The following is a 54,905-nucleotide window of genomic DNA, read 5'->3' on the forward strand; positions in this document are numbered from 1 at the left end:
TTTGCCGCCCACGGTGGTTTTGCTGATGTAGCCGGACGATTCGGCGCTGTCGGTCACGCGCACTTCTTCCAGCGTCTGAATCTTCTTGGGGTCTTGCGCCTGCTCGTCGGCCACGGCTGCCTGCGCCGCCGCCAGCGCGGGAAGGGCCAGCGCCAACGCCAGCGTCAGGGGCCTGAGAGCCAGGCGCGAGGGGTTTGGATGGAAATTCATGATGGGTATCCGGAGGCGCGCGCGGCGCCCCTCTTGTGAAATGAAATGGAAAAGGAATGAAAAAGCGGATCGCCGCGCGCCTGGGCGCATCAGCCCATGCCGCGCAGGCGCGTGATGCCTTGCAGGCCCGCGCGGCCGCCGCAAGGGCGCGCCGGCAGTCAGCAAGCGTCAGGGGAAAGTCAGCGGAAAAGAGGGTTTGAGAGGAGGCGCGGACTGGCGCACAGCGGCCAGCGGCCCCGCTTCGCCCAAAAAGGCCGTCAAAGGGGCGGCCCGCGCCCTGGCAAGGCGCGCAGGTGGCGCGCTGCCTCCACGGGCGGCCGCCATGCGGGCGCGGTCAGCACGCGAACCAGGCGCGCCGCGCTGGCCCGCGCCAGCGCCCCCACAGGCGCGGGCGGCGCAGGCAGCAGCAGCTGCATGAAGACGCACCACGGGCAGCCCGCAGGCGCAGACTGGGCCAGCGGCTGGAAAGGAGCGCCGTCCTGGGCCTCGCCTGCCACGGCCACCCACTCCATGCCTTGCGCCGTGCACAGCAGCACCCGCTCGCCCGCCGTCGCATTCAGCAGGGCCGGATGCGCCGCCGCCCAGAGTACGAGCAGCGCCGCCGCCAGCGCCCAGAAGCGCCGGACGGAGACAGGCAGGCGGCACAGCACGCCAGGCCGGGAAAATGCACGAACAGTCAAGAAAAGCCCCGAAAACTGCAACAAGACTTGGAAAAAGGTGGCGCAGTGTAGGGGCATGCGCGCCAAAAATCCAGCGTCCGCAAGCTGCCTGCGAGCCACCCGAGTGCGGCGTTTGGAACCTGTTCAGCGTCTGGCCGTGAGGGGGCTGCACGAACCTCGCGCTCCGGCAGGGCGTTCGCAAGGCTCCAGAGCGCCCAAGCCCGCGCTTTTCGTGCTTTTCACGCCTGCGGCGCAGCTTGCACGCAGGCATCTGAAAACGCCGCCGCGCGCCGCTGGCGCTGCTTGCAATTTTCTTGATTCAAGATAAGAAGAGAGGCGGCGCGCGGCGTGCCTGCAACAGCTCGGCCAGCTCGCCCATGTGGGCGAGCACGCGCGATGCGCCTGCGGCCCGCAGCGGGTGCGGGCTGGCGTGCGGATCGTCTGGCGGGCAGTAGGCCCAGACGGTGCAGCCAGCGGCCACGCCAGCGGTGATGCCGGGCACGGTGTCTTCCACGACCAGGCAGCGCCCGGGGCTGACACGCAAGTGGCGGGCGGCGGCCAGATAGACGTCAGGCGCGGGCTTGCTGGCGGGCATTTCGTGGCCGCTGAAAACGGCGGGGCCAAACAAAGGCGCAAGGCCAGTCTGGGCCAGCTGCATTTGCACTTTCTGCCGGTCAGCGCCGGAGGCGCAGGCGATGCGGCCGCCAGTGCGGGCGTGGGCGGCATGCACAGCTTCGCGCGCGCCGGGCACGACTTGCAGGCGCGCGGCCAGCTCGGCATTGCGGCGGGCGTAGAAAGCCTGCATCCACGCCTCCGTCAGGGGCTGGCCGGTGTGCTGCTCGATGACGGTGCGCTGGCTGCGCACGGTGACGCCCAGAAAGCGCGCGCGGCATTCGGCTTCGCTCATGGCCCAGCCGCGCTCGGCCAGCATGTGGCGCAGCACGCCGAGGGTGATGGGTTCGCTGTCTACCAGCACGCCGTCGCAGTCGAACAAAACGGCTTCAAACCGGGCGGGCGGGCGAGGGGCAGGCGGGGCGGAAGACATGAAAAAGAGGAGCAGATTCAAGGCCAGTAAAAACGGCTTTTGCGCACATTCGACCAGGAGGCCATGCTACGAAGAAAGGAGCGGAATGAGACCGCAAAATGAGGCCGCAGCCGCTCACGCCGTCAGCCGTTTGACGCCGGGCAGCTCGCAGGCGTAGATGGCGTTGCGCAGGGCGGCAATGGCTTCGTAGCGGGTGAAGCTGCGCCGCCAGGCAAGGACGATGCGGCGGGTGGGCGCTTGCTGGCCTTCGCCGCGGGCGACAACGGGCAGGTAGCGCACATGGGGGTGCATGAAGCTGGTGCGCACGGCGTGGGCCTTCGCGCGCCGGCCTCGCGCGGGCGCGTCCGGCGCGTTGGATGCGTTTGGCGGCTGCCAGTCTTTGGGCGCGGCCATGCGGGGCACGAGGGTGATGCCCATGCCGGCGGCCACCATGTGCTGAATGGTTTCGAGCGAGGAGCCTTCAAAGCTCTTGCTGATGCCCTCGGCGTTGCTGGAAAAAAGGGCGTGCTCGGGGCAGACCTGGAGCACGTGGTCGCGAAAGCAGTGGCCTGCGCCCAGCAAAAGCATGGTTTCGTTCTTGAGCTGGCGGGTGGTCACGCTGGGCAGCGCGGCCAGCGGATGCGATTCGGGCACGGCGGCCAGGAAAGGCTCGTCGTACAGGGGCGCGATGGCCAGGCCCGCGTCAGGGAAAGGCTCGGCCAGGATGGCGCAGTCGATATCGCCCGTGCGCAGCATCTCCAGCAGGCGCACGGTGAAGGTTTCCTGCAGCAGCAGGGGCATTTGCGGCGAGAGGCGAATGTTTTGCTGCACCAGATCGGGCAGCAGGTAGGGGCCGATGGTGGGGATGACGCCGAGCTTGAGCGGGCCGCTCAGGGGGTTTTTGCCGCGCTTGGCGATTTCGCGCACCCCGTTAGCCTGCTCCAGCACGCTTTGGGCCTGGCGCACGATTTCTTCGCCCAGCGGGGTGACGGTGACTTCTCCCGCGCCGCGCTCGAAAATTTTGACGTCCAGCTCTTCTTCCAGCTTTCTGACGGAAACCGATAGCGTGGGCTGCGAGACGTGGCAGGCCTCGGCGGCCTTGCCAAAGTGCTTGTGGCGGGCCAGTGCGACGATGTATTTGAGTTCAATCAGGGTCATGGAGGGGCGGTTTTTCTGCGCTTGCCGCCATTGTCGGCGGTGCGCGGGGCGGCGAGCGCCAGAAAGCGTCTGCAAGAAAGGCAGCCGCCGTGGCTTCAGCGCCCTGGCCCTGGCCGCCGCAGCTCTCCGGAATCTGCCCCGGACTGTCCGGAATACCCGCAGCGGCGGCGTACCCTCTGCGCCCTGTGCAAAAGGAGCCGGAAAAGCGCCGGGCGCGTAGCCCACAGGTTCAGCCCACTAAAAAAGGAGCAAATTCAAGGGGGTCAAAACAGCGCCTTGCGCAATCTCCACTAGGACCTCATGCTCCAAATAGAGGAGCAAATGTTTTGCTCCTCTTGCCCCGCCTGGGGCCAGCCTTTGCGCCGCCTCTCAAAGGCTGGCAAACAAGTCGTTGAGCGCCTCGCTCATGGTGGGGTGGGTGAAGATTTGGCTCTTGACGTAGCTGGCGGGCACGCGGTGGTCGATGGCCATCTTGAAGAGGTTGATGATTTCGTGCGATTCGGCGCACAGCAGGGTGACGCCCAGAATTTCACCCGTGCCGGCATCGGTCACGGCCTTGAGCAGGCCGTCGGTCTGGCCCAGGATCTTGGCTTTCGGAATGGCCTCGGCCTTGAGCGTGGCGACTTTGATGTTGCGGCCCGCCTGGCGCGCGGCAGCTTCCGTCATGCCAATGTGCGCCAGCGGCGGCTGGGTGAAGACGGCCGTGGGAAACGGCGCGCGGTCTGCCGTGCTGCGCTGACCCTGGCCAAAGAGCTGATCGCGCACGATGCGCCAGTCATCCAGCGAGATGTAGGTGAACTGCGGGCTGCCCGCCACGTCGCCCATGGCCCAGATGTGCGGGGCGGCGCGCAGGTGTTCATCCACCTGGATGAAGCCGCGCTCGGTCACGGCCACGCCTGCTTTCTCAAGCGCCAGGCCGTCGGTATTGGGGCGGCGGCCCGTGGCCAGCAAGATGGCGTCGGCGTCAAAACGGCCTTTGGAAGTGACGGCGGTGGTGTGCTGCGCGCCTTCTTCAAAGCGCTGCGTGGCCGCACCCAGCACCAGGCGCACGCCTTTGGCCTCCAGAATGCGCTGCATCTCGGCGGCGATGTCGCGGTCTTCGCGCGGCAGGAAGGTTTCGCCTGCATCCAGCACGGTGACTTCGCTGCCGAAGGCGCGGTACATGAAAGCAAATTCCAGCCCGATATAGCCGCCGCCGACGATGAGCAGGCGCTGCGGGCGCTCGGCCAGGGAGAGCGCGCCGGTGCTGTCGTAAATGCGCTTGCCGTCCACGCCTTCGATGCGGGGCACAACGGGCAGGCTGCCGGTGTTGATGAAGATGCGATCAGCCGTCACGCGCAGCTCGCCTTCGGGGCCGCTCAACATGACGGTGTGCGCGTCTTCAAAGCGGGCGCGGGCATTGATGACGCGGGCGCGCTCCAGGCCGTCAAGCTTGGCGAAGTTGGCGGCGCGCAGCTTGGGAATGAGGCCGTTTTTGGCCTGCATGGCGGCGCCGAACACGGCGGCCTTGTCGGCTTCCAGCGCGCGGCGTTCGCCCTCGGCAATGAGTTTTTTGGAAGGGATGCAGCCCACATTGATGCAGGTGCCGCCGTACATCTGGGCGGATGCCTCGGCCAGGAGAACGTCCTGCCCGTGCTGGGCCAAATCAGCGGCCAGCGTTTTGCCAGCCTTGCCAAAGCCGATAACGAGATTGGGTGTGTGCAGGGTTTGCATGAAGCGCCTTTTTGAAAAAAGCTTTCGCCAAATAAAAGAAGAAATGAAGGAGAAAACGCTGCTTTTTCTAGCTGCCGCCATGCAGCCCGGCCTGTGCAGGAGCCGAAACAGGCGCGGCGGCAGAAGCCGGGGCAGGCTTTTTGGCGGCCAGCTGGTCAAGAAGCCGCTTATTGACGCTGTGCACGGCTTCGAGTTCCTGCTTCATGGCCTTGGTCACCTGCATGAGCGCGGACAGCTTGCGGTTGGATTCGCGCAAATGCTCCGCCATGCGCTGCGAGAGCGTCATCAGCAAGTGCACAGCCACCTTGGGCTGCTCTTGCGTGAGCTGCAAAAGCGTGTCGCGCGTGAGCACGGCCAGCGCCAAGTCTGTGGCGGCTATGCAGGTGGCCGAGCGGGGCACATCGGCAATGAAGCCCATCTCGCCAATCAGGCTGCCAGGGCCAAGAATGGTGACGACCACGCTTTCGTCAGAGGCGGAGGCGCTTTCCACGGTAACTTCGCCATCAACCACCAGGGCCATGAAGCCGCTACCCGCAGCTTCGCCCTCGCGAATCAGCACTTCGCCCGCATTGACCAGCTGCGGGTGCATGTAGCCCACGATCAGGCGCGCCTCAGCCAGGCTCAATCCCAGCCGCGCGCCGCCCGATACCAGCAGCTGCGCGGCTCTTTCCTGCGCGGAATCACTCATCATCCCAGCCTCCAAAACCTGAAAACCTGTTCACAACCCATCCTGATCCGCCCCTGGGCCACGCACGGACAAACGGTGAACAGGTTCTAGCACAGGCCATATCTGCCAACGCGGCGCATGCCAGACGAAATCAGAAACGCCGCCAGCGGCCAAGGCGCAAGGGTTTTTCCCATTCCCATGATGCATGGCAAATTTTCTTTAACCAACGGGCATGTATTTTCCGATAAATCGAATTATTTTCCCAAAGCGTTCTTCGTGAATCATGAGCGGCAAGACATGCTTGCCGCATTCTCCCGCAAAACACTTGCCCCGGTCATTTTACGCCTGCGCGAAAAAATAGCTTGCAGATCCCAAAGCGGTGCCTCATGGCGTTCGTCTTAAACAAAATTCTTGCGCCAAACTCACCCACTGGACAAGCATATTTCGTTCACAAATAAAAAGCCCCGCATAAAATGCGGGGCCTTATCGTTTATATAAGCCATTTGGCATCGAATCTCGATCTGTTCACATTAACGCAAGGATTGAGTCGCACGCACCGAATGAAAAGACTCCATCGAACAGCGCGCATTATTTGATTGATATCGACGCCTGGCTTATTTTCAAACAGAATCAACGTTTTTGACGGTACTTGCGCAGGGCCGCAATTTCAGCGGCCAATACCGCCAACTCGGATGTGGCGCGGGCCATATCGATTTCGCTCTTGGCATTGCGCAGGTTTTCTTCCGCTTCTTTTTTGGCGGCCTGGACTTTTTTGTCGTCCAGGTCTTTTCCGCGAATGGCCGTGTCGGACAGCACCGTCACGCGATCGGGCTGCACTTCCAGAATGCCGCCTGCCACGAAAATGAATTCTTCCCCTTTGCTGGTGTGAATGCGCACCGACCCCGGCCGGATGCGGCTGATCAACGGCGTATGACGGGGATAGATGCCCAGCTCTCCCAATTCGCCCGGTAGCGCCACGAAAGTAGCCGTGCCGGAAAAGATGGACTCTTCCGCGCTGACCACATCGACATGAAAGGTTTCAGCCATGCTTGCTCCTGTGCTGGGGCGCGGGCCATATGACCGCAAGCCAGGGCTTTGCCCTTTCTTGCGCCACGCACCCGCGCCAGTCGCTGGATTTCCGGCAGGAAATCAGATCTTCTGGGCCTTTTCCATCGCCTCGTCAATCGTGCCAACCATGTAGAACGCCTGCTCAGGCAGATGGTCGCACTCGCCATTGACGATCATTTTGAAGCCGCGAATGGTTTCTTTCAGCGGCACATATTTGCCGGGCGATCCCGTGAACACTTCCGCCACGTGGAATGGCTGGGACAGAAAGCGCTGAATCTTGCGGGCGCGGGCCACGGCCAGCTTGTCTTCAGGGCTGAGTTCGTCCATGCCCAAAATGGCAATGATGTCGCGCAGCTCCTTGTAGCGTTGCAGTGTGCCCTGTACCTGGCGCGCCACGTTGTAATGCTCTTCGCCCACAACAAGCGGATCCAGCTGGCGGCTGGTGGAATCCAGCGGATCGACTGCAGGGTAAATGCCCAGCGCGGCAATGTCGCGCGACAGCACCACCGTGGAATCCAGGTGGGCGAACGTGGTGGCGGGCGACGGGTCGGTCAAGTCGTCAGCGGGCACATACACCGCCTGGATGGACGTGATGGACCCCACTTTGGTGGAGGTGATGCGCTCTTGCAGGCGCCCCATTTCTTCGGCCAGTGTTGGCTGATAGCCCACGGCGGAAGGCATGCGGCCCAACAGGGCGGACACTTCCGTTCCCGCCAGGGTGTAGCGGTAGATGTTGTCCACGAAAAACAGCACGTCACGCCCTTCGTCGCGGAAGGATTCGGCAATGGTCAGCCCTGTTAGCGCCACGCGCAGGCGGTTGCCGGGCGGCTCATTCATCTGGCCGTACACCATCGAAACCTTGGACTCGCCCAGGTTCTGCTGATTGACCACGCCCGCGTCGGACATTTCGTGATAGAAGTCATTGCCTTCGCGGGTGCGTTCGCCCACGCCAGCAAACACCGACAAGCCGGAGTGCGCCTTGGCAATGTTGTTGATGAGTTCCATCATGTTCACGGTTTTGCCCACGCCCGCACCGCCGAACAACCCCACCTTGCCGCCTTTGGCAAAGGGGCAAACCAAGTCAATCACCTTGATGCCCGTTTCCAGCACTTCCTGCGAAGGCGAAAGCTCGTCATAGGCAGGCGCCTTGCGGTGAATGGAGGCCGTCATCGTCTGTTCGATGGGGCCTCGCTCGTCGATGGGATTGCCCAGCACATCCATGATGCGGCCCAGCGTGGCTTTGCCTACAGGCACCGTAATGGGGTGGCTGGTATTGCTAACCACCATGCCACGGCGCAGGCCGTCAGACGATCCCAGCGCGATGGTGCGGACGATGCCGTCACCCAGCTGCTGCTGAACTTCAAGCGTCAGCGCAGAACCCTCCATCTTGAGGGCGTCATACACCTTGGGCATGTGCGTGCGCGGAAACTCGACGTCCACGACAGCACCGATGCACTGAACAATTTTTCCTTGAACTTGGGCCATATTTGCTCCAATACTGAATTTCTTTATATAGATGCGGTACGGGGCTTTCCCGAAATCAAACGGCTGCTGCGCCTGCCACGATTTCCGTCAGCTCGGTCGTAATGGCCGCCTGGCGCGTCTTGTTGTAGACCAGCTTCAATTCATTGATGACATTGCCCGCGTTGTCTGTTGCCGCTTTCATGGCGACCATGCGGGCGGACTGCTCGGACGCCATGTTTTCAGCGACGGATTGATAAACCAGCGCCTCAACGTAGCGAACGAGCAGATCGTCAATCACGGACTGGGCATCAGGCTCGTAGATGTAATCCCAATTGATATTGCGCACATTGCTGTCGCGCGCCTGCTGCTGCATTCGTTCGGCTGACAGGGGCAGCAATTGCTCAACCACCGCTTCCTGCTTCATGGTATTAATGAAGCGCGTATAGGCAATATGGACCGCCTGCAATTCACCCGCTGCATACTGATCCAACAGCACTTTTACTGGGCCAATAAGCTTCTCGAGATGAGGCGTATCGCCCAGTTGAGTAACCTGCGCCACCACAGGCGCCCCAATGCGGTTCAGAAAGCCCAGGCCTTTATTGCCAATAGCCACGGCTTGCGCAGCAACGCCCTCACTTTGAAGCTCGCGCAGCTTGCCCGTAATCAGACGCATGACATTGGTATTCAGACCGCCGCACAACCCTTTGTCAGTCGTGACAACGATCAGCCCCACAGCGGAAGCCTTATTGATTTGCATGAAAGGGTGCACATAATCTGGATGCGCCTGCCCCAGATTAATGGCTATATTGCGCACCTTCTCCGCGTAAGGGCGCGCCGCGCGCATGCGGTCCTGCGCTTTGCGCATTTTGCTGGCGGCCACCATTTCCATGGCCTTGGTGATCTTTTTGGTGTTTTCCACCGATTTGATCTTGCCGCGTATTTCCTTGCCAACTGCCATTGCTGCTTCCTTGTATCAGGCCCAGCCTGGTCAGGCAAAGGTTTTCTTGAATGCCTGAATGGCCGCACTCAATTCGGCTTCTGCATCAATGCACAGCTTCTTGAACGCCTTTTTCTCGTCGCTATCAGAGTCTTTGGCAGGCTTGGCATCCCATTTGGCGCCGTTCTTTTCAATGGTTTCAAGCAATGCAGCATGCTTATCTTTCAGATAAGCGTGCAAGCCGCTTTCAAACGCCAATACTTTTTTGACGTCCACATCGTCCATGAAATTATTGTTCACGGCGAAAAGAGACGCTCCCATCAGACTGATAGACAGAGGGCTATATTGGGGCTGCTTGAGCAATTCCGTCACCCGTGCGCCACGATCCAACTGCTTGCGAGTCGCTTCATCCAAATCAGAGGCAAACTGGGCAAACGCCGCCAATTCACGGTATTGCGCCAAATTGGTACGAATACCGCCCGACAAACCTTTAATCCAGTTGGTTTGCGCCGCGCCACCCACACGAGAAACGGAGATACCCGCATTGATGGCGGGACGGATGCCAGCGTTGAACAAATTAGTTTCAAGGAAAATTTGTCCATCCGTGATCGAAATCACATTTGTCGGAACAAAGGCAGACACGTCACCCGCCTGCGTTTCAATAATGGGCAAAGCAGTCAGAGACCCCGTTTTACCTTTCACTTCCCCTTTGGTGAAAGCCTCAACATAGTCTGCATTCACACGGGCTGCGCGCTCCAGCAAACGGCTATGCAGATAAAACACATCGCCCGGGAAGGCCTCGCGCCCAGGCGGGCGGCGCAACAAGAGGGAAACCTGACGATAAGCCACGGCCTGCTTGGACAAATCGTCATAAACAATCAGCGCATCCTGTCCGCGATCACGGAAATATTCGCCCATGGTGCAGCCAGAATACGCGGCCACATACTGCATGGCGGCAGATTCAGAAGCTGACGCTGCCACCACGATGGTGTATTCCATGGCTCCGGCCTGTTCAAGCGCGCGCACCACATTCTTGATGCTGGACGCCTTTTGCCCAATCGCCACATACACGCAGGTCATATTCTGACCTTTCTGATTGATGATGGCATCAATGGCTACGGCCGTTTTACCAGTCTGGCGGTCGCCAATAATCAGTTCGCGCTGACCGCGTCCCACAGGCACCATGGAATCAATCGCTTTCAAGCCAGATTGAACAGGCTGACTGACGCTCTGACGCGCAATCACGCCAGGAGCCACTTTTTCAATAACGTCCGTCAATTTGGCATCGATTGGACCTTTGCCGTCAATTGGCTGCCCCAGCGCATTGACCACGCGTCCAATCAATTCAGGTCCCACGGGCACTTCCAGAATGCGTCCCGTGCATTTGACGGTATCACCCTCCGAAATATGTTCATAGCCCCCCAAGATCACGGCGCCAACGGAATCGCGTTCCAGATTCAGCGCCAAGCCAAAAGTGGCTTGGCCATCAGGCGCCACGGGAAACTCCAGCATCTCGCCCTGCATGGCATCGGAGAGGCCATGAATGCGAACAATGCCATCAGTGACAGAGACTACTGTGCCTTGGTTGCGAATTTCGGAGCCAACGCCCAGCCCTTCAATACGGCTTTTGATAAGTTCAGAAATTTCGGCTGGATTGAGCTGCATGACTCTTTCCTTTGTTCATTGGGTTATCGGTCCGCTTGCGCCGTCAGGCGGAAAGGGCCATCTTCATTTGCTGCAAGCGTGCGCGCACTGAGGTGTCAAGCACTTCGTCGCCCACCTTGACTCGGATGCCGCCAATCAAATCCGGCATTTGCTCTACTCGTAGCCGCAATTGGCAGCCAAAGCGTTTTTCGAGTGTTAATTTGAGCGCCTTCAGATCCGGCTCGGCAATAGGAAATGCGCTGTAAACAACTGCATCGACCTCTCCCGTCACACTGCTGGTCAGCGCACGGAACTGTCGCGCCACTTCCGGCAGCGCTGCCAAACGCTCGTTGTCAATGACTACGCGCAGAAAATTTGCTCCGCGCTCAGGCAAGGCTTTGGGAAGCAACCCCGACACAAGCTGAAAAACCTGCTGCGCATCGACACGCGGATCAGCCGCGAACTCAAGCAGCTGATCATCAGCTGCAACGGCAGCCAATGCATCAAGCCACTCCTGAGCCGCAGATAAATCTGACCGCTCCGCCTGAAACAACGCTTCCGCATACGGACGCGCAATAGTGGCTAGTTCAGCCATGAGCACTCCTCGCTTTTCAGATCACAGCTCAGCCTTCAGGCGATTCAACAAATCCGCATGAACGCTGGCATTCACCTCTTTGCGCAGGATTTGCTCCGCCCCCTTGACTGCCAATGCGGCCACATCTTCCCGCAAAGCCTCGCGCACACGGACGGCCTGTTGCTCGGCTTCAGCTTTGGCGGCAGCCAGGATTTTGTTGCTTTCTTCTGCCGCCCTGGCTTTGGCCTCTTCTATGATGGCTTGCGCCCGACGATCGGCATCTGCCAAGCGTTGCGTCGTTTCATTGCGCGAGGCAGCCAGCTCTTTCTCGACACGTTGATTGGCGGCAGCCAACTCGGTTTTTGCCTTATCGGCGGCGGCCAGTCCGTCGGCAATTTTCTGGGCACGTTCGTCCAGCGCTTTTGTGATCGGCGGCCACACGAACTTCATCGTGAACCAAACCAGGATCGCAAAAACAACGGCCTGCAGAAACAGGGTCGCGTTGATATTCACGGTTCAACTCCTTTCATCCCGGAAAGGGAGAACCGGTCAAGCGGCGATCTGGAAAGGATTGGCAAATGCGAACAACAGGGCCACAGCGACGCCAATCAGAAAAGCGGCGTCAATCAGCCCTGCCAAAATGAACATTTTGGTTTGCAGCTCATTCATCAGTTCAGGCTGACGGGCAGAGGACTCAAGAAACTTGCCGCCCATGAGCGCAATACCAATAGAGGCACCAATGGCACCCAGGCCCACAATAAATCCACAAGCCAAAGCGACGAGGCCGAGAATGTTTTCCATGATTACTCCTGATAAGAAAAGGAAAAAGAAAAAGGAAATCGTTGAGAATCAGTGCGAGTCGTGCGCCTGCCCCACATAAATTAACGTCAGCATCATGAAGATGAACGCCTGCAGGGTAATCACCAAAATATGAAAGATAGCCCAAGCGGAACCGGCAATCACGTGCCCGACCGCCAGCCAGAAACCACCGGAAACGGGATTGAACTGCCACGCCCACGCACCGCCCATCAAAGCCACCAGCATGAACACCAGTTCGCCCGCGAACATATTGCCAAACAGCCGCATGCCATGCGAAACCGTCTTGGCGATGAATTCGATAATCTGCATCACAAAGTTGATTGGATACAAAAATACCTTGTCGCCAAACGGCGCTGCTACCAGCTCATGCGCCCAGCCGCCCACGCCCTTGATTTTTACGTTATAGAACAGGCAAACAAGAAGAACGCTGACTGACAGACCCAGGGTGGTTGAAAGATCGGCTGTTGGAACGACGCGCATGTAATCCTTGTAACCCATCGCCGGGCCTGCCGAATGCCACATGGCGGGAATCCAGTCAACTGGCAGCATATCCATGGCATTCATCATGAAAATCCAGACAAACACGGTAAGCGCCAGAGGAGAAACCAGTTTACGGCTCTTGGCATTATGAATCACGCCTTTCGCCTGATTCTCAACCATTTCAGCCAGTATTTCGACAGCCGCCTGAAAGCGGCCCGGAACACCAGAAGTAGCCTTTCGCGCCCCCAGCCACAATAGCCAGCAGCCGAGTGCGCCACAAACAATAGACCAAATCAACGAATCGACATTGAAGAGGCTGAAATCGACAATGCTCTTTTGCGAGGCGGCCTCAAAAGAGAAATTGCTTTGCAGATGATGCAAGTGATGCTGGATGTATTGTCCAGCTGATGGCGCGTGCCCAACAGTTTCAGAAGCCATGTTGATCCGTCACAAACCTTGTTTTCTCATGTCCTTTAAGACATCGCTTTCCGGCGCGCCGACTGCCACCAAAGAGATAACCAGTACGACTTGATCACCAGCACAAAACCAGCCAGCAGCGCCAGCCAGTCAAGTTGCGATCCCAGCAGCCGGGGCGCCATGCACAACATGGCTACCGTTAGCGCAATCTTGGCACCTTCCCAGACAAAAAGACGAAGAAGCGACACGCCCGCCAGCGGGGTCTGCGGCCGCCACAGGCCCGTTGTGCCAAAGGCGAACAGCGCTGCTGGCAACACTACCGCCGCGCTGCCGTATGCGGCTGATCCAGCCGCACTGCGCGATTGCGTCAGCGCCCAGACCAACAAGCTCACAAACGCGCTGACAGTCATCTGCATCAGCAGCGTGCCTGCCAGCGACAGAGGCCGGTGATTCTTGCGCCATTGCTGCGCCTGTTGGGCAGTCAATGGGGGCGGTGTTGTCTCGACTCCATCCTCATCAGGAAAACTTGCGAATTCCACTTCAGACGACGCCTGCGCGGCACACTCAGCCATCTCAACGTCTCCTTCAAGGTTTTCGCAAACTTTTGCAATTATATGGACAATCTTTTGCCCTTCCGCCTCCTTTTGAACCCTTATTCAAAGCAGCAGATGGGGCTCGCTTCTGCTTCTTTCTTTTAATTAGGCCAAGGACCGTCACCCAGGCGCAGATTGGTTTGCACGGGCGCATCGGGATCAATCAGCGGCTGCGGACGCGGGCCGGGGCGGGCCATCGCAGCGACCGGGCTGCTTTGGGTTTCGTCGCGTTCGCAGAAAACGGGAGCGGGAATGCCTGTGTAATGCAGCGCCACCAAGCGTTTGTGCAACCCCAGGCCGAATTCGGCCCGTAGCGTTTCATCGGCATACTGCAGCGCGCCGCCATCGGTATCCACACCGGCCTGGCGCTCCAGCACGACAAAGCCGCGCAGCCCCTCCACAATGGCCATGTCCTGATACAGGCGGGCCTCAAATTGCAGCTCGTACGGACAGTGGTAGCGCAAACGCGGTGCATCGAGCATGGCGGCACATCCTGGCAGCGCAGCAGCTATCAGAACCATAGCTGCACGGGCTGTATTGACGGGGACTTGCGGCATTTTTTAATCTGATCCGCAACCCCGCTTCACCGGGGCCAAAGCGCCCACATGCGCAGCGGCTGCTTCAGCCGTCCGGCCAATGCGCCCGCTTCCTCGCCCCAGCCTGCAAAGTAGTCGGCCCGAACTGCGCCCGTAATGGCGCTGCCCGTGTCTTGCGCCAGTACCAGCCGGTTGAGCTGCGCTTGCGGCCCCGAACTGGAAATCCACACGGGCGTGCCATAAGGAATGCTTTGCGGATCCACGGCGATGGAGCGCCCGGGTGTCAGCGGCACACCTTGCGCGCCGCGCGGACCAAAGTTCGCATCCAGCTCGCTCATGGATTCCTCGCGAAAAAAAGTCACGCGCGGATTGCTCCACAGCATCTCCTGCTGGCGATGCGGGTTCTGCGCCGCCCATGCCTTGATGCCCGGCCAGGTCGCGTCTGACACTGCTCCTTGGTCCAGCAACCAGCGGCCCACGCTCTTGTAAGGATGACCGTTCGTGGCAGCGTAGGCCAGCCGCACCAGCCGCTGGCTGCCATCTGGCTCGCTCACCACGGCCCGGCCCGATCCCTGTATTTGCAGCATCAGCGCATCCACCGGATCGGCCAGCCACATCAGCTCCTGCCCGGCCAGCGCCGCGCGCGCCTGCGGCAGCTGCTCCATCTGCTGGCGTGAATACCACGGCCCGCGCGCGCTCACGCCTGGCGGCGGGCGATGCAGCGGCACGGCAAAACCCGGGCGCTGCACGCGCGAAGCTCGCACCACCGGCTCAAAGTAGCTCGTCAGCAGACCCTCGCTGCTCGCACTGGCAAGCGCCTCCACGCGATAGGGCCGCAGCCGCGCGCGCATCCATTGCTGCTGCTCCTGCGGCGTCGCCAGTGTCAGGCGGCGCACTTCATCGCACAGCGGCGCAAAAACTGGGCCGGGGCGCTCGCAGCTTTGCAGCCATGCATACCAGGCTTGATTGGTATCGTCTTGCTCAAAGCCGGGCAGCTCGGCCCAGCGCACCGGCGTCCAGCGGCTGCGCGCGCGAATCATGGGCGGCGGCAGCGGGGCTGAATCCGCAGGGTCATACGCCATAGGCGGCAACGGAGGCGCCAGCTCGCTTTCATCAGGATGAGGGACGCTGGCACAGCCAGCCAGCCACGCGGCCAGCGCCAGCATCATCAGCCAGGCGCTGAAATGGGTTGTTTGAGGCATGGGGCGCGATTGTGCGCAAAGGCATGCAAGGCGGCGTTTCTTGCTGCAACGCGCTCAGAAATCGCCCTCAAACACAAAGCCCCGCCAGCAAAGTTGGCTCATCCATTCAATCAAGCGGTCTGGCATGGCAGGCCATGCGCGCCAATGTGGCGCAGCTGCTAGATGGGCGAGTGTGTTATCCGTCAGCCGCGCTTACCGGCGCGCCGTGAACAAGGTTTTCACATGCGGCCAAAGGCCCAGCCGGTGGCGGCGGGCGCGCCTTCCACCTGATCGAGCAGGCGCAGCAGCGGAGTCAGTTCAGCGTAGCGGCCAGCGGTGTGGCGGATGTAGGCCAGAAAGCGCGGGGCGTCGGCCAGGTATTGGGGCTTGCCGTCGCGCAAGGTGAGGCGCGCGAAGATGCCAGCCACTTTCAGATGGCGCTGCAAACCCATCCACTCCACGGCGCGCCAGAAGCTGGCGAAGTCGGCATGCCAGTCTTCAAAGTCCATCAGGCCGGCCTTGCGCGCCTGCTCCCAGTAGCGGATGGTGATGTCGAGCACGAATTCCTCGTCCCAGCTCATGAAAGCATCGCGCATGAGGCTGGCGATGTCATAGGTGACGGGGCCACAGACGGCATCCTGGAAATCAAGCACACCCAGCGGGCCGCCGGCCTGCGCGGGGAGCATGAGGTTGCGAGGCATGTAATCACGATGCACAAAAACTTGCGGCGCAGCGAGGTTGCGGGCGGTGATGAGGCTGAAAACGCCATCCAGCGTCTGGCGCGCGGCGGCGCTCACGGCCACGCCCTTGTGCCGGGCCAGATACCACTCGGGAAAGAGTTCCAGCTCGCGCCGCAGCAAAGCCGCGTCATACGGCGGCAGCGCGCCGGGGCGGCTGGCGGCCTGCCAGCGGATGAGGCTTTCAACGGCGGCCATGAACAGCGGGCGGGCGGCGTCCGCGCGGGTTTCGGGCGGGGTGGCATCCAGCGCCTGAAGCATGGTTTGCGCGCCCAGGTCAGTCAGCAGCATGAAGCCTTCTTCCTGCGCCCAGTCCAGCACGCGGGGCACGTGCAGGCCCGCCGCCTGCATGAGCGCGGCCACGTGCACGAAGGGAGCGCAGTTTTCGTGCGCGGGCGGCGCGTCCATCACGATGAAAGAGCCGCCGCCTACCGCATCCACGCGCAGGTAGCGGCGAAAGCTCGCGTCCGCCGAGGCCGGGCGCACGCTGGCAGGCAACAGGCCGTAGGCCGGGGCCACGCGGGCCAGCCAAGCGTCAAAAGCGGCATGGCGGGCGGCGTCAGGCCACGCAACGGCGGACGGAGAAACGGAATCGGCAGTCATGGAGCGGACGGTGCAAGAAAAGAAAGAAAAAGGAGAAAGCGGGGCGGCCGCGTGACAGCGTTGAAAGCGTTGAAAAGGTGCGAAACGGAGAAAAAGCGCCGTGAAAGGCAAGCCGGAAAACCGGCTGGCGGCCGGAAAGGGGAAAGGGCAAAAGCAGGCCAAAGAGGCGCCAAAAGGGTGCTCATGGATAATTCAAATTCATTCTACGAACGCTGCGCTGCCCGCCCCGGGCGGCTTTTTCCTGCCCCCGCCGTGCCGAAAGCGCCCCTTCCTTCTTTTTTTCATGCCGCTTCACGCCTTGCGCCGCTGGCTTGCGCCGCTTTTTTCTGTGCGGCGGCGGCTGCGCAAGGCTCTAAAAGCAGCGCGCCGCTGGTCTTGCGCGCCACGCCGCAATTGCGCGAAGCCCTGCCGCCCAGCGGCGCGGCGCTGCCCGTGGCGGTGCGCGCTGATGCGTTCACAGGGCAAAGCCGCCAGCGCGTGACTTTGCAGGGCAACGCCGAACTGCGCCGCCCGGGCCTGACGATCAAGGCCGACTGGCTGGAATACGACCAGGTGAGCGACACCGCCCGCGCCCGGGGCCATTTGCGCATCAACCGCGCGGGCGACCGCTACACAGGCAGCGAAGGGCAGATGCAAGTGGAGGCTTTTGAGGGCCATGTTCTGGAGCCAGGCTACGAGCTGCTGGCCACGGGCGCGCACGGGCAGGCGGCGCGGCTGGACTTTCTGGATCAGGACCGCTTCACCGTGCAGCAGGGCGACTACACCACCTGCCAGCGCGGCGGCCCCGATTGGGCGCCCGACTGGCTGCTGCGCGCTGACGTGCTGGAGATCGACCAGGAAGAAGAGATGGGCCACGCAAAAGGCGCGGTGCTGCGCTTCAAGGGCGTGCCGCTGCTGCCGCTGCCTTCCATGAGCTTCGCGCTGGGCAGCCAGCGCAAATCAGGCTGGCTGCCGCCCACCGTGGGGCTGGACAGCACGTCGGGCCTGAACCTGATGGTTCCCTACTACTGGAACATCGCCCCCAACCGTGACGCCACCGTCACCCCCGCGCTGATGAGCAAGCGCGGGCTGGATTTGGCCGGGCAGTTCCGCTACCTGGAAAGCGACTACGCGGGCGAAATCAATGCCAATGTGCTGCCCAATGACCGCCTGCGCGGCCGCACGCGCTGGGGCCTGTTCACGCGCCACAGCGGCACGCTGCGCGCGCCATTGGCCGCAGGCGGGCCTATCGGGCTGTACATGAACATCAACCGCGTGAGCGACAACGATTTCTGGCGCGACTTCACGCACCGCGGCGTGTCGCTTTCCACGCGCCTGCTGGCCACCGACGGGGGGCTGAGCTGGTCGCGCGGCCATTTTTCGCTCACCGCCCGCGCCCTGAAGTGGCAGACGCTGCAAGACGCCGACTCGCCCATCGTCCCCCCTTACGACCGCCTGCCGCAGCTGGCCGCCCGCTGGGCGCGCACCAGCGACGCCGGGGCGCTGGACTATGCCGTGGAAGCCGACTTCACCCGCTTTCGCGCGCTGGCCCATCTCACCGGCCAGCCCAATGCCAGTCGCGCCTACATTCACGCGCAGGCGGCCCGGCCCTGGACGGCGGCCTGGGGCTTTTTCACCCCCCGGCTGCAAGTGCACGCCACCAGCTACCAGTTTGACGGCGAGCTGGGCAATGGCCGCCGCAGCGCCAGCCGGGCGCTGCCCACCGCCAGCCTGGACGGCGGCCTCATCTTCGAGCGCCGCGCCAGCTACTTTGGCCGCGCCTTCCGCCAGACGCTGGAGCCCAGGCTGATGTACGTCTACACCCCGTTTCGCGACCAGAGCCATCTGCCCAATTACGACTCGGGTCTGTACGACTTCAACTTCGCCACCATCTGGGCCGCCAACGCCTTTGCGGGCCATGACCGCGTGGTGGACAACAACCTCGTCACCTTTGGCCTCACCAGCCGCCTGCTGGCCGCTGACAGCGGCGCCGAAACCGTGCGCCTGGCCGTGGCGCAGCGCTACCGCTTCGCGCCTCAGCGCGTTACCCTGCCCCACGGCACGGGCACCAACAAGGGCCTGTCTGACGTGATGCTGGGCGCCAGCACCCGCTGGCAGACCGATGGCGGCGCGCGCTGGATTTTTGACGCCGTGGCGCAATACAACCTCGACAAGCACGAATCCACCCGCACCACCGTCTCGGCCCGCTACACGCCTGGCGAATACCGCACCGTCAACGTGGCCTGGCGGCGCGAGCGCGATCTCGGCTCCCAGCAAATCGACCTGGGCTGGCAATGGCCGCTGGACCGCATCTGGCAGCACGAAAGCTGGCGCGGCCAGACCAGCGCCGCCAGCGGCTGCAACACGGGCCGCTGGTACGGCGTGGGCCGCATGAACTACAGCGTGCCCGACCGCAAGCTGGTCGATGCCGTGCTCGGCGTGGAATACGCCGCCGGCTGCTGGATAGGCCGCGTGGTCATGAGCCGCCTGCAAACCAACACCACATCGGCCACCAAGAGCCTGATGTTCCAGCTCGAATTCACCGGGCTGGCGCGCATCGGCAACAACAACCCGCTGCAAACCCTGCGCAACAACATACCTGGCTACCAGACCTTGCGCGACGAAACCGTGGCTCCCAGCCGCTTTACACGCTATGACTGACTCCTTCCTGCGCCGCCGCCCCCAGCGGGCGGCCCTCGCCGCCGCCTTGCTGGCCCTGCCCCTGCTGGCCCTGCCCGCCCGCGCCACTGACGCCGCCGCCGATACACAGCCCGGCAAGGCGCAGACAAACAAACCCGCCCAAAAAGCGGCCTCAAAGCCCGCCCGGCGCGCTCCCAAGCCTGCCAAGGCCGCTGCCCCCAAACCTGCGGCCAAACCTGCCGCGAAACCGGCAACAAAACCGGCAACGAAGCCCGCCGCCAAACCGGCTGCGGCAAAGCCCGCCGCGCCCGCCGCTTCCGCAGCGCCCGAACCCGCCAGGCCTGCCGCCGCGCAACAGGCCGATTTCATCGTGGCCGTGGTCAATGACGAACCAGTCACCAACAACGAGCTGCGCGGCCGCATGGCCCGCGCCGAGCGCCAGCTCCGGTCTCGCGGCGGCGCTGCGCCAGGCGAAGCCGAACTGCGCCGCGAAATGCTGGAGCGCCTCATCGCCGAGCGCGCCCAGCTTCAGTACGCCAAGGAAACCGGGCTGGAAGTGGACGAAGGCGCGCTCAAGCAGGCCGAGCTGTCCATCGCCCGCCAGAACCAGCTGCCCGACGTGGCCGCCCTGCACCGCCAGCTCGCGCAGGAAGGCATCGCCGTCAAGGACTTTCAAAACAGCGTGCGCGAGCAGGTGCTGCTGGCACGCCTGCGCGAGCGCGAAATCGAGCCGCGCGTGCGCGTGACCGACAAGGAAGTCGATGCCTACATTCAGGAACAAACCGGCCAGAAAGCCACGCCGCAGCAGGCCCTGAACCTGGCCATGATCCTCGTGGCCGTACCCGAAAACGCCAGCGCCGAAGAAACGGCCCGCCTGCAAAAGCGCGCCGAAGAAGTGGCCCGCCGCGCCCGCTCGGGCGAAGACTTCGCGGCCCTGGCGCGCGAGTTTTCCGACGCCAACAACCGGGGCAGCGACGGCGGCGTGCTCGGCCTGCGCGATGAAGACCGCTACCCCGCCCTGTTCGTGGACAGCGTGCGCCGCGCCCGCGTAGGCGACATCGCCGGCCCCGTGCGCTCCGGCGCGGGCTTTCACATCCTCAAGCTGCTGGAGCGCAAGCGCAGCGAAACCCTGCCGGAAGTGACCATTCCCCAGACCCGTGCGCGCCACATCCTGCTGCAAACCGGCCCCACGCAAAGCGAGCAGGTTGCCAAATCGCGCCTGGCCGACTTCAGGCGCCGCATCCTCTCCGGCCAGGCCAGCTTCGAGCAGCTCGCGCGCGAAAACTCGCAAGACGGCAGCGCCGCCGAAGGCGGCGACCTCGGCTGGGCCACGCCCGGCCAGTACGTGCCCGAATTCGAGCAGGCCATGAACAACCTTGACGTGGGCGGCATCAGCGAGCCTGTCGTCAGCCGCTTTGGCGTGCACCTCATCAAAGTGGAAGACCGCCGCCAGGCATCGCTGTCTGCCGCCGAGCAGCGCCAGCTGGCCCGCAACGTGCTGCGCGAGCGCAAGGCCGAAGAAGCCTTCGACACCTGGGCGCGCGAAGTGCGCGGCCGCGCCTACGTGGAATACCGCGAGGCCCCGCGCTGAAAGCCGTTTCCAGGGGCTGTATTTCGCTCCTTTATCAATAGCATGAGGTCCTACTGGAATGGGCGCAGAAGCTGTTTCTGGCACCTCTGAATTTGCTCCTCTTTCTGAATCCATTCGCCCGAGCGCCAGACAGGCGCTTTCCCTGAACAGCTTCTCAGCGGGCCGCCCCGGCGCGGCCCGCGCTTTTGGCGCAGGCCCGAAGCCGCCCGCCCCATGACCCGTGTCCCATCGCCCACGTCCAATCACTGAAATACCCCAAATGCCCGCGACTGCCTTCCTGCCCCTTCTGCCCGGCCAGATCATTGAAGGCCGCCCCGCCACGCTCGGCGTGCTCGGCGGCGGCCAGCTGGGCCGCATGTTCGTGCGCGCCGCGCAGGCACTCGGCTTTGAAACCGTGGTGCTCGACCCTGACCCCGCCAGCCCCGCCGGGCGCTCCTGCCACCACTTCATCCAGGCTGCTTACGAAGACGCAGAGGCCCTGCGCGAAATGGCGCGCCTGGCCCACGCCATCACCACCGAATTTGAAAACGTGCCTGCCGCCTCCTTGCGCGAGCTGGCCCGCCTGCGCCCCGTCACCCCGTCGGCGGACACCGTTGCCATCGCGCAAGACCGCATCCGTGAAAAAGCCTGCTTCGCGCAAAGCGGCGTGCCCCCTGCGCCCCACGCCGTGATCGAAACAGAGGCTGACCTAGCTGCCGTTGCTGAAAACCTGCTGCCCGGCGTGCTCAAAACCGCCCGCCTGGGATACGACGGCAAAGGCCAGGCGCGCGTGGGCACGCGCCAAGAGCTGGCCGACGCCTGGCACGGCATGGGCCGCCGCGCCTGCGTGCTTGAAAAACGCCTGCCGCTGGCTGCCGAATGCTCCGTCATCGTCGCGCGCGGGCGCGACGGCCAGACGGTCTCCCTGCCCGTGCAGCGCAACCTGCACCGCAACGGCATCCTCGCCGTCTCCGAAATCCACGAAGGCAACATCCCCGCTCCGCTGGCCGCCCAGGCGCAGGCCGCCACCTGCCGCCTGGCCCACGAGCTGGGCTACGTGGGCGTGCTCTGCGTCGAATACTTCGTGCTGGAGGACGGTTCGCTCATCGTCAATGAAATAGCGCCGCGCCCGCACAACAGCGGCCACTACAGCATTGACGCCTGCGACCTCTCCCAGTTCGAGCTGCAAGCGCGCGCCCTGGCCGGCCTGCCCTTGTCCGCGCCGCGCCAGCACAGCCCCGCCATCATGCTCAACCTGCTGGGCGATCTCTGGCTTGACGCCGCCGGCCAGCCGCGCCAGCCCCCCTGGCGCCAAATCCTGGCCCTGCCCGGCGCCCACCTGCACCTCTACGGCAAAACCGAAGCGCGCCCCGGCCGCAAGATGGGCCACCTCACCTTCACCGGCCCCACCCCCCAGGCCGCCCGCGCCAACGCCCAGACCGCCGCCGCCCTGCTGGGCATCGAGGCTTTCTGAAAGTCTGCTTGCAGTCTGGCCACGAGGGGCCTGGGCCGGATGAGCGGCAAGGCGCAAGCCATTCTGGGCTGCGCCGTTCGCACGCAAGACGGGGAGCTGAAACGCCAGGCTGAATGCTGAATGCGCGGCGTTATTCAGCTCCTTTATCAATAGCAATATGTCCTAGTAGATATTGCGCGAGACGGCATTTTCACCCTCTCGAATCCGCTCCTGTTTTTGATGTTACTTGGCGAGCGAGGCTGGTGCCGCCTTCGTTTTGCGGGCAGTCCGCTTTTTATTCTTGCGCTTCAGGCGCGAAGCGCGGGTCGGCGGGAGCGCCGCCGCATTCGGCCTGCTGCGCGCCGCGAATGTGTTCGTAGATGGCGTGAATCAGAGGCTGGCAGCCTTCGCGCGTGAGAGCGGAAATTTCGTAAACCGGGCCTTTCCAGCGCAGGCGGCGCACAAAGTCCTGCACGCGGGCCGCGCGCTCTTGTGGCGGCACCATGTCCAGCTTGTTGAGCACCAGCCAGCGCGGTTTTTCGTACAGCGCCTGGTCGTACTTTTTCAGCTCCTGCACGATGGCGCGGGCCTGCTCCACGGGGTCGGTTTCCTCATCAAACGGGGCCAGATCGACGATGTGCAGCAAAAGCCGCGTGCGCTGCAAGTGGCGCAGAAACTGGTGGCCCAGGCCCGCGCCTTCGCTGGCGCCTTCGATGAGGCCGGGAATGTCAGCCACCACGAAACTTTGCTGCGGCCCCACGCGCACCACGCCCAGGTTGGGGTAGAGGGTGGTGAAGGGGTAGTCGGCAATCTTGGGGCGCGCGTTGCTGACGGCGGCGATGAAGGTGGATTTGCCCGCGTTGGGCATGCCCAGCAGGCCCACGTCGGCCAGCACTTTCAGCTCCAGCTTCAGGCTTTTTTGCTCGCCGGGCTTGCCGGGCGTTTTCTGGCGCGGGGCGCGGTTGATGGCGCTTTTGAAGCGCAGGTTGCCGTGGCCGCCTTCGCCGCCTTTGGCGATCATGATTTTTTCGCCGGGCCGCAAAAGCTCGTGCAGCACTTCACCCGTCTGCGCGTCGCAGATGAGGGTGCCGACGGGCATTTTCAGCGTCACGTCTTCGCCTGCCGCGCCAAAGCGGTCAGACCCCATGCCGTGCTGGCCGCGTTTGGCTTCGTGGCGGCGGGCGTAGCGGTAGTCCACCAGCGTGTTCAGGTTGGCATCGGCCACGGCGTAAACGTGGCCGCCGCGCCCGCCGTCGCCGCCATCGGGGCCGCCGAATTCCTTGTATTTCTCGTGGCGGAATGACACGCAGCCATTGCCGCCATCGCCTGCCGCCACATCGATCAGGGCTTCATCAACGAATTTCATGGAAATTGCTCCGGCTGCGAAAACAAAAAAGCCCCGCAGGCAGCGCTGCGGGGCCGGGCATTGTGCCTTTGGCGAAAGCCTGAACCGGCTCTTGGAACGGGTTTTCAGGCCGCCAGGGGCGTGACCACCACGGTGTGGCGGTTCAGCGCGCCTTTGGTCACGAAAGAGACTTTGCCATCCACCAGCGCGAACAGGGTGTGGTCCTTGCCCACGCCCACATTGGCGCCCGGATGGAATTTGGTGCCGCGCTGGCGCACGATGATGGAGCCGGCGGGAATGCTTTGGCCGCCGAACACCTTCACGCCCAGCATCTTCGGTTTGGAATCGCGGCCGTTGCGTGTGGAGCCGCCGCCTTTTTTGTGTGCCATGTCTGTTTCTCCTATTGGGTCAGAAAGACTGTGTATGCCTGTTTGCCTGAAGCGCAGCTCAGGCGGCGATGGCGCCGATTTCCAGCTCGGTAAACAGCTGGCGGTGGCCCTGGCGTTTTTGATAGTGCTTGCGGCGGCGCATCTTGAAGATGCGCACTTTGTCGTGCTTGCCGTGCGCCAGCACTTTGGCCTTGACGCTCGCGCCGGCCACCAGCGGCGTGCCGAGCTTGACGGTGTCGCCGTCGAACACGGCCACCACTTGCTCCAGCACGATTTCCTGGCCAACGTCCGCAGCAATCTGTTCTACCTTGATCTTGTCGCCGGCGGCCACGCGGTATTGCTTGCCTCCGGTTTTTACGACTGCGTACATGGAAAAAATCCTCTCAGTGAAATGAAAAGCTCCGTTTGGAAAGCGCCCGTGCGGGCCAAACGGAACCGCGCATTCTATCTGCCCCGCCCGTGTTTCGCCAAACGCCTGTCGCGCAAGCAGATAATTCGCGGCCATGAGCACTCCCTACGCCTCCTTTCCCGCAGGCCGCCCGCGCCGCCTGCGCCGCGATGACTTCACCCGCCGTCTGGTGCGCGAAAACCGCTTGAGCGCCGATGACTTCATCTACCCCGTGTTTGTGCTGCAAGGCCAGGGCCGCCGCGAGGCCGTGCCCTCCATGCCCGGCGTGGAGCGCCTCTCGCTCGATTTGCTGCTGCCCGTGGCCGAGGAATGCCTGGCGCTGGGCATCCCGGCGCTGGCCCTTTTCCCCGTGATTGACGCCAGCCTGAAAGACGCGCAAGGCAGCGAAGCCGCCAACCCCGAGGGCCTCATTCCCGCCGCCGTGCGCGGCCTGAAGGCGCGCTTTCCCGAGCTGGGCGTGATGACCGACGTGGCGTTAGACCCCTACACCAACCACGGCCAGGACGGCCTGCTTGATGAAAGCGGCTACATCCTCAACGACCCCACCGTCGCCCAGCTCGTGAAGCAGGCCCTGGCACATGCCGCAGCGGGCGCGGACATCGTTGCGCCCAGCGACATGATGGATGGCCGCATCGGCGCGGTGCGCCAGGCGCTGGAAGCCGCCGGCCACGTCCACACCCGCATCATGGCCTACAGCGCCAAATACGCCAGCGCCTTCTACGGCCCTTTCCGCGATGCCGTGGGCAGCGCCGCCAGCCTGGGCAAAAGCAACAAAAAGGTCTATCAGATGGACCCGGCCAACAGCAACGAGGCGCTGCGCGAAGTGGCGCTGGACATTGCCGAAGGCGCCGACATGGTCATGGTCAAGCCCGGCCTGCCGTATCTGGACGTGCTGCGCCGCGTGAAAGACGAATTCGCCATGCCCACTTTTGCCTACCAGGTCAGCGGCGAATACGCCATGCTCAAGGCCGCCGCCCAAAACGGCTGGCTCGCGCACGATGCCGCCATGCTGGAGAGCCTGCTGGCCTTCAAGCGCGCCGGCGCCGATGGCGTGCTCACCTACTTCGCCCGCGAAGCCGCCCGGCTGCTCAAAAGCGGCGCGCCCTATTGATTCATGGCCTCCGGCCTGCCGTGGCCCGTGGACAATCCCGCGCCATGACTGCCCCCGCAACCCTGACTCTGACCCGCCCCGATGATTGGCACTTGCACGTGCGCGATGGCGCCGTGCTGCCGCTGCTGATGCGGCATGCCGCCGCGCAGTTTGGCCGCGCCATCATCATGCCCAATCTGCGCCCGCCCGTGACCACCGTCGCGCAGGCGCAGGCCTACCGCGAGCGCATCTTGCAAGCCCTGCCCGAAGGCGCGGCCTTCGAGCCGCTGATGACGCTTTACCTGACCGACAACACCCCGCCTGCGGAGATTGAGCGCGCGCGCGAAGCCGGCATACACGCCCTCAAGCTCTACCCCGCCGGCGCCACCACCAACAGCGACGCGGGCGTGACCGATCTGCGCAAGACCTGGCCCGCGCTGGAGGCCATGCAGCGCCTGGGGCTGAAGCTGCTCATGCACGGCGAAGTGACCGACCCGGCCGTGGACCTGTTTGACCGCGAGGCTGTCTTCATCGAACGCGTGCTCGCGCCGCTGCGGCGCGACTTTCCGGCGCTGCCCATCGTGTTCGAGCACATCACCACCAAAAACGCCGCCCAGTACGTGGCACAGGCTGATGAAGGGCTGGCCGCCACCATCACCGCCCACCACCTGCTCTACAACCGCAACGCCATCTTCACCGGCGGCATCCGCCCGCATTACTACTGCCTGCCCGTGCTCAAGCGCGAGGAGCACCGCCAGGCGCTGCTGCAAGCGGCCACCAGCGGCAACCCGCGCTTTTTCCTGGGCACCGACTCGGCCCCCCACGCCGCGCATCTGAAAGAGTGCGCCAGCGGCTGCGCGGGCTGCTACACAGCCTACGCCGCGCTGGAGATGTATGCCGAAGCCTTTGAAGCCGCAGGCGCGCTGCACCGCCTGGAAGCCTTCGCCAGCTTCCACGGGCCAGACTTTTACGGCCTGCCGCGCAACAGCGGCCAGATCACGCTCGCGCGCGAGAGCTGGACGGCGCCCGAGAGCTTCGCCTGGGGCGAAGGCTCGCTCAAGCCCCTGCGCGCGGGCGAGGCGCTGGCCTGGCGGCGCGTGGGCTGAGAGCCTGCTCGCGTCCAGCCTGCCTGCGTTGCATCAGAAACAGGAGCAAATATCAGGGGGCTGAAATGCCGCCTAGCGCAGTTTCTACCAGGACATCACGCTACGGATAAAGGAGCAAAAAGACGGCTCAACCGCTGGCTGGCAGGCCCAGCTTCTGGCGCGTGGCGGCGTCGGGCGGCTGCAGAAAGGCCAGCGCGCCCACTTCCAGATTGCCTGTGGCGATGTACACGTTGGCAAAGCCTGCGGCGCGCAGCGTCTTGTTCATCAGCGCGGGGCTGAAGCCGGTTTTGTGGGCGAAAAAGTCCACGCCGCTGCGGGCGATCTGCGCGCCCCAGCCGTAGAGCACGTCCAGCACCTGAATGGGGCCGCTGGCGCTTTGGTAGAGCACATCATCCGGCTCCAGGCGGCGCTCGACGGCGATGCGCATCACTTCCTGAATGTCAGGCACGCGGATGAAGGCAAAACCCTGCGGCTTGAGCACGTGGATGAAGCCCGCCAGCCCCCTGGGCACGTCGTGGCGGAAGTAGTGCTCCAGGTTGTGGGAGCAGTAAACGGCGTCGTACTGGGCGGCGGGCGTGCTGGTCAGCTCGCGTGCATCGCACAGCAAATCAGGCTTGCCGGTGGGGTCTATGTCCAGCAGCAGATGCTCGTAGCCGTCAAAAATGGGCGGCAGGGCAATGGCTTTGGAGTTGCCGCCGACGTTCAGGACTTTGGGCTGGGTCATGTCTTGTGTTTGGGTGTTGGGGCTTGAAACAGAAAGAAGCAAGGGCGGCAAGCATAGCGACGCAAGAGCGGCCTGGCGCAGGGCTGCTGCAGCGGACTGATTTCTGCTATTTGATTCGTAGCATTACGCCCTGGTGAAGCGTGCGCAAATGCCGTTTTTCAGGGCCTGTATTTGCTCCTGTTTCAGAAGTGATTCCGGCCTTGCTGCGCACCGGCTGACGCATGTCTGGCGCGTGTTCCGCCGCGCCAGACGGCCTTGATGGATGGGCTGCTATGGCCGCTGATCTGCCGCCGCGCCGCGCTGCTGCGCCTGCAAGGCGGCGCGCACGGCGACGAGCGCTGCGCTGGTATCGGGCCGCAGGCCGCGCCACCAGGCAAAGGATTCGGCGGCCTGTTCCACGAGCATGCCCAGGCCGTCCGACTGGCGCGGGCAGCCTGCCGCGCGGGCGGCCTGCATGAAGGGCGTGGGGGCCGCGCCATAAACCATGTCGTACGCCAGGGCGGCGGCGGCCAGCAGCGGGGCGGGCACGGCAGGCGACTGCGCGGCCAGCGAGGCCGAGGTGGCGTTGATCACGATGTCAAAGCCCTCATGCGGCGCAGACAGCGCCGCCAGCTGCTCCAGCCCCATGCCGCGCACGGGGCAGCCAGGCAGGCGCGGGGCGAATTCGGCGGCCAGCGCTTCGGCCTTGTCCGCGCTGCGGTTGGCAATGCGCAGGCAGGCAATGCCCGCGCGGGCCAGCGGCAGCAGTGCGCCGCGCGCTGCGCCGCCTGCGCCCAGCAGCAGCACGCGCCGGCCTTGCAAGGGCTGGCGCAAGCGCGCGGTGATGTCGCGCACCAGGCCCGCGCCGTCGGTGTTGTGCGCTTCGATGCGGCCTGCGGCGTCAAAACGCAAGGTGTTGGCCGCACCGGCCAGGCGGGCCTCGTCGCTGGCGGCGTGGGCGGCGGCCAGGGCGCGCAGCTTGAAGGGCAGCGTCACATTCAGGCCGCGCCCGCCAGCGGCGATGAAGGCGGCCAGTGCAGCCTCAAAGCCGCCGGGCTGCGCGCCGCCGTCCATGGCCTCATACGTCATGCGCTGCCCCGTGGCGCGGGCGAACAGGGCGTGAATTTGCGGCGAGAGGCTGTGGCCGATGGGGTGGCCGATGACGGCATAGCGGTCAGGTGCGGACATGGCAGCAAGAAAGGGAGCAAGAAGATGGGCGAAAGGGTAGCGAATGGCGCATGGCTGGCTGAAAAGGGGGTTGAAAGGGGCTTATTTCGCTCCTCTATTCATAGCATGGTGTCCTAGTACAAACTGCGCAAGGCGGTCTTTTAATGCCCCTGATTTTGCTCCTGTTTTTGTGATACCTGGCGCGATATAGTGCCGGGCATTGTTTCCCGCTGACCGCCATGCCCGCCGCGACATTGCCCCCACCTGCTGAAGAACCCGTTTCGGTGCAGCGCCTGCACTTTGCCTGGGGGCGGCAGCCGCTGTATCAGGGGCTGTCGGTGCGGGCGCGCCAGCCGGGCGTCTATGGCCTGTTCGGGCGCAATGGCTGCGGCAAATCCACTTTGCTGAAGCTGCTGGCGGGGCTGCTGGCGCCGCAGCGCGGGCAGGTGCGGGCGCTGGGGTTTGTGCCGCGCCAGCGGCTGCCGCAGTTTCTGGCGCAGGTGTATCTGCTGCCGGAGGAGTTTCATCTGCCCAATCTCACGCCGCTGGAGCTTCAGCGCACGGAAGGCGGTTTTTGGCCGCGCTTTGACGCGGCGCTGTATGCCGCCTGCCTGCAAGAGTTGCAGGTGCCGCTGGCGCAGCCTTTTGCGGGCATGAGCCTGGGGCAGAAAAAGAAGGCGGCCATCGCCTTTGCGCTGGCGGCGCAAACGCCGCTGCTGCTGATGGACGAGCCGACCAACGGGCTGGACATCGTCAGCCGCGCGCAGTTTCGCGCGCTCATGGCGCGGCCCGAGCAGGCGTGGCGCACGGTCATCATCAGCACGCATCAGGCGCATGACCTGGAGAGCGTGCTGAACCATTTGTGGTTCATGGACCAGGGCCGCATCGTGCTGGACGCCAGCATGGCCCGCCTGGCGCAGCGCCTGCACATGGGCGTGGCCGCCAGCGAGGCCGATTTGCCCGCCGCCACGCTGCACCGCGAGCCGCTGGGCGCGCCATCGCCCCGCACGCCCTGGGCCTGGGTGGTGCGCCGCGAGCCAGCGGCAGCGCCTGACGCGCCCGCCGCGCCCGTGCAGCTGGAGCTGCTTTACAAGGCGCTGAGCCTGGCGCCGCAGGCGCTGCTGGCGGCCATAGGCGATGAAGGCGCTGAAACCGGCGAGCCGCCCCAAGGGCATTGGCCGCAAGAGGAGACGCAGCCATGAAGCAGGCATTTTTCAGCCCCCGGCGCTTTGCGCGGCTGGCGCGCCAATACGCGCGCGAGCATGGGCGCGGCTGGGCCGTGGCGGCGCTGGCGCTGGGCGTGCTGCTGGCGCTGCTGGCCGTCATGGCGCTGTCGGTCGGCTCTTACGGCCACGGCATGCAATCCGGCTCGCAAGCCGGCTTTTATTACACCGGCCTGCTGCTGTCGGGCTATCTGGCGGCGCACCGTTTGCATGGCGTGTGGCGCTCGCGCGAGGCGGCGCTGGTGTATCTGATGCGGCCCGCCGCCGTTTTCGAGAAATGGCTGCTGGCTGCGCTGCTGGCGCTGCTGGTCTGGCCGCTGATTTACAGCGCCGTGTTTGCCGTGGTGTATGGCGTGGCGGCGCAAGTGGGCTACGGGCTGGCCGTGGGCGCGTATGAAGAAATGCTGCGGCACGGCGGCAACTGGAGCCGCCCGCCCGATGCAGCCGACTACGCCCTGTTTGTGCCCTTGCGCCAGCTGAAAAACGCGCCCGGCCTGGTGGCGCAGGGCATGCTGGCGCTGGCCTATGCCGCGCTCATGGGCTACGCGGCGGCCACGCTCACCTGGTTTGGCCGCCATGCGGCGCTGCGCGCGCTGCTGCTGCTCATTGCGCTGGGCCTGATCACGCTGGTGCTGCTGGCGGGCCTGGGCAACAGCTCCAGATGGGACTACGTGCTGTTTGACGCCTGGCTGCGCTCGCGCCCGCTGCCCTTGTGGGCCAGCCTGCTGGCGGCGGCCTTCTGGCTGGGCGTGCCCGCGCTGCTGTGGCTGGCAAGCTGGCGCGCCTTGCGCGAAAAGGAGCTGGCATGAACGCGCCCGGCCGTCCCCGCTCTCTGGCCGCGCCGCTGCTGGCAGCGGCCATCGTGCTGTTCTGGCTGTGCTTTGCCCTGCCCGAGTGGCTCATGCCCGACGCATTTGACGAAAAGCGCCTGGCCTGGCCCGAAGGCGCGGCGCAAAGCGTGCGGCGCGTGGTGGTGGACCAGAGCCAAACCGGGGAGCGCTACTACGTCCCCGGCATCCGGCTGACATGGTCTGCCACGCAAGCGCCTGAAATCAAGATTGACCGGGCCGTGGGCGGCGAGGCCGGCGCGTTGGTCGATCTGCAAGTCAAAGGCGACACCCTCTACATCCGCCCCCGCGCGGATGCGGCGCAACAAGTGCGCGTGCCGATGGTGGACTCGATCGCCTTGCCCATGCAAGTGGCTGAAGTGCAAGCCTGTTCGCTGCGCCTGTTTGACACGTCATGCCAGCCTTGCGGTCAAAAGCCGGACACGGCAGAAAAAGACAAGCTGCCCACCCTGACGCTGCGCGGCCAGCGCATCGCCGTGGTGGGCGAAACACACATCGGCCAGCTGCATATCGACGCCACGGACAGCTCTGCCCTGTGCCCCAAAGAAGAAGAGGAATCGCGCAGCTGGGTGGAGCAGCCCGACATCGAGGTGAACGCCCGCCACGTGCAGGCGCTGCGCATTCGCGCGGCGGGCGGCTCGCTGGACTTGCGCGAAATCAGCCATCTGGACACCGTGCCCGTGACCGCCCCCGGCAAGCTGAAATTGAAGCTGGACCGCATTGAAGACGCGCACCGCGTGCGCTGGCAGCCCCTGCCGCCCTGACTTCGGGCAGGCCCCAGCCAAGAGGCATCAGAAACAGGAGCAAATTCAAAGGGGATAAAACCGCTCTCGCGCCCATTCCACTAGGACATCATGCTACGGATTGAGGAGCGGATTCAGGCCGCATTCCTCTTTCGCCGCCGCCGCGCGGGCTTCTTCAGGGCCGCCCCGGCAGCCCGGTTTTGCAGCGGCTCACGCTTCCATCAGCTCGGGGTCGGTGGACTCCATCTCGTAGCTGACGGCCACCAGCGCCAGGCGGGCCGCCACACCGTACATGTAAAAGCGGTTGGGGGCGCTGGCGCCGGGTTTGGCGCCGGGGCGGGGCAGGTGGTCGCTGCCTGCAAGGGCCAGGGGGCGCTGGCGGGCGTCGGGCGTGTCCAGCACTTCGCCGGAGCCGCGCCCGGCGTTCAGGCGGTAAAAGCCCCCGACCACGTAGCGGTCAATGGTGTAGATGACCGGCTCGGCCGTGGCGCTGTCCAGCCGCTCTTGCGTGAGCACGCCTTCTTGCACGACGTATTCGGCCGGCTCCGCCGCAGCGGCCTTGCCCTTGCTGCCCTTGCCCCTGGCTGGCTTGGGCGCGGGCAAGGGGGCGATGTCGCGCGCGTCATGCACGGCCATGGCGGGCATGCTGCTGGAACCCAGATTGGCCTTGACCACGGCGAAGGGCTTTTCATGAATGCCGTATTCCTTGTATTTGCGCCGCACCTTCGCCAGCAGCGCGTCTACGGCGGCGCGCAGCTGGTCGGCCCCGGCCTGCGTGTGCAGGTCAATGGGGCCGGTGACGGCTGACAGCGGGTTGAGCAGCCAGGCGTCAATGCCGATGAGCTTGCCAAAGCGCTTGCACACCTCGGCATAGCAGTGGTGGAACACGCTTTTGCGCCGCACGCTGCCGCCCGCCTGCAAGGGCGGCAGCAGGTATTGCTCGTGCAGCTCTTCCAGAATGCCCGGCGCGCCCGCGTTGAGCCGGTTGTTGAGCAAGATGGTGCAGGGGGTGAAGTGATCCAGCCCCAGCCGGTAGGCGCTGCGCTGCGCGGCTTCAAAGGTGAGCAGCTGGCCATCGGCGGCGGCGTAGCTGGCCGCGCTGGCAATGGCCGGGTCGATGGAGCCGTAGCGCACGTTCAGGCCCGCCATGCGGAAGATGTCGCGCAGGCGCTCCAGTCCGGCCAGGTAGTCCGGCTGCGGCGTGCCGTTTTCGGGAATGATGAGCAGGTTGCGCGCTTCAGGGCAGATTTTTTCGATGGCCGCCTGCGCCGCCTGCGCCGCCAGGGGCATCATGCTGTCGGCCAGGTGCTGCCAGCCGTCCGGGAAAAGATCGGTCGCCACGGGCGCGAGCTTGAAGCCGGCGTTGCGCACGTCCACGGCGCAATAAATGGGCGGCGTGTGCTCCATCCACTCCAGGCGGAACCAGCGCTCGATGACGGGCGTGGCGTCGAGGATGCGTTGTTCAAGCTCGTTGATCGGCCCGGTCAGGGCGGTGGTGAGGTGGGGAACCATGTGTCAGGGTCTTTCGCGGCAGGAAGGGAAAAGGGGCCAGACAGCAGCTGGCGCATTCTAGGCCGCGAGATGCCGGCCTTTTGCGAAAGGCTCCCAGGTGCGCAGTCTTGCAAGCGCCTGTCCGCAGGCGCGAAAAAAGCGGCGAAAAGGACGGCTTCCCGCGGGCAGGCCGTGAACCGGCCGCTCCAGGCTCCAGGCTCAAGGCCCGCCCTGCCCGCTTTGCTTGCCAGCGCAGTTCTGCGCATCAAAAACAGGAGCGAATTTCACGCCTTGAAAATGGCTCCTGCGCCCGTTTCACTAGGACATCATGCTCTAAAACAAGGAGCGCAAACCATGCTTTCCAGCCCCCGGAAAACGGCCTGTGGATTGCCGCGCGCGCTCACTGCCGGATATGCCCTTCGCCCAGCACCACCCATTTGAGCGAGGTCAGCCCCTCAATGCCCACGGGGCCGCGCGCGTGGAATTTGTCGGTGCTGATGCCGATTTCCGCGCCCAGGCCGTATTCAAAGCCGTCGGCAAAGCGCGTGCTGGCATTGACCATGCAGCTGGCCGAGTCCACTTCGCGCAAAAAGCGCTGGGCGTGCGCGTGGCTGCTGGTGAGGATGGCGTCGGTGTGGTGGCTGCCGTAGTGGTTGATGTGGGCCATGGCTTCATCCAGCCCCGCCACGACCTTGATGGCGATGATGGGCGCCAGGTATTCGGCGCGCCAGTCTTCTTCTTGCGCGGCAGCCAGCTGGGGCTGCGGCTGGCCGGGCGGCAGGCTTTGCCGCCACGCTTCAAGCAGCGCCAGGCTTTCGGCGTCGCAGCGCATGAGCACGCCTTTGGCCGCGTAGATGGCGGCCATGCGCGGCAGAAAGCGCGCGGCCACGCCACGGGCCACCAGCAGCGTTTCGGTGGCGTTGCAGGGGCTGTATTTCTGGGTTTTGGCGTTGTCGGCCACTTTCAGGGCCAGGTCTTCGTCGCACGGCTCGTCCACGTAGGTGTGGCACACGCCGTCCAGGTGCTTGATGACGGGCACTTTGGCTTCGGCGCTGATGCGCTCGATCAGGCTGCGGCCGCCGCGCGGGATGATGACGTCCACGTATTGCGGCATGGCAATGAGCGCGCCCACGGCGGCGCGATCGGCCGTGGGCACCAGCTGCACGCCGTGCGCGGGCAGGCCGCTTTCTTCCAGCGCCTGCGCGCACAGGGCAGCCAGCGCCTGGCAGGACGCCAGGGCTTCGCTGCCGCCGCGCAGGATGCAGGCGTTGCCGCTTTTGATGGACAGCGCCGCCGCTTCAATGGTCACGTTCGGCCTGCTTTCGTAAATCATGCCGAACACGCCCAGCGGCACGCGCATTTGCCCTACGCGGATGCCGCTGGGCTGTTGGCGCAGGCCGGTGATTTCGCCAATCACGTCGGGCATGGCCGCCAGCTGCTCGCAGCCTTGCGCAGCCGTTTCGATGATGGCGGGCGTGAGCTTGAGGCGGTCGCGCATGGGCGCGCTCAGTTCGCTGGCGCGGGCCAGATCGCGTGCATTGGCCTCTTGCAAGGCGGCGGCGTTTTCGCGCAGCAGCCGCGCCAGCGCGCGCAAGGCGCGGCTTTTGCTGGCGGCGCTGGCGCGGGCCATGTGCGCTGCGGCGGCACGGGCCTGGCGGCCCAGGGTGTCCATGAGGGCGGCCAGGCCGCTGTCGGTGTGTTGTTCAGTCATGCGCGGCATTGTGGCGCAGGGCCGCAGGCCAGGCAGGCAGGCGGGGCAGCCCTCCGTGCCGGCCCCGCCTGCGCCGGACATCAAAGCGCGGCACCAAAAACAGGAGCAGATTTGAATGGCATGAAATGCCGTTTCGCGCAATATCCACCAGGAGGCATTGCTATGAATAAAAGAGCTGAATAAAGCGCCGTCTCCGGCCTCTGCGCATGCCTTGCCCGCCCGGCCTTCTGCGCGCTTTGAACCGGTTCTCAGCGCGCGCGGCTGCGGGCCACTTCGCCGTTGGCGGCGCTCACGTGGAGCTTGACGGGCTGGCCCTGCGCGTCGCGCGCCTTGACTTCGTAGAAGCCGCGCTTTTCCAGCTCGATTCCGCGTATGTCGGTATAGCCTGCCGCTTGCAGCTTGTCATGGATTTGGCCGATGTTCAGGATGGGCTGCGCGGCGGCGGGCGCGGTCTGCGCCGCCGTGGCGGCGGCTTGCTGGGCATGGGCGGCTGCGCCGGTGAGCGTGGCGGCCAGGGCAGCGGCGGCGAAAAACGGGTGCAAAAAGCGGGGGGTCATCATGATGGATTTTCCTTTGCTGAATGAAAAAGGGGTTCAGTGAAATGGCGGCTTTCAGTCGTCAAAGCGGTTGCGTTCGATTTCACCGGTTTGCGCGTTCACGTGCAGTTTGACGCGGCCGCCTTGGGCGTTGCGGGCCTTGACTTCGTAATGGCCATATTTTTTCAGCTCGATTTCCCGGATATTCACGTAACCGGCGGCTTCCACGCGGTCGTAAATCTGGCGGATATTCAGGGCAGGCGCGGCGGTCTGGGTGGCTTGCGCGGCGCGGGGGGCAGCGGGCTGGGCGGCCTGCGCCAGGGCGCTGGCACTGCCGAGCATGGCCGAGGCGAGGGCGGCTGCGGCGAGGAGGGATCGGGTGGCGTTCATGAAGGTTTCTCCTGTATGAATCAAAGGGTTGAAAATCCGCCTCAATGGCGGCGCTGCGTATTGTTGAAAAACCAGTCTGAATTCAGACTGAAGGTTTTATTCATTCCGCATTCAGGTTTTCAATACGCAGGCCGGCAAAAGCGGAGCGCCTGTTTTTCAAAAGCGCCGCTGAATGAAAAGTGAAAAAGGCGTTCATTTTCCATTCAGGCCCGGTTTGCAAACGGTTTGCGCATTTCCGGCGCCTGCGCTGAATCAGGGCTGAAAGGCGTGTTCAGCCTGCATTCAGGCGCGCGCGGTTACGGTTACGGTTACGGTTGCGGTTACACACAAAGCATTTGCGCCGCCTTGGCGCTCGTGCTGCTGCCTGTGCCGCCGTTTCTCACTCCCACAATCCGCCCTGCCATGAAGCGCCGCCATTTCCTGTTTCAGTCCCTGCATTCCGCTCTGGCTGCCACGCTGCTGGCCGCGCTGCCCGCGCGCGCCGATGACGACGACGATGATGACGACGATGACGATGATCACGACCGCGCCCGCCGCGCCGTGGAACAGGGGCGCGCCTTGCCGCTGCGCGTGGTGCTCGATCAGGTGGAGCGCCAGTTTCAGGGCCGGGCCGTGAACGTGGAGCTGGAGCGCGAGCGCGGGCGGCTGATTTATGAAATCCGCCTGCTGCAAGCCGATGGGCGGGTGGTGAAGCTGGAAGTGGACGCCGCCAGCGGCGCGGTGCTCAAAGTCAAGCAAAAGTCAAGGAAGGACTGAAGATGCGCATCCTCGTTGTGGAAGACGAAGCCACGCTGCGCCGGCAGCTGGTGCAGGCCATTGCCGCCGCCGGGCACACGGTGGAAGAAGCGGCCGACGGCGAGCAGGCGCACTACCTGGGCGATGTGGAGTCGTTTGACGCCGCCGTGCTGGATTTGGGCCTGCCGGGCATGGACGGGCTGACGGTGCTGCGGCACTGGCGCAGCGTGGGGCGCGGCATGCCGGTGCTCATTCTCACGGCCCGCAGCGCCTGGCACGAGAAGGTGGCGGGCATCGACGCAGGCGCGGATGACTACCTGGCCAAGCCCTTTCACATGGAAGAGCTGCTGGCGCGGCTGCGCGCCTTGCTGCGCCGCGCGGGCGCGCACACCAGCGCCGAGTGGCGCTGCGGCCCCATCCTGCTGGACACGCGCCAGGCGCGCGTGCTGGTGGACGGCATGCCGCTGACGCTGACGAGCCACGAGTTCAAGCTGCTGTCGCTGCTGATGCAGCGCAAGGGGCAGGTGCTCTCGCGCACCGAGCTTTCGGAGCACATCTACCCGCAAGACGGCGACCGCGATTCCAACACCATCGAAGTGTTCGTGGGCCGCCTGCGCAAAAAGCTGCCGCCCGGCCTGATTGAAACCGTGCGCGGCATGGGCTACCGGCTGGTGGAAGCGCCAGCGGCATGAGCGCAGCGCCCAAGGCCCAGGCCGCGCCGGGCGAGGGCGGCGCGCGCGCTGCGGCTGATGCCGCCCCGTCCGGCCCTGCCCATGAGTCATCCGCTGGCGGCGGCTGGCTGCGTTCCCTGCGCGCGCGGCTGCTGGCAGGCGCGCTGGCGTGGATTGCGCTGGCGCTGGCGCTGGCCGGCTGGGGGCTGCGCAATCTGTTTCAGGAACACATCACCGCGCAGTGGCAGGCGCAGCTGGCGGTGCAGCTGGACCAGCTCTCGGCGGCCGTCAATCTCTCGCCCGGCGGCAGCATCACGCTTGTGCCCGAGCCGGGCGATCCGCGCCTGTCGCGCCCGCTTTCGGGCGTGTATTGGCAAATCGACCGGCTCCAGGCCCGTGGCGATGGCGCTTTCGCCGTGACCCAGCCTGCCGCCGCCCGTTCGCGCTCGCTGTGGGACCAGACCTTGCCCTTGCCTGCCACGGCCACGGCCCCGCCGCCATCGGCCCAAGACGGCTCTGGCGGCGTCTTGGGCGGCGGCGCTGGCAGCTTTGCCGCCGCGCGGCTGCAAGACGGGCAAGGCCGGCAGCTGCTGGCGCTCACCCGCATCCTGCAACTGCCCGAAGACGAAGCGCCCCCGCTGCGCCTGACCGTGGCGGCCGACCACGCCCTGGTGGCCGAGCCGCTGCAAGGCTTTACCCGCCTGCTGCTCATCGCCCTGGGCACGCTGGCCGCCGGGCTGGCCGCCGCCGTGGCCGTGCAGTTGCATCTGGCGCTGCGCCCGCTGCACCTGCTGCGCCAGCGCCTGGCCGCCGTGCGCCGGGGTGAGGCCGACGCGCTGCAAGGCCGCTTTCCGCAAGAAGTGCAGCCGCTGGTCAGCGAGTTCAACCACGTGCTCGGCGAAAACGCCCGCATGGTGCAGCGCGCCCGCACGCAAGCGGGCAACCTGGCGCACGCCGTGCACACGCCCCTGTCCATCATGGGCAACGCCGCCGCCGTTGAAAGCGGACCGCTGGCCCGCCTGGTGCAAGAGCAAGTGGACAACGCCCGCCGCCAGGTGGACTACCACCTGGCCCGCGCGCGCGCCGCCGCCGCCACCCGCGCCACCGGCCTGCGCACCCCCGTGCGGCCCGCCATGCAGGCGCTGGCGCGCACCATGCAGCGCCTGCACGCCGGGCGCGGCGTGACTTTCGATGTGCAGGCCGGCGAGGCCCTGGCCTTCAAGGGCGAGCCGCAAGACCTCTACGAAATGCTGGGCAATCTGATGGACAACGCCGGCAAATGGGCCGCGCGGCGCATCACCGCCGCCGCCGCCATCGAAGGCGGCAGTCTGCTGATTACCGTGGACGACGACGGCCCCGGCATCCCCGCCGGGCAGCGCCAGCGCATCTTCCAGCGCGGCGCGCGCCTGGACGAAAACCGCCCCGGCTCTGGCCTGGGCCTGGACATCGTGCGCGACATGGCCGAAACCTACGGCGGCCGCATCGAGGCGGGCGAATCTCCCGCTGGCGGCCTGCGCATGAGCCTGCGCCTGCCAGCGGCGTGAGCGCCTGCTCGCGCGCTGGCCCGCGAAAGCGCGCAAGACGAATCAGGGCAGGCAGGGCGAAAGCCGCAGCCAAGCGGCCTATTCCGCTCCTTTATTCCGCTCCTTTATTCGTAGCGTGATGTCCTAGAAGAAACTTCGCCAGAAGGCATTTTGACCCCTTTGTATTTGCTCCTGTTTCTGATGCCTTCTGGCCCGCCGCGCCAAGCTTGCGGCGCGCGGCCTGGAACTTAAAACCCGTTTGCCAAACAGGTTCTCAGGCCCCGCGCGCGTCCACGCGCACCACGGCGGAGACGGCGCCTGCGGCCAGGCCGCCTTGCACGGCAATCATGGCGTCGTGCAGGTTCACGGTGGGGTCGCAGTGGCTGGGAATGAGCCAGACGGTGTCGCCCACGGCGGGCAGGGGGCCGCCAGCCGTGGCGGAGCGCAGGATGCCGTGTTCGTCGCCGCCGCTGGCGTAGATGAGGGCGGGCTGGCCAGGCAGGGCATGCACGAGGGGCGGGCCGCTGTCGAGCGCAATGCTCTTGCAGCCTGCGTCGCAGACGGCGTGCCCGTCCTGCACGCTGATGACTTGCGATTTGACGAAAAGGGCCTGCTCGAAGGCGGGCTGGGCGTTGTCGCGTTCGTTGCGGGCGTAGTCGGCGTCCATGAACAGGAAGCTGCCGGGTTGCAGCTCGTTCCATAGGCCGCTGGCCGCTTCAAGGCCAAAGGTGCCGGTGCCGCCGCCGGTGATGATGGCGGGCGCCAGATTGGCCTGGGCCAGCGCGTCGCGCGTGGCGGCCACGCGCAAGGCAGCCTGGCCGATCGCGTTGCGGCGCTCGGCCACGGTGCGCAGGTGCTGCGCGCCGCCGTGGTAAGCGTGCAGGCCCGCGTAGCGCAGGCGGGCGCTGCCTTGCAGGCGCTGAACCAGGGCGACGGCGGCAGGGCCGGGCGCAACGCCGCAGCGGCCCTGGCCGACGTCGATTTCAATGAACACGTCAATGGCGGCGCTGGTGGTTTGCATGGCCAGGGCAAGGCGGTCAATGCCTTCGTCGCTGTCCACGGCAATGGCGAGCTTGCCGCTGCGGTTTTTGAGCAGCTGCGCCAAGCCAGCCACGCGGCGCAGCTTGGCGGGGGAGACGATTTCGTTGCTGATGAAGATGTCATTGACGCCGCCTGCGGCCAGCGCCTCGCCTTCGCCCACGGTTTGCACGCACACGCCGATGGCGCCCGCCTGCATTTGCAGCCGCGCGATGTCGGCGCTTTTGTGCAGCTTGGCGTGCGGGCGCAGCTTGATTTGGTGCTTGGCCGCGAATTCAGCCATGCGCTGCATGTTGCGATTGACGGCTTCGGCATCCAGCACGAGGGCGGGGGTGTCAATGGCATCAGGTTTCTGGCCTTGCAGGGCGGCAAAGCGGCTTTGGTGATTACTGGCTGCGTTCATCAAGCGGTTCCTGTTGGTCAAAGTGGAAAGTATCGGCCCAGGCGATGAGGGTCAGGCCCTCGGGCGTGTAAAGCAGGCGGTTGATGGCGGCGTTGGCCAGCGGCCAGCTGCGCGGCTCTTGCAGGGGCAGGCGCATGGCATGGCGGTAGAGCATGTCGAGCATGCCGCCGTGGCCCACGAGGACGATTTGCCCGCCTGCGTGCCTTTGGGCCAGGCGGGCGGCGGTGGAAAGGATGCGGCGCTGGATGTCCGTCAGGGTTTCGCCGCCTGCGGGGGCGTAGGTGATGTCGCGCCCGCGCCAGCGCGCGGCTTCTTCGGGAAACTGCGCCTGCACTTGCGCGAAAGTCCAGCCCTGAAAGCGCCCCAGGTTGCGTTCGCGCAAGCCTGGCTCCAGCACGAGCGGCGCGCCGCAAGCCTGGGCAATAGCGCGCGCGGTGGCGCTGGCGCGCTGCAAATCGCTGCTATAGACGGCGGCCACGCTCTCGCCCGCCAGCGCGCGGGCGGTTTGCCGCGCCTGCCACTGGCCGTGCGCGTTCAGGGGCACATCCAGATGGCCCTGCATGCGGCTGGCGCGGTTCCAGTCGGTTTCGCCGTGACGGATGGCGATGATGCGCGTGGCCTGCATGGGGCGTCAGATGGGGAGGAGCGCTGGCGCGTGCGTCAGCGGTTGGCCTCGCCCAGCGGAATGACCACGCGCCGCCAGCCTGCGGGCGGGGTGGGAAAGCCTTGCAGCGCGGCATCAAACAGCGCTTGCAGCACGGTGTCGGATGCACCGCGCGCGCCATCGTGCTGGGCGCGGGTTTCATACAGCACCTGGCCGCTGCGGGCGTCGCGCATGATCAGGCTCACGCGGCTGGCGTAGTAGCGCGTGGGGGTGTCCCACATCCACGCGCCGCCATAGAAGCTGCCCGTGCCCAGGCCGAAATAAAAGCGCCCCGGCCAAAAGCCCCAGCCGTCATCCCAGCCGTAATAAGGATCGCCCCAGGGATTGACCCACTGCGGCGTGACGTGCGCGCTGGCTTGCACGGTGATGCGGGCGGCTGCGTCATCGCGCACCAGTCCGGCGCGCGCCAGCGCGGCCTGCGCCAGCGCCTGCACGCGCGCCGTGCCCGGCTGGCCCGCCTGCAATGGCAGCTGCTCAAAGCGGTAGTGTGCGCCCGCTAGGGCGGCAGCGCCAGCCGATGCAGCGGGCGCTGCAACGGCGGCTGATTCCACATCAGCGTCAATCTGGCGCACGCCAGCGCAGGCGGTCAGCAAGAGCGCGGCAGCGCCGGCGGCAAGCAAGGCGGTGAATCTCATGGCAAATCCTTTCCGTGCAAGCAAAAAAACGAATGCGCATTGTGCGCTCTTGCACCCTTGCGCCCGCAAGCATGAGCAGGCAAAGAAGGCCCGATGCTGCGTGCCGGGGCTATAGTGCGCGCCCTTTATCAACCAGACCCCCGCATAGGGAAAACAAACCATGTCTTATGAACTGATTCAGACCCGCACCGAAAGCAATGAGCGCATTGGCGTCATCACCCTCAACCGCCCGCAGCAGCTCAACGCGCTCAATGACCAGCTGATGGACGAGCTGGGGCTGGCGCTCAAGGCGTTTGACGCCGATGACAAAGTGGGCTGCATCATCCTCACCGGCAGCGAGCGCGCCTTTGCCGCTGGCGCGGACATTGCGGCCATGCAGAAGCTGAGCTTTGTTGATGCCTACAAGGGCAACTTCATCACCCGCAACTGGGAAACCATCCGCAGCATTCGCAAGCCCGTGATTGCCGCCGTCAGCGGCTTCGCGCTGGGCGGCGGCTGCGAGCTGGCGATGATGTGCGACTTCATCATTGCCGCCGACAACGCCAAATTCGGCCAGCCTGAAATCAAGCTGGGCATCATCCCCGGCGCAGGCGGCACGCAGCGCCTGCCCCGCGCCGTGGGCAAGGCCAAGGCCATGGACATGATCCTCACGGGCCGCATGATGGACGCACAGGAAGCCGAGCGCGCCGGCCTGGTCAGCCGCGTCGTGCCCGTGCAAGATTTGATGGGCGAGGCGCTGAAGGCCGCCGAGGCCATTTGCAGCTTTGGCCAGGTGGCCGTGATGGCCGCCAAGGAATGCGTGAACCGCGCCTTTGAAAGCGCCCTGAGCGATGGCGTGATGCACGAGCGGCGCCTGTTCAACGCCCTGTTTGCCACGGCAGACCAGAAAGAAGGCATGGACGCTTTCCTGAACAAGCGCCCCGCGCAGTTTGCCAACCGGTGATACAATTCGCACCTTTGGCGCTTTAGCTCAGTCGGTTAGAGCGATGGAATCATAATCCACAGGTCCGCGGTTCGAGTCCGTGAAGCGCCACCAGACTTCCTTTCAAAAAACCTTCGCAAGCGCCCGTTTCGCGCAGCGCAGCATCAAGGCACCGGGCTGATTCGCCCAGTGCCTTTTTTTCTGCCTGGCGCAGCCGCTTTCTCATTTGCCATCTCGCTTTCAGGGAACCATCATGAAACCCATTCGCTCCGCACTTGCATCCACCCTGGCTGCCTGCGGCCTCGCGCTGTGCGCGCTGGCAGGCAGCGCGCAAGCGCAACAGGTGCAGGCCCAGCAGGTGCGGCGCTTTTTCCCGGCTGGCGTGGAGCACGGCATCATCGCTTTTGGCGAGCCGCCTCACATCACGCTGGACGGCAAGCCCATGCTTTTGGCGGCAGGCACACGCATCCGCAGCGAAACCAACCGCGTGATGCTCTCCGGCGCGCTCACCGGACAGACGCACATGGTCAATTACGCGCTGGGCCCCAGCGGCGAACTGCGTGAAATCTGGATTCTCACGGCCGAGGAAATCAGCGAGATCAACCAGTCCCGCCTGATTCGCCCGCGCCCCTTCAACGACACGGAGCGCAACCCGTATCGCGGCAACTGAACGCGAGCCGTGAACGGGCAGACGCACGCGAAGCGCCGCCTTGAACCAGGTTCCGCTCCTTGTTTCATAGCATGACGTCCATACTGCATGGGCGCAGGCGGTGTTTTCAGATGCCTTGAATTTGCTCCTTTTCCAGAAGCTGTCGCTGCCCGCTTCCATCAAACTTCCCACGAAACTTTCGCCATGTCCCGCAAAGTCTTCATCAAGACCTTTGGCTGCCAGATGAACGAATACGACTCGGCCAAGATGGCTGACGTGCTGGCCGCCGCCGAAGGCTACGAGTCCACCGACGACCCGGAGCAGGCCGACCTGGTCATCTTCAACACCTGCTCCGTGCGCGAGAAGGCGCAGGAAAAAGTCTTCTCTGACCTGGGCCGCATCAAGCACCTCAAGGACAAAGGCACGCTCATCGGCGTGGGCGGCTGCGTGGCCAGCCAGGAGGGCGAGGCCATCATCGAGCGCGCGCCGTATGTCGATGTCGTCTTCGGCCCGCAAACCCTGCACCGCCTGCCCGATTTGCTGGCCGAGCGCCGCCGCCAGAACGCGCCGCAGGTGGACATCCGCTTTCCCGAAATCGAAAAATTCGACCATCTGCCGCCCGCCCGCGTGGAAGGGGCCACGGCCTTTGTCTCCATCATGGAAGGCTGCTCCAAATATTGCAGCTACTGCGTCGTGCCCTACACGCGCGGCGAAGAGTTCAGCCGCCCGTTTGACGACGTGCTCACCGAAATCGCCGGCCTGGCCGCGCAAGGCGTGAAGGAAGTGACGCTGCTGGGCCAGAACGTGAACGCCTATCGCGGCCCGATGGGCGGCAGCGGCGAAACCGCCGACTTCGCCCTGCTCATCGAATACGTGGCCGAAATACCGGGCATCGAACGCATCCGCTACACCACCAGCCACCCCAACGAATTCACCCAGCGCCTGATTGACGTTTACGGCAAGGTGCCCAAGCTCGCCAGCCACCTGCACCTGCCCGTGCAGCACGGCTCCGACCGCATTCTCATGGCCATGAAGCGCGGCTACACCGCCATGGAATACAAAAGCATCATCCGCCGCCTGCGCGCCGTGCGCCCGCAAATCAGCTTCTCCAGCGACTTCATCGTGGGCTTTCCGGGCGAAACCGACGCCGATTTCGACAAGATGATGAAGCTCATCGACGATGTGGGCTACGACAATTCCTTCAGCTTCATCTTCAGCCCCCGCCCCGGCACGCCCGCCGCCAATTTGCAAGACGACACCCCGCACGAAGTCAAGCTGCGCCGCTTGCAGCGCGTGCAGGCCGCGCTGGAGCAAAGCGAGCGCGCCATCAGCGCCAGCCGCGTGGGCACCGTGCAGCGCATCCTGGTGGAAGGCCCCTCGCGCAAGAATCCGCAGGAACTCATGGGCCGCACCGAATGCAACCGCGCCGTCAATTTCAGCGGCGGCGAGCAGCCCGTCCGCCTGATCGGCCAGATGATTGACGTGCGCATCACCGAAGCCATGCCGCACTCCCTGCGCGGCGCGCTGATCTGAAGAACGGCTGGCGAAGGCAGAGCGCGGCCCTGCGGCTCAGCAGGGCGCAGTGGAAAGTGCGCCGCGAGTGTCAGTCCGGCGCCCCGGCCTTTTCAGGGCGCGCACCTCAGCAGCCCGCAAGAAAACAGCGCAGATGGCAAATAGGCGCGGCCTCATGCGTGCAATACAGAGGAACGGCTCAATTTCGCTTCTGAAACCATAGCAATAAGCCTTGATAAACAGTGCGCAAAGCAGCTTTTACATCCTCTTGAATTCGCTCCTGTTTTAAGAGCCAAATTGGAGTCTGTCCGTGGAGCGAAAAATGCGGCCTCGAGCGGCTCTGGGGCGTTGCAAATTCTCTTGAGCCGCAAGACCCGTCTGCGATTTGCGTCTTGCCGCCCTCAAGTGCACCCCTTCGACCTCCGCAGCAGTCTCTGGCAACCCCTCAAAAAAGAAGCGAACTGAATGGAAGCAAAACGCCGTTTTGCCCAGTGTCCACTAGGACATCATGCTATGAATAAATGAGCAACAGCTTCATTCAATGTCCGGCTGCGAGCGCAAAAAGCGACCCCGTCGGTCTATGGCGCCGCAACCGTTCAGCCACCAGCCAGCCCGTTTGCGGTTTGCGTCTGGCCGCCGCCAAAAAGCTCGTCCGTTTTTTGTCTCTTGCGAACAGCCTTTTAGGCAGCTTGACAGGCAGGGCGATCCGGAATTCCCGCTTTCATTGCCCAGTCGCGCACTGCCTCGCGCCGGGCGTGGCTTCAATGGCAGCCGCCGCCCTTGCTGCCTTCACTGCAACCGTTGCACTTGCTGCAAGCAGAGCCTGGGGCGCCGCCAGCGGTTTTCTTGCGAAAAACGAATTTGCGCAGCATGTAGATAAAACAGGCGGCGACGATGAGGCCGACGATGATTTGCTGTGTCATCCCAAAATCCTTGATGCAATCTGATAGACGATGAGGGCGAACAAGTAGGCTGCGGCAAACAGGCCGCCCGTGATCATCAGAGTGTGGCGGGCCGAATTGGTTTCGCGCCGGATGGTGGCCAGCGTGGCCAGGCACATGGGTGCGTAGATGTACCAGGCCAGAAAGGCAAAGGCCGTGGGCAGGCCCCAGTTGTCGTGCACCACGGGGATGAGGGCCGTTTCCAGCGCTTCTTCGGAGCTGGCTGTCATGGCATAGACAGTGCCCAGGGCCGAAACAACCACTTCGCGCGCGGCAATGCCGGGAATCATGGCGATGCACATCTGCCAGGTAAAGCCCAGCGGCGCGAAAAGCGGCTGAATGAGATGACCCAGATGGCCTGCGATGCTGTAGTCAATGGCCGGCTGCGTGGCGCCTTCGGGCGCGCCGGGAAAGCTCACCAGCGCCCAGAGCACCACGCTCAGGGCAAAAATCACCGTGCCCGCGCGCATCAAAAAGGCTTTGACCTTGCCCCACAGGCTGATGAGGATGTGCTTGAAGTTGGGCATGCGGAAGGTGGGCAGCTCCATCAGCAGCGGAAACTGCTGCACGTGGCCACGCTTGCGCGCCAGCACCTTGAGCACCCAGGCCGTGAAACCCGCTGACACAATGCCCGCCAGGTAAAGGCCAAAGAGTGTGAGGCCTTGCAGGTTGAAGATGCCCAGCACGGTTTCGTCAGGAATGACGGCGGCGATGATGAGCGCGTAAATGGGCAGCCGCGCCGAACAGGTGAGCATGGGCGCAATGGCGATGGTGACCAGGCGCTCGCGCGGGTCTTGAATGGTGCGCGCCGCCATCACGGCAGGCACGGCGCAGGCAAAGCTGGACAGCAGCGGAATGAAGGCGCGGCCCGACAGGCCGCTGCGCGACATGGCGTTGTCCAGCAGCAGCGCCGCGCGCGGCAGGTAGCCGGAGTCTTCCAGCAGCAGGATGAAGGCAAACAGGATCGTGATTTGCGGCAGAAACACCAGCACGCTGCCCACGCCGGCCAGGATGCCGTCTTTGATGAGACTGGCTAGCGGGCCTTCATCCATGTTCTCCGTAATCACATCGCCCAGCCAGGCGAACGAATCTTCAATCATCCCCATCACCGGCTCGGCCCAGGCGTAAACCGCCTGGAATACCAGCATGAGGATCAGCATGAGAATCAGCATGCCCCAGACCGGGTGCATCACGATTGCATCCAGCTGGCGATGCCAAGCGGGCAGGGTGAGTTCGTGGCGCACCACCTGGCGCAAGATGTCTTCGACCTGCGCATAAAGGGCGTTGCTGTCCAGCGCGTCAAGCCGTTTTTCCGCCTCTTCGAGCGTGAGGGCATGAGCGGCACCTTCAGTCTTGCGCGGCAGCCTGGCCACCGCCTCGCGCACGGCGCGCATGCTGCGGCTGTCAATGGCCGCCGTCTCCAGCACAGGCACACCCAGCAGTTCACTGAGCTTGGCCGCGTCAATCTTCAGGCCACGGTGGCGTGCCACGTCACTCAAGTTGAGCGAAACCACCATGGGCAAGCCCAGCGTCTTCACCTCCAGCACCATGCGCAGCGTCATGCGCAGGTTGGTCGCATCGGCCACGGAAACAATGGCGTCAGGCTGTTGCCCGAGCTTGCCCAGCACCACGTCGCGCGCCACCTTTTCATCAGGGCTGGTTGCTCGCAGGCTGTAAGTGCCGGGCAGGTCAATCACCACCACGTTCGGGTCGTCAACAAACCGGCCTTCGCGCCGGTCCACCGTCACACCGGCATAGTTGGCCACCTTGGCATTGGAGCCGGTCAGGCCGTTGAACAAAACCGTCTTGCCACAGTTGGGCGCGCCCAGCAGGGCGAATCGACTCGCAGTCATCACAAGATTCTTCGTGGAAAAAGAGTGATTTTCACTCTTCCACGCGACACATGATCTTCGCCGCCTCCGGTCTCCTCAATGCGAACTGAGACAAATTGCCCAGCCGCACCGCGTAAGGCCCGCGTTTGAGCAGGCCGCGTGACAGCAGCGTGATGGACATGCCTTCGGAAAAGCCCAAGTCCGTTAGCCGCTGGGTTACCAGCGGATCGATGTCGCCGAACTCGGCGCTGGGGATGATGGAGACGATGCGCGCCTTGGCACCTTTTTCAACATCAATCAAAGATACATTGTTTTTCATGATTTCGCATTATAACAACAAGGTGACATTCCTGCGTTTTACCAATGCATAGTCAAAATGCATTGACTTATATAAATCCGTCAATTGGCATAGAGTCCACCCATTTCCCATCTCTATCAAATACAGCAATCCAATTCATATCCCTGGAAGATGTCAATGGCAAAAAAAATAAATCCTTCTTCGGCAATTCATTGCCTGCTTTTTCTATTTTTTTCAATTTATCCTCGATTTGCGCTATAGGCTTAATATTTTTTTGTATCTCTACATTATTCCAATTCCACTTCTGCCATAACACAGGTCGCATCGAAACAGAGACACCCTGCAATGACAATTCCATGCTTTTTATAACATCCTCTGGCTTTTTTGCCACAGTCCACTCTATTTTCTTCCATGGTGGAAATTCGCAGCCAAGCTTTCCAAGTTCGCCGCCAGCACAATCTGATAAATATAATTCATTTTTTCCAACAGCAACCAAACGATCCGCCTCAAAAACAATTGCAACCGGGCGCGACTCTTCTAACACATACAGCCCATAACCTAAAGCAGTCAGTTGAATTGCTCCTATCAAGCTCAAATCCATTATCAATTCGCGCCGTGATTTATCAGGACTCGCCAACACAAGAGTAAGTAATGGACCACACACAACATCCACCCCAAGCAACAAAAAATATATTGCAGAGACCCTGAACAGAGTCGACATCACCCCTGCATACCAGAAACCAAACACAAGCCATGCAGCCCCGCCCGCAATCAGCATACAAACCGCAAAGTGCTTGATTGCCAAGCGAGCAGCAAACCTTATTCTTTGCCTAAAAATTGATTGATCCATTCTGTTTTACTTTATCGAGTATATGTATCTACTGAAGCAACACCTTACCTGCATTCAGCCGGAGCATATTTAGTTTCTATGCCATTTGCAGTAATTGCAGCCCCCATGCTTCTGGAAGTTGCTACCTGGTTAGTCGACGACGTACACGCCCAATCCACAGGTCCTGTTAATCCACTATTGATTGCCGTAGCGAAATCTTGATAACCCGCCGCACTCTTGACGAATGGATAAAAACCCAGCTTGTTGTTGACACTCGACACTCCGACGTTTGCCGTGTTGAATGAGACTGTCACCACGCCTGTCGTGGCCGCAATTTGTACGGAATCAACATATTTGGATGACGAACCCACGCCCCCTTGCTGGGCGTTCCACGAACTTGCCACAACACCTAATCCATTCACAGTTGCCACTTCACTAACCAATGTTTTGGCATGCGTGGCCAGCGCAAGGCCTTCTGCTACCCGTGCACGTATAACGTAATCCTGATATGCTGGCAGTGCAATGGCACTCAATATACTAACAATCGCCACAACAATCATTAGCTCCAGCAAAGTAAATCCATTTCTCACATGAACTCCAATTCATTAAAACAAAAAAAGAAGGACACCAAAGGTGTCCTTCTTCAAGCTACCTACAATAGCACTTCATTAACGGCATTCTGCAGGTGCATATTTGGCTGCCAGGGTACCGGCCGTAACAGGCATGGAACGAGCGGTTGCAGCAGCAGTCGTGGCAGATCCGCAAGCCCAGTCAATCGCACCACTTTCGTTGGCAGTCAGCGCCGCATCCAAGGCTGTAAACGTGCCGTTTACATTGATAGAAGGCTTCAGTACCAGCGTATTAGCCGTACCAATCGGGCCAACATTTGCCGCATTATAAGTGACGGTAATTTCTCCGTTGCCGCCAGCAATTTGAACACTTGTCACATATTTGGAAGTGGCACCGGTACCATTTTGCTGCGCATTCCAGGTGGTGGCCGCAACCGTCAAATCATTCGGCGTGGCAACTTCATTGACCATAGCCTTCGCACCAGAGGCCAACGTCAAACCTTCAGAAATACGCGTACGAACCGTGTAATCTTGATAAGCGGGCAGCGCAATGGCGGCCAGAATACCAATAATCGCCACGACGATCATCAGTTCGATGAGGGTGAAACCTTTTTGCATTGCTTTCATGATTTTCTCCTTGAGAGAGTTGTGAAATGGATCTTTGGAATTCGGGGCAGATACTGATGCGCCGCCGACGCCTTTTATCTTGCAGCCGGTGTGCCAGCGCATGCCAAGGTCGGAAGCGCTGCCGGAATGAGCGGCGAAAGTGTGCATTTGGTCACAGAAGCAGCGCTCTAGCCTTCCGGAAGTGACACTTTTTGTGCAATCAGGCTGGCAAGTTGCGGTGTCAATGTGTGTCAGATCGTGCCAACGCGAGAAAAGAGTGACGCAAATGGGTGTTTACCCGCATGCGGGGCTGACGTTTCATGCGCCCAGGGCTTCCCAGCGCTCCAGTGCGTGCAGCAGTTCTTCTTCGATGGCGCTGTCTCTGGCCTGTAGGGCAATGGCTTTGGGCAGGTCGCTTTGGTAGAGCGTGCCGTCGGCCAGCTGGGCGCGGATGGCGGCCTGCTCAGCTTCCAGTGCGTCGATGCGGGCGGGCAGGGCGTCCAGCTCGCGCTGCTCTTTGTAGCTGAGCTTGCGTTTGACGGTGGCTTGGGCGGCAGATTTGGCGGCGGTTTGGGCTGCCGCCGGGGCGGGCTGCGCGGACGGGCGGGGCGTTTTGGATGTTTTGGATGCAGGCGCGGGCGCGGCGGCTTCGGGCGCCAGCCAGGCGCGGGCGCGTTCGCTTTGCTGCTGCCAGTCGGTGATGCCGCCTTCGTATTCGCGCCATTGGCCGCCGCCTTCCCAGGCGATGGTGCTGGTGACGACGTTGTCCATGAAGGCGCGGTCGTGGCTGACGAGAAAGACGGTGCCGTCGTAGGTTTGCAGCAGCTCTTCGAGCAGCTCCAGGGTGTCGATGTCCAGATCGTTCGTCGGCTCGTCGAGCACCAGCACATTGGCGGGGCGGGCGAACAGGCGCGCCAGCAGCAGGCGGGCTTGTTCGCCGCCGGAGAGGCTGCGCACGGGCGAGGCGGCGCGCGCGGGGCTGAAAAGAAAGTCGCCCAGATAGCTTTTGACATGCTGGCGGCGCTGGCCGATTTCGATCCATTCGCTGCCCGGGCTGATGAAGTCTTCCAGCGTGGCATCCGGATTGAGCTGCGCGCGCATCTGGTCAAAGTAGGCCACTTGCAGGCTGGCGCCCTGGCGCACGCGGCCGCTGTCGGGCGCCAATTGGCCCAGGATCAGTTTGAGCAGCGTGCTTTTGCCCGCGCCGTTGGGGCCGATGAGGCCGACTTTGTCGCCGCGCAAAAGGGTGGCGCTAAAGCCTTGCACCACGGGCGGGCCGCCAAAGGCTTTGCTGACGTTGTGCAGCTCGGCCACGATTTTTCCGCTGGGCTGGCCGCTGGCCACTTCCATGCGCACGCGGCCCAGCGCCTCGCGGCGGGCGGCGCGGGCGGCGCGCAGGGCGTGCAGGCGGTTGATGCGGCCTTGCGCGCGGGTGCGGCGCGCTTCCACGCCTTTGCGCACCCAGATTTCTTCTTGCGCCAGCAGTTTGTCGGCCCGGGCGTTGAGCGTGGCTTCTTGCGCCAGCTGCTCTTCTTTTTGCGCCTGATAGGCGGCGAAGTTGCCGGGGTAGCTGCGCAGGCGGCCCCGGTCCAGCTCCACGATGCGCGTGGCCACGGCATCCAGAAAAGCGCGGTCGTGCGTGATGACAACCACGCTGCCTTTGTAGGCCAGCAGCAGCTCTTGCAGCCAGCCAATGGCGGCCAAATCCAGATGGTTGGTCGGCTCGTCCAGCAGCAGCACATCCGGCTGCGCCACCAGCGCCTGGGCCAGCGCCACGCGCTTTTGGCTGCCGCCCGAAAGCTCGGCCACGCGGCGCGCGCCGTCCAGCCCCAGCTTTTGCAGGGTTTGCTGCACGCGCTGCGGCCAGTTCCAGCCGTCTTCGGCCTCGATGCGGGTTTGCAGCTCGGCCAAATCGCCTTCGCCTTGCGTGTATTGCTCAATCAGCGCCGCCATGTGCGCCATGCCCGCGCTCACGGCGTCTTGCACGGTTTCAAAGCCTTGCAGCGCAGGCGTTTGCGGCACATAGGCCAGCCGCAGGCCCTGCTGCATTTGCAGCGCGCCGTCGTCGGGCTTTTCCAGCCCGGCCAGAATTTTCAGCAGCGAAGACTTGCCCGCCCCGTTGCGGCCAATCAGCCCCACGCGCTCGCGCTCCTGCAAGGCAAAGTCTGCGTGGTCAAGCAAAGGCAAGTGGCCAAAGGCCAGTTGGGCATCAAGCAAAGTCAGCAGGGCCATGAGTGAAAACCGCCAGCAAAAAAAGCCCTGATTGTGCCCATTTCAATTGCAAATACGGCAAAACCAGTGCGGTTATGAAGCGGCGGGTATGATGCCCGCAATCATTCACCCAAGGAAAAAACCATGAGCGCCACGCCCGATTTGATTTGCTATAAAACCATGCCCGTCTGGACGAAAAACAATATTCCGCCCAGCATATTGTCCCGCCACAATACCAAGGCAGGCACCTGGGGCAAACTGCGCGTGATAAAAGGCCGCGTGAAATTCCACGAAATGAACGAAGCCGGAGAAACCCTGGCCGAACATATTCTCACCCCGCAAAGCGAAGTATGGACCATTACCCCGCAAGCCTGGCACAAGGCCGAATTGCTGGATGACGATTCGGCTTTCCAGCTTGAATTTCACTGCGAGAAAAAAGATTATTTCAGCAAGAAATACGGCATGACGGCCACCCACTCCGCCGTGGTGGACGCCGCCCGCCGCGTGCCGCCCGGCAAGGCGCTGGACCTGGGCTGCGGGCAAGGGCGCAACGCGCTCTATCTGGGCCTGCTGGGTTTTGACGTGACCGCCAGCGACTACAACCCGGCCCCGCTGGCCGCGCTGGAAGACATGGCCGACGCGGAAAACCTGCGCGTGCAAACCTGCATTTACGACATGAATACCGCTGCGCTGGCTGAAAATTACGATTTTCTCGTGGCCACCGTGGTTTTCATGTTTCTCGATGCCGGCCGCGTGCCCGCCATTATTGAAAACATGCAGACGCACACCACGCCGGGCGGCTATAACCTGATTGTTTCGGCCATGGATACGGAAGATCACCCTTGCGTCATGCCATTTTCATTCACCTTCCGCGAAGGCGAATTGAAAAAATATTACGAAGGCTGGGAAATGGCCGAATACCGCGAAGAAATCGGCTCCATGCACGCCACCGACGCGCAAGGCAAGCCCATTCAACTCAAATTCGTGACCATGCTGGCCCGCAAGCCCGCCTGAATAGGCCGTCTCCAGCCTGCCAGGCGAGCAACCCAAACCCCAAGCCCAAGGGAAACCCAGAAATCCAAAGCTCTGGGCTTTTCCGGCACTGGCAGCTGTCGTTCAGATATCCAAAAAAAGAGAGCAAAATAACGATGCTTAAAAGTTCGGTTTGCGCACGTTCCACTAGGACCTATTGCTATGGATAGAGGAGCGAAACACCTCCGCGCTTTTCCCTCCAACGGTCCGCCACCCAACCCCACGCGGCGGCAGGCCATTCGGCCTCGCGCAGCCCGGTGCTATGCTGGCTTGGCCCCCAGACCAGAAGAACCTCAAAACAACCCACCTTCTCATGACCGACGACACAAGCCGCAGCGCCGCCCCGTCTCAAGCTCTCTGGGCGGCCGTCGATCTCGGCTCCAACAGCTTCCGCCTGGAAATCGCCCGAGAAACCGCTCCAGGCCGCTTCGAGCGCCTGCACTATCTGAAGGAAACCGTGCGTCTGGGCGGCGGGCTGGACGCCCAAGGCCAGCTTTCGCCTGAAGCCATGCAGCGCGGCTGGCAATGCCTTGAGGGCTTTGGCCAGCGCCTGAAAGAGCTGCCCCAGGCGCGCGCCCGCGCCGTGGCCACGCAAACCCTGCGTGAAGCGCGCAATGCCGCCGCCTTTTTGCAAAAGGCCGAGGAGTTGCTGGGATTGCCCATCGCCATCATCAGCGGACGCGAGGAGGCTGCCCTTATTTACCAGGGCGTAACCAGCCTGCTGCCTGAAGGCGACGAGCGCCGCGTGGTAGTGGACATCGGCGGCCGATCCACAGAAATCATCATTGGCCAGGGGCGGCAGGCGCAAGACATGGAGTCCTACCCCATCGGCAGCGTGACCTGCTCACAGCGCCACTTCGCCAGCGGTCAGTTCACCGCGCTCGCTTTTGCCGATGCCGAAGCCGATGCCAAGGCCGCGCTGGCTGAAGCCGCCACGCGCTTTGCGCGCCCCCGCTGGGATGCGGCCTACGGCGCCTCAGGCACCGTGGGCGCCGTGCTGGCGGCGCTGCGCAAGTCAGGCCGCACCAGCATGGACGACGCCATCGCCCTGAGCCAGCTGTATTGGCTGCGCCAGCGCTTGATTGATGCGGGCGACATCAACGCGCTGGATATGCCAGGCATTCGCGAAGACCGCAAGGCCATCATTGGCGGCGGGCTGTCGGTGCTCATCAGCCTGTTTGAGCTGCTGGGCATTGACACCATGCGCCGTGGCCACGGCGCGCTTCGCCACGGCCTCTTTCATGCTGCCCATGCCGCGCGTGAGCAAGAGCTGCCTGCATGGCGCCAGGCGGCCTGAGAGACTGCCCTTGAAAGGCTGAAGCGACAGTGGCCTCGTCGTCCTTGCTCAGCCTTCTCGATTGATTCAACCAGGCAAAGGTTCTCTCCACAATCCAGTGCTTGGGCAGCGCCTTAAAACCATGCCGCTTACTGCGCTTGAACACCCGCATGTTTCAGCCGAACATGCTCAGCGCTCATCCAATCAGCGCACCCGTGTAGCCGCCATCGACAAAAAGTCTTGAGGCACTCAAAGCGCGTGAAAAGCCTCACAGCAAAGCCCTGGCTCCCACCCGGTCCTGAACACCTTCTGAAAGCACCACCACAGCCAGCATGTGTCTGCGACAAATCAAGCTCGTCACGGGATACACAAGTGGGAGCAGGGGTTGATGCATGACAGGCTCCAGAGCATCATGCCGCCCTTTCCAGAGCATTCACCCGCTACGGATTCCCGCTGATGAACACCCTTCCTACTCTGGCGCGTCTGGCTTCTGATCTGGCCGAAGGCCGCGCCAGCGCCCGCTCGCTGGCCGAAGCCGCACTGGCGCGCGCCGAAGATGCCGCTGGCGAAGGCGCGCGCGCATTCACCCTGATTGACCGCCCCCGCGCGCTGGCGCTGGCCGCCGCCAGCGACGCGCTGCGCAAGGCGGGCATCGTGCGCTCGCCGCTGGAAGGGCTGCCGGTGTCGGTCAAAGACGTGTTCGACGTGGCCGGCCAGGTGACCACGGCCGGCTCGGCCGTGCTGGCCGATGCGCCGCCTGCCGCGTGCAACGCGCCCGTCATCGACCGGCTGCTGGCGGCGGGCGCGGTCATCGTGGGGCGCACCAGCATGACGGAGTTCGCCTTTTCCGGCCTGGGCCTGAACCCGCACCGGGGCACGCCGCGCAACCCCTGGGACCGGGCCACGGGCCGCATCCCCGGCGGCTCCTCCAGCGGCGCGGCTGTTTCGGTGACGGACGGCATGGCCGCGCTGGCCATCGGCACGGACACGGGCGGCTCCGTGCGCATTCCTTCGGCGCTGTGCGGGCTGACGGGCTTCAAACCCACGCAGCGGCGCGTGAGCCGGCAAGGCGTGCTGCCGCTGTCTGCCTCGCTGGACTCCGTCGGCCCGCTGGCCGCCAGCGTGCAGTGCTGCATCACGGCCGATGGCGTGCTCAGCGGCCAGACATGGCAACTTCAGCCCCGACCGCTGGCAGGCGCGCGGCTGGCCTGCCCGGCAGAAATCGCGCTGGACGACATGGACGCCCACGTGGCCGCCGCCTTTGACCGCGCGCTGGAGCGCC

General features: G+C 63.6%; 55 protein-coding genes, 1 tRNA gene and 1 pseudogene (2 of these 57 cut by a window edge). 19 read left to right on the forward strand and 38 right to left on the reverse strand.

The features are described 5' to 3' along the window. The 6 genes from QB898_RS01760 to QB898_RS01785 all read right to left on the reverse strand — a co-directional run. Window positions 1-210 carry the start of a TonB-dependent siderophore receptor gene (locus tag QB898_RS01760; protein ID WP_279523554.1) on the reverse strand. Its footprint begins 1,959 nt before the window's first position, so only the first 210 of its 2,169 coding nucleotides appear in the window; it begins with the start codon at window positions 208-210; its stop codon lies off the left edge, out of view. A 257-nt stretch (window positions 211-467) separates the two neighbouring features. Continuing rightward, complete coding sequence (locus tag QB898_RS01765; protein ID WP_279523555.1) at window positions 468-890, reverse strand: DUF2946 family protein; 423 nt, start codon at window positions 888-890, stop codon at window positions 468-470. Window positions 891-1,188: 298 nt separating this feature from the next. Beyond that, window positions 1,189-1,914: an HAD family hydrolase gene (locus QB898_RS01770; protein WP_279523556.1), complete on the reverse strand. Its 726-nt coding sequence runs from the start codon at window positions 1,912-1,914 to the stop codon at window positions 1,189-1,191. 114 nt (window positions 1,915-2,028) lie between these two features. Then, window positions 2,029-3,051 (reverse strand): LysR substrate-binding domain-containing protein, encoded by a 1,023-nt coding sequence (locus QB898_RS01775; RefSeq protein ID WP_102284501.1) that lies wholly within the window; start codon window positions 3,049-3,051, stop codon window positions 2,029-2,031. Window positions 3,052-3,420: 369 nt separating this feature from the next. Then, the gene (locus QB898_RS01780) at window positions 3,421-4,764 is read right to left on the reverse strand and encodes an FAD-dependent oxidoreductase (protein WP_279523557.1); all 1,344 of its coding nucleotides are present in this window, start codon (window positions 4,762-4,764) and stop codon (window positions 3,421-3,423) included. Window positions 4,765-4,831: 67 nt separating this feature from the next. Beyond that, a complete protein-coding gene (locus QB898_RS01785) occupies window positions 4,832-5,452 on the reverse strand; it encodes a cyclic nucleotide-binding domain-containing protein (RefSeq protein WP_279523558.1) in 621 nt (206 codons plus the stop codon). Window positions 5,453-5,569: 117 nt separating this feature from the next. Between QB898_RS01785 and QB898_RS01790 the strand changes: the two genes are divergently transcribed. Beyond that, window positions 5,570-5,833, forward strand: coding sequence for a hypothetical protein (locus QB898_RS01790; RefSeq protein ID WP_279523559.1), 264 nt, complete (start codon window positions 5,570-5,572; stop codon window positions 5,831-5,833). A 228-nt stretch (window positions 5,834-6,061) separates the two neighbouring features. Here QB898_RS01790 and QB898_RS01795 read toward each other — a convergent pair whose 3' ends face one another. The 12 genes from QB898_RS01795 to QB898_RS01850 form a co-directional block, all read right to left on the reverse strand. After that, a complete protein-coding gene (locus QB898_RS01795; RefSeq protein WP_050715354.1) occupies window positions 6,062-6,478 on the reverse strand; it encodes a F0F1 ATP synthase subunit epsilon in 417 nt (138 codons plus the stop codon). Window positions 6,479-6,580: 102 nt separating this feature from the next. Beyond that, on the reverse strand, window positions 6,581-7,984 hold the full coding sequence (gene atpD / locus QB898_RS01800; protein WP_050715353.1) for a F0F1 ATP synthase subunit beta: 1,404 nt from the start codon (window positions 7,982-7,984) through the stop codon (window positions 6,581-6,583). Window positions 7,985-8,039: 55 nt separating this feature from the next. After that, complete coding sequence (atpG, locus tag QB898_RS01805) at window positions 8,040-8,921, reverse strand: F0F1 ATP synthase subunit gamma (protein WP_050715352.1); 882 nt, start codon at window positions 8,919-8,921, stop codon at window positions 8,040-8,042. A 30-nt stretch (window positions 8,922-8,951) separates the two neighbouring features. Beyond that, entirely contained in the window at window positions 8,952-10,565 is a 1,614-nt protein-coding gene (gene atpA, locus QB898_RS01810) for a F0F1 ATP synthase subunit alpha (protein ID WP_050715351.1), read from the reverse strand. 43 nt (window positions 10,566-10,608) lie between these two features. Next, window positions 10,609-11,139, reverse strand: a complete 531-nt coding sequence (locus QB898_RS01815) for a F0F1 ATP synthase subunit delta (RefSeq protein ID WP_279523560.1) — start codon at window positions 11,137-11,139, stop codon at window positions 10,609-10,611. 21 nt (window positions 11,140-11,160) lie between these two features. Beyond that, window positions 11,161-11,631 carry a F0F1 ATP synthase subunit B gene (locus QB898_RS01820; protein WP_102283391.1) on the reverse strand — a complete coding sequence of 157 codons (471 nt, stop codon included), beginning with the start codon at window positions 11,629-11,631 and terminating at the stop codon, window positions 11,161-11,163. A 36-nt stretch (window positions 11,632-11,667) separates the two neighbouring features. Next, window positions 11,668-11,919: a F0F1 ATP synthase subunit C gene (gene atpE, locus QB898_RS01825; RefSeq protein ID WP_050715348.1), complete on the reverse strand. Its 252-nt coding sequence runs from the start codon at window positions 11,917-11,919 to the stop codon at window positions 11,668-11,670. A gap of 48 nt (window positions 11,920-11,967) precedes the next feature. Next, window positions 11,968-12,855 (reverse strand): F0F1 ATP synthase subunit A, encoded by an 888-nt coding sequence (gene atpB, locus QB898_RS01830; RefSeq protein WP_102283392.1) that lies wholly within the window; start codon window positions 12,853-12,855, stop codon window positions 11,968-11,970. 35 nt (window positions 12,856-12,890) lie between these two features. Beyond that, window positions 12,891-13,406 (reverse strand): ATP synthase subunit I, encoded by a 516-nt coding sequence (locus QB898_RS01835; protein ID WP_279523561.1) that lies wholly within the window; start codon window positions 13,404-13,406, stop codon window positions 12,891-12,893. Between the two features lie 122 nt (window positions 13,407-13,528). Next, window positions 13,529-13,909, reverse strand: a complete 381-nt coding sequence (locus QB898_RS01840) for a hypothetical protein (RefSeq protein WP_279523562.1) — start codon at window positions 13,907-13,909, stop codon at window positions 13,529-13,531. 101 nt (window positions 13,910-14,010) lie between these two features. Beyond that, window positions 14,011-15,165, reverse strand: coding sequence for a murein transglycosylase A (gene mltA, locus QB898_RS01845; protein ID WP_279523563.1), 1,155 nt, complete (start codon window positions 15,163-15,165; stop codon window positions 14,011-14,013). Between the two features lie 218 nt (window positions 15,166-15,383). Beyond that, window positions 15,384-16,484: an aminoglycoside phosphotransferase family protein gene (locus QB898_RS01850; protein ID WP_279523564.1), complete on the reverse strand. Its 1,101-nt coding sequence runs from the start codon at window positions 16,482-16,484 to the stop codon at window positions 15,384-15,386. Window positions 16,485-16,736: 252 nt separating this feature from the next. Between QB898_RS01850 and QB898_RS01855 the strand changes: the two genes are divergently transcribed. From QB898_RS01855 to QB898_RS01865, 3 genes are all read left to right on the forward strand, one after another. Continuing rightward, window positions 16,737-19,124, forward strand: coding sequence for an LPS-assembly protein LptD (locus tag QB898_RS01855; RefSeq protein ID WP_279523565.1), 2,388 nt, complete (start codon window positions 16,737-16,739; stop codon window positions 19,122-19,124). Next, the gene (locus tag QB898_RS01860; protein ID WP_279523566.1) at window positions 19,117-20,694 is read left to right on the forward strand and encodes a peptidylprolyl isomerase; all 1,578 of its coding nucleotides are present in this window, start codon (window positions 19,117-19,119) and stop codon (window positions 20,692-20,694) included. Before QB898_RS01855 ends, QB898_RS01860 begins: the two co-directional genes overlap by 8 nt. A gap of 259 nt (window positions 20,695-20,953) precedes the next feature. Next, window positions 20,954-22,147, forward strand: a complete 1,194-nt coding sequence (locus QB898_RS01865; RefSeq protein WP_279523567.1) for a 5-(carboxyamino)imidazole ribonucleotide synthase — start codon at window positions 20,954-20,956, stop codon at window positions 22,145-22,147. A 274-nt stretch (window positions 22,148-22,421) separates the two neighbouring features. Here QB898_RS01865 and cgtA read toward each other — a convergent pair whose 3' ends face one another. The 3 genes from cgtA to rplU all read right to left on the reverse strand — a co-directional run bounded on the left by cgtA (window position 22,422) and on the right by rplU (window position 24,230). Further along, window positions 22,422-23,492 (reverse strand): Obg family GTPase CgtA, encoded by a 1,071-nt coding sequence (cgtA, locus tag QB898_RS01870; RefSeq protein WP_050715342.1) that lies wholly within the window; start codon window positions 23,490-23,492, stop codon window positions 22,422-22,424. 104 nt (window positions 23,493-23,596) lie between these two features. Beyond that, complete coding sequence (rpmA, locus tag QB898_RS01875; RefSeq protein ID WP_050715341.1) at window positions 23,597-23,860, reverse strand: 50S ribosomal protein L27; 264 nt, start codon at window positions 23,858-23,860, stop codon at window positions 23,597-23,599. 58 nt (window positions 23,861-23,918) lie between these two features. Further along, the gene (rplU, locus tag QB898_RS01880) at window positions 23,919-24,230 is read right to left on the reverse strand and encodes a 50S ribosomal protein L21 (protein WP_050715340.1); all 312 of its coding nucleotides are present in this window, start codon (window positions 24,228-24,230) and stop codon (window positions 23,919-23,921) included. A gap of 133 nt (window positions 24,231-24,363) precedes the next feature. Here rplU and hemB point away from each other — a divergent pair, with 133 nt between their 5' ends. Together hemB and pyrC are read left to right on the forward strand one after the other, a co-directional pair. Then, window positions 24,364-25,380 (forward strand): porphobilinogen synthase, encoded by a 1,017-nt coding sequence (gene hemB / locus QB898_RS01885; RefSeq protein WP_279523568.1) that lies wholly within the window; start codon window positions 24,364-24,366, stop codon window positions 25,378-25,380. Window positions 25,381-25,424: 44 nt separating this feature from the next. Then, on the forward strand, window positions 25,425-26,465 hold the full coding sequence (gene pyrC, locus QB898_RS01890) for a dihydroorotase (RefSeq protein WP_279523569.1): 1,041 nt from the start codon (window positions 25,425-25,427) through the stop codon (window positions 26,463-26,465). 127 nt (window positions 26,466-26,592) lie between these two features. Here the strand turns inward: pyrC and QB898_RS01895 are convergent, their stop codons facing one another. Both QB898_RS01895 and aroE read right to left on the reverse strand, forming a co-directional pair. Further along, on the reverse strand, window positions 26,593-27,189 hold the full coding sequence (locus QB898_RS01895) for a methyltransferase domain-containing protein (RefSeq protein WP_279523570.1): 597 nt from the start codon (window positions 27,187-27,189) through the stop codon (window positions 26,593-26,595). A 270-nt stretch (window positions 27,190-27,459) separates the two neighbouring features. Next, complete coding sequence (aroE, locus tag QB898_RS01900; RefSeq protein WP_279523571.1) at window positions 27,460-28,356, reverse strand: shikimate dehydrogenase; 897 nt, start codon at window positions 28,354-28,356, stop codon at window positions 27,460-27,462. Window positions 28,357-28,574: 218 nt separating this feature from the next. Here aroE and QB898_RS01905 point away from each other — a divergent pair, with 218 nt between their 5' ends. From QB898_RS01905 to QB898_RS01915, 3 genes are read left to right on the forward strand one after another with little or no spacing between them, the layout of a single operon-like run. Continuing rightward, entirely contained in the window at window positions 28,575-29,537 is a 963-nt protein-coding gene (locus QB898_RS01905) for an ATP-binding cassette domain-containing protein (protein ID WP_279523572.1), read from the forward strand. Beyond that, on the forward strand, window positions 29,534-30,367 hold the full coding sequence (locus tag QB898_RS01910) for a hypothetical protein (RefSeq protein ID WP_279523573.1): 834 nt from the start codon (window positions 29,534-29,536) through the stop codon (window positions 30,365-30,367). The genes QB898_RS01905 and QB898_RS01910 overlap by 4 nt, the downstream gene beginning before the upstream one ends. After that, complete coding sequence (locus QB898_RS01915; protein ID WP_279523574.1) at window positions 30,364-31,170, forward strand: hypothetical protein; 807 nt, start codon at window positions 30,364-30,366, stop codon at window positions 31,168-31,170. The genes QB898_RS01910 and QB898_RS01915 overlap by 4 nt, the downstream gene beginning before the upstream one ends. A 189-nt stretch (window positions 31,171-31,359) precedes the next feature. Here the strand turns inward: QB898_RS01915 and gshA are convergent, their stop codons facing one another. The 4 genes from gshA to QB898_RS01935 form a co-directional block, all read right to left on the reverse strand. Further along, on the reverse strand, window positions 31,360-32,661 hold the full coding sequence (gene gshA, locus QB898_RS01920; protein WP_279523575.1) for a glutamate--cysteine ligase: 1,302 nt from the start codon (window positions 32,659-32,661) through the stop codon (window positions 31,360-31,362). A gap of 379 nt (window positions 32,662-33,040) precedes the next feature. After that, window positions 33,041-34,312 (reverse strand): glutamate-5-semialdehyde dehydrogenase, encoded by a 1,272-nt coding sequence (locus QB898_RS01925; protein WP_279523634.1) that lies wholly within the window; start codon window positions 34,310-34,312, stop codon window positions 33,041-33,043. Between the two features lie 287 nt (window positions 34,313-34,599). Beyond that, window positions 34,600-34,911 (reverse strand): PepSY domain-containing protein, encoded by a 312-nt coding sequence (locus QB898_RS01930; RefSeq protein WP_279523576.1) that lies wholly within the window; start codon window positions 34,909-34,911, stop codon window positions 34,600-34,602. A gap of 51 nt (window positions 34,912-34,962) precedes the next feature. Further along, window positions 34,963-35,277: a PepSY domain-containing protein gene (locus QB898_RS01935; protein WP_279523577.1), complete on the reverse strand. Its 315-nt coding sequence runs from the start codon at window positions 35,275-35,277 to the stop codon at window positions 34,963-34,965. A 402-nt stretch (window positions 35,278-35,679) separates the two neighbouring features. Between QB898_RS01935 and QB898_RS01940 the strand changes: the two genes are divergently transcribed. The 3 genes from QB898_RS01940 to QB898_RS01950 are packed head-to-tail and all read left to right on the forward strand — an operon-like array spanning window position 35,680 to window position 38,227. Further along, the gene (locus QB898_RS01940; RefSeq protein ID WP_279523578.1) at window positions 35,680-36,033 is read left to right on the forward strand and encodes a PepSY domain-containing protein; all 354 of its coding nucleotides are present in this window, start codon (window positions 35,680-35,682) and stop codon (window positions 36,031-36,033) included. A gap of 2 nt (window positions 36,034-36,035) precedes the next feature. Continuing rightward, entirely contained in the window at window positions 36,036-36,704 is a 669-nt protein-coding gene (locus QB898_RS01945) for a response regulator transcription factor (protein WP_050715330.1), read from the forward strand. Next, complete coding sequence (locus tag QB898_RS01950) at window positions 36,701-38,227, forward strand: sensor histidine kinase (RefSeq protein WP_279523579.1); 1,527 nt, start codon at window positions 36,701-36,703, stop codon at window positions 38,225-38,227. The genes QB898_RS01945 and QB898_RS01950 overlap by 4 nt, the downstream gene beginning before the upstream one ends. Window positions 38,228-38,480: 253 nt before the next feature. Here QB898_RS01950 and QB898_RS01955 read toward each other — a convergent pair whose 3' ends face one another. From QB898_RS01955 to QB898_RS01965, 3 genes are read right to left on the reverse strand one after another with little or no spacing between them, the layout of a single operon-like run. Continuing rightward, window positions 38,481-39,647, reverse strand: a complete 1,167-nt coding sequence (locus QB898_RS01955) for a DSD1 family PLP-dependent enzyme (protein ID WP_279523580.1) — start codon at window positions 39,645-39,647, stop codon at window positions 38,481-38,483. Beyond that, a complete protein-coding gene (locus QB898_RS01960) occupies window positions 39,631-40,272 on the reverse strand; it encodes a histidine phosphatase family protein (RefSeq protein ID WP_279523581.1) in 642 nt (213 codons plus the stop codon). Before QB898_RS01960 ends, QB898_RS01955 begins: the two co-directional genes overlap by 17 nt. Window positions 40,273-40,307: 35 nt before the next feature. Further along, a complete protein-coding gene (locus QB898_RS01965; protein WP_279523582.1) occupies window positions 40,308-40,946 on the reverse strand; it encodes a DUF4136 domain-containing protein in 639 nt (212 codons plus the stop codon). 160 nt (window positions 40,947-41,106) lie between these two features. Between QB898_RS01965 and QB898_RS01970 the strand changes: the two genes are divergently transcribed. From QB898_RS01970 to miaB, 4 genes are all read left to right on the forward strand, one after another. Further along, window positions 41,107-41,889 (forward strand): enoyl-CoA hydratase, encoded by a 783-nt coding sequence (locus tag QB898_RS01970; protein ID WP_102283412.1) that lies wholly within the window; start codon window positions 41,107-41,109, stop codon window positions 41,887-41,889. Between the two features lie 16 nt (window positions 41,890-41,905). Beyond that, window positions 41,906-41,982: transfer RNA gene (locus QB898_RS01975), tRNA-Met, on the forward strand. A 139-nt stretch (window positions 41,983-42,121) separates the two neighbouring features. Continuing rightward, entirely contained in the window at window positions 42,122-42,538 is a 417-nt protein-coding gene (locus QB898_RS01980) for a hypothetical protein (RefSeq protein ID WP_279523583.1), read from the forward strand. Window positions 42,539-42,721: 183 nt separating this feature from the next. Next, window positions 42,722-44,050, forward strand: a complete 1,329-nt coding sequence (gene miaB / locus QB898_RS01985) for a tRNA (N6-isopentenyl adenosine(37)-C2)-methylthiotransferase MiaB (RefSeq protein WP_279523584.1) — start codon at window positions 42,722-42,724, stop codon at window positions 44,048-44,050. Between the two features lie 740 nt (window positions 44,051-44,790). Here miaB and QB898_RS01990 read toward each other — a convergent pair. From QB898_RS01990 to QB898_RS02020, 7 genes are all read right to left on the reverse strand, one after another. Next, window positions 44,791-44,952 carry a FeoB-associated Cys-rich membrane protein gene (locus QB898_RS01990; RefSeq protein ID WP_346429789.1) on the reverse strand — a complete coding sequence of 54 codons (162 nt, stop codon included), beginning with the start codon at window positions 44,950-44,952 and terminating at the stop codon, window positions 44,791-44,793. Further along, window positions 44,949-46,823 (reverse strand): ferrous iron transporter B, encoded by a 1,875-nt coding sequence (gene feoB / locus QB898_RS01995; RefSeq protein WP_102283415.1) that lies wholly within the window; start codon window positions 46,821-46,823, stop codon window positions 44,949-44,951. The genes QB898_RS01990 and feoB overlap by 4 nt, the downstream gene beginning before the upstream one ends. A 31-nt stretch (window positions 46,824-46,854) precedes the next feature. After that, entirely contained in the window at window positions 46,855-47,121 is a 267-nt protein-coding gene (locus QB898_RS02000; RefSeq protein WP_279523585.1) for a FeoA family protein, read from the reverse strand. A 67-nt stretch (window positions 47,122-47,188) separates the two neighbouring features. Beyond that, a complete protein-coding gene (locus QB898_RS02005) occupies window positions 47,189-47,950 on the reverse strand; it encodes a hypothetical protein (RefSeq protein ID WP_279523586.1) in 762 nt (253 codons plus the stop codon). Between the two features lie 44 nt (window positions 47,951-47,994). Next, the gene (locus QB898_RS02010) at window positions 47,995-48,519 is read right to left on the reverse strand and encodes a pilin (RefSeq protein ID WP_082203168.1); all 525 of its coding nucleotides are present in this window, start codon (window positions 48,517-48,519) and stop codon (window positions 47,995-47,997) included. 78 nt (window positions 48,520-48,597) lie between these two features. Next, entirely contained in the window at window positions 48,598-49,272 is a 675-nt protein-coding gene (locus QB898_RS02015) for a pilin (protein WP_346429790.1), read from the reverse strand. 150 nt (window positions 49,273-49,422) lie between these two features. Beyond that, window positions 49,423-51,336, reverse strand: a complete 1,914-nt coding sequence (locus QB898_RS02020) for an ATP-binding cassette domain-containing protein (protein WP_279523587.1) — start codon at window positions 51,334-51,336, stop codon at window positions 49,423-49,425. Between the two features lie 123 nt (window positions 51,337-51,459). Here QB898_RS02020 and tehB point away from each other — a divergent pair, with 123 nt between their 5' ends. Both tehB and QB898_RS02030 read left to right on the forward strand, forming a co-directional pair. Next, window positions 51,460-52,329, forward strand: coding sequence for an SAM-dependent methyltransferase TehB (gene tehB, locus QB898_RS02025; RefSeq protein ID WP_279523588.1), 870 nt, complete (start codon window positions 51,460-51,462; stop codon window positions 52,327-52,329). 331 nt (window positions 52,330-52,660) lie between these two features. Then, on the forward strand, window positions 52,661-53,644 hold the full coding sequence (locus QB898_RS02030; RefSeq protein ID WP_279523589.1) for a Ppx/GppA phosphatase family protein: 984 nt from the start codon (window positions 52,661-52,663) through the stop codon (window positions 53,642-53,644). 16 nt (window positions 53,645-53,660) lie between these two features. Here the strand turns inward: QB898_RS02030 and QB898_RS02035 are convergent. Then, window positions 53,661-53,789: pseudogene (locus tag QB898_RS02035) on the reverse strand (IS5/IS1182 family transposase); the annotation flags it as partial. A 290-nt stretch (window positions 53,790-54,079) separates the two neighbouring features. Between QB898_RS02035 and QB898_RS02040 the strand changes: the two are divergent. Beyond that, on the forward strand, window positions 54,080-54,905 hold the 5' portion of the coding sequence (locus QB898_RS02040) for an amidase (RefSeq protein ID WP_279523590.1). 524 nt of this gene lie beyond the right edge of the window; 826 of the gene's 1,350 nt are visible here — the first part of the coding sequence; the start codon lies at window positions 54,080-54,082; its stop codon lies beyond the right edge, outside the window.

The sequence above is a fragment of the Ottowia cancrivicina genome (assembly GCF_029813755.1).
Classification (GTDB): Bacteria; Pseudomonadota; Gammaproteobacteria; order Burkholderiales; family Burkholderiaceae_C; genus Ottowia; species Ottowia massiliensis.

Bases quoted from the DNA above. Each gene is read 5' to 3' on its own strand.
- QB898_RS01770 (WP_279523556.1), bottom strand. From the start codon at position 1,914: ATGTCTTCCGCCCCGCCTGCCCCTCGCCCGCCCGCCCGGTTTGAAGCC.
- QB898_RS01775 (WP_102284501.1), bottom strand. From the start codon at position 3,051: ATGACCCTGATTGAACTCAAATACATCGTCGCACTGGCCCGCCACAAG.
- QB898_RS01780 (WP_279523557.1), bottom strand. From the start codon at position 4,764: ATGCAAACCCTGCACACACCCAATCTCGTTATCGGCTTTGGCAAGGCT.
- QB898_RS01785 (WP_279523558.1), bottom strand. From the start codon at position 5,452: ATGAGTGATTCCGCGCAGGAAAGAGCCGCGCAGCTGCTGGTATCGGGC.
- QB898_RS01790 (WP_279523559.1), top strand. From the start codon at position 5,570: ATGCCAGACGAAATCAGAAACGCCGCCAGCGGCCAAGGCGCAAGGGTT.
- QB898_RS01795 (WP_050715354.1), bottom strand. From the start codon at position 6,478: ATGGCTGAAACCTTTCATGTCGATGTGGTCAGCGCGGAAGAGTCCATC.
- atpD (WP_050715353.1), bottom strand. From the start codon at position 7,984: ATGGCCCAAGTTCAAGGAAAAATTGTTCAGTGCATCGGTGCTGTCGTG.
- atpG (WP_050715352.1), bottom strand. From the start codon at position 8,921: ATGGCAGTTGGCAAGGAAATACGCGGCAAGATCAAATCGGTGGAAAAC.
- atpA (WP_050715351.1), bottom strand. From the start codon at position 10,565: ATGCAGCTCAATCCAGCCGAAATTTCTGAACTTATCAAAAGCCGTATT.
- QB898_RS01815 (WP_279523560.1), bottom strand. From the start codon at position 11,139: ATGGCTGAACTAGCCACTATTGCGCGTCCGTATGCGGAAGCGTTGTTT.
- atpE (WP_050715348.1), bottom strand. From the start codon at position 11,919: ATGGAAAACATTCTCGGCCTCGTCGCTTTGGCTTGTGGATTTATTGTG.
- atpB (WP_102283392.1), bottom strand. From the start codon at position 12,855: ATGGCTTCTGAAACTGTTGGGCACGCGCCATCAGCTGGACAATACATC.
- QB898_RS01835 (WP_279523561.1), bottom strand. From the start codon at position 13,406: ATGGCTGAGTGTGCCGCGCAGGCGTCGTCTGAAGTGGAATTCGCAAGT.
- QB898_RS01840 (WP_279523562.1), bottom strand. From the start codon at position 13,909: ATGCTCGATGCACCGCGTTTGCGCTACCACTGTCCGTACGAGCTGCAA.
- mltA (WP_279523563.1), bottom strand. From the start codon at position 15,165: ATGCCTCAAACAACCCATTTCAGCGCCTGGCTGATGATGCTGGCGCTG.
- QB898_RS01850 (WP_279523564.1), bottom strand. From the start codon at position 16,484: ATGACTGCCGATTCCGTTTCTCCGTCCGCCGTTGCGTGGCCTGACGCC.
- QB898_RS01860 (WP_279523566.1), top strand. From the start codon at position 19,117: ATGACTGACTCCTTCCTGCGCCGCCGCCCCCAGCGGGCGGCCCTCGCC.
- QB898_RS01865 (WP_279523567.1), top strand. From the start codon at position 20,954: ATGCCCGCGACTGCCTTCCTGCCCCTTCTGCCCGGCCAGATCATTGAA.
- cgtA (WP_050715342.1), bottom strand. From the start codon at position 23,492: ATGAAATTCGTTGATGAAGCCCTGATCGATGTGGCGGCAGGCGATGGC.
- rpmA (WP_050715341.1), bottom strand. From the start codon at position 23,860: ATGGCACACAAAAAAGGCGGCGGCTCCACACGCAACGGCCGCGATTCC.
- rplU (WP_050715340.1), bottom strand. From the start codon at position 24,230: ATGTACGCAGTCGTAAAAACCGGAGGCAAGCAATACCGCGTGGCCGCC.
- hemB (WP_279523568.1), top strand. From the start codon at position 24,364: ATGAGCACTCCCTACGCCTCCTTTCCCGCAGGCCGCCCGCGCCGCCTG.
- pyrC (WP_279523569.1), top strand. From the start codon at position 25,425: ATGACTGCCCCCGCAACCCTGACTCTGACCCGCCCCGATGATTGGCAC.
- QB898_RS01895 (WP_279523570.1), bottom strand. From the start codon at position 27,189: ATGACCCAGCCCAAAGTCCTGAACGTCGGCGGCAACTCCAAAGCCATT.
- aroE (WP_279523571.1), bottom strand. From the start codon at position 28,356: ATGTCCGCACCTGACCGCTATGCCGTCATCGGCCACCCCATCGGCCAC.
- QB898_RS01905 (WP_279523572.1), top strand. From the start codon at position 28,575: ATGCCCGCCGCGACATTGCCCCCACCTGCTGAAGAACCCGTTTCGGTG.
- QB898_RS01910 (WP_279523573.1), top strand. From the start codon at position 29,534: ATGAAGCAGGCATTTTTCAGCCCCCGGCGCTTTGCGCGGCTGGCGCGC.
- QB898_RS01915 (WP_279523574.1), top strand. From the start codon at position 30,364: ATGAACGCGCCCGGCCGTCCCCGCTCTCTGGCCGCGCCGCTGCTGGCA.
- gshA (WP_279523575.1), bottom strand. From the start codon at position 32,661: ATGGTTCCCCACCTCACCACCGCCCTGACCGGGCCGATCAACGAGCTT.
- QB898_RS01925 (WP_279523634.1), bottom strand. From the start codon at position 34,312: ATGGACACCCTGGGCCGCCAGGCCCGTGCCGCCGCAGCGCACATGGCC.
- QB898_RS01930 (WP_279523576.1), bottom strand. From the start codon at position 34,911: ATGATGACCCCCCGCTTTTTGCACCCGTTTTTCGCCGCCGCTGCCCTG.
- QB898_RS01935 (WP_279523577.1), bottom strand. From the start codon at position 35,277: ATGAACGCCACCCGATCCCTCCTCGCCGCAGCCGCCCTCGCCTCGGCC.
- QB898_RS01940 (WP_279523578.1), top strand. From the start codon at position 35,680: ATGAAGCGCCGCCATTTCCTGTTTCAGTCCCTGCATTCCGCTCTGGCT.
- QB898_RS01945 (WP_050715330.1), top strand. From the start codon at position 36,036: ATGCGCATCCTCGTTGTGGAAGACGAAGCCACGCTGCGCCGGCAGCTG.
- QB898_RS01950 (WP_279523579.1), top strand. From the start codon at position 36,701: ATGAGCGCAGCGCCCAAGGCCCAGGCCGCGCCGGGCGAGGGCGGCGCG.
- QB898_RS01955 (WP_279523580.1), bottom strand. From the start codon at position 39,647: ATGAACGCAGCCAGTAATCACCAAAGCCGCTTTGCCGCCCTGCAAGGC.
- QB898_RS01960 (WP_279523581.1), bottom strand. From the start codon at position 40,272: ATGCAGGCCACGCGCATCATCGCCATCCGTCACGGCGAAACCGACTGG.
- QB898_RS01965 (WP_279523582.1), bottom strand. From the start codon at position 40,946: ATGAGATTCACCGCCTTGCTTGCCGCCGGCGCTGCCGCGCTCTTGCTG.
- QB898_RS01970 (WP_102283412.1), top strand. From the start codon at position 41,107: ATGTCTTATGAACTGATTCAGACCCGCACCGAAAGCAATGAGCGCATT.
- QB898_RS01980 (WP_279523583.1), top strand. From the start codon at position 42,122: ATGAAACCCATTCGCTCCGCACTTGCATCCACCCTGGCTGCCTGCGGC.
- miaB (WP_279523584.1), top strand. From the start codon at position 42,722: ATGTCCCGCAAAGTCTTCATCAAGACCTTTGGCTGCCAGATGAACGAA.
- QB898_RS01990 (WP_346429789.1), bottom strand. From the start codon at position 44,952: ATGACACAGCAAATCATCGTCGGCCTCATCGTCGCCGCCTGTTTTATC.
- feoB (WP_102283415.1), bottom strand. From the start codon at position 46,823: ATGACTGCGAGTCGATTCGCCCTGCTGGGCGCGCCCAACTGTGGCAAG.
- QB898_RS02000 (WP_279523585.1), bottom strand. From the start codon at position 47,121: ATGAAAAACAATGTATCTTTGATTGATGTTGAAAAAGGTGCCAAGGCG.
- QB898_RS02005 (WP_279523586.1), bottom strand. From the start codon at position 47,950: ATGGATCAATCAATTTTTAGGCAAAGAATAAGGTTTGCTGCTCGCTTG.
- QB898_RS02015 (WP_346429790.1), bottom strand. From the start codon at position 49,272: ATGCACACTTTCGCCGCTCATTCCGGCAGCGCTTCCGACCTTGGCATG.
- QB898_RS02020 (WP_279523587.1), bottom strand. From the start codon at position 51,336: ATGGCCCTGCTGACTTTGCTTGATGCCCAACTGGCCTTTGGCCACTTG.
- tehB (WP_279523588.1), top strand. From the start codon at position 51,460: ATGAGCGCCACGCCCGATTTGATTTGCTATAAAACCATGCCCGTCTGG.
- QB898_RS02030 (WP_279523589.1), top strand. From the start codon at position 52,661: ATGACCGACGACACAAGCCGCAGCGCCGCCCCGTCTCAAGCTCTCTGG.